Source organism: Saccharopolyspora karakumensis (genome assembly GCF_004349225.1).
GTDB lineage: Bacteria > Actinomycetota > Actinomycetes > Mycobacteriales > Pseudonocardiaceae > Saccharopolyspora > Saccharopolyspora endophytica.
This window is the reverse complement of the sequence record NZ_SMLA01000004.1, coordinates 1-56,902: the sequence shown is the minus strand read 5'-3', so window position 1 is coordinate 56,902 and position 56,902 is coordinate 1. Positions and strand designations below refer to the sequence as shown.

Below are 56,902 nucleotides of genomic sequence, written 5' to 3'. Positions count from 1 at the left end.
CAGGTCGACCAGCGCGACCGCCAGCGGCTGCACCTCCGGGGCGCCGAGCAGGGTCTCCAGCCGGTCGTCGAGCGCGCGCCGGTTGGACAGCCCGGTCAGCGGGTCCTCGCGCGCCTGGCGGGTGATCGCGTCGTGCTTGTGGCTCAGCCGGGAGTTCTCCAGGCGCGTGGCCAACGTGGACACCCGGGCTTCGCGCATCGCCCACAGCTCGGTCTCCAGCTCCAGCGCGTAGTCGCGCAGGGCGTCCCGGGGGCGGTCCGGAGCCAGCTCGGTGAGCAGCGCGAACTCCCTGGCCAGCGAGATCCGCAGGGTGGGTTCGGAGGAGTCGTGGCTCAGCGTGGTCAGCGTCTCCGACAGCACCCGCACCGCGTCGTCGCGGTGGTCGCCGCGCACCAGGCAGCGGGAGAGCGCGATCGCCATGATGATCTGCTCCCGCGGGTGCATCGAGCGGTCGAGGTGACGCATCTCCTCCAGCCGCGTGATGTGGTCGGCCGACGGGGAGGCCAGGGCGTGCGCGGCACCCAGCACCGGCATCTGCTCGGCGGCGGTGCGGTTGGACACGCGCGGGAACAGCGACTCCCGCCACGGGCCTTCGACGGCGACGGCGAGCGCGGAGGCGGTGGAGAACTGGCTGGCGGCCTCGTCCTGCAGCCCGACGCGTTCCAGCCGCAGACCCCAGCCCAGCTGCATGCGGCAGCGGTTGATCATGTGCACGGCGATCTCGTGCGGCCCGCCGCTCTCGCGGATGCGCTGGTGGGCGCGGGCCATCACCTCGTCGGCCATCTCGTAGACGCCCAGCTGGGTCAGCACCAGGCCGATGTCGATCAGCGAGGTGGCCAGCAGGCGTTCCCAGGAGCGGCGGCCGAGCGTGCGGTCGGGGGCCAGCTCCTCGTCGAGCATCGCCAGGCCGTGCGCGACCTCGGTCAGCGCGTTGTCCTCGGCGCCCACGAGCAGCGCGCGCCGGCCGCGCAGCGCGTGCGCGTCGGCCTGCAGCACTTCGAGGCCGTGGCGCTTGGTGTGGCTGAGCAGCTCGTCCAGCAGCACGTCGGCGCTGTCCACCAGTTCGGCGGTGGTCAGGCGCAGGGCGGCGCAGTGCCGGAGGAGCTGGGCGACGATGCGCGGTTCACCCCGGCGCTGGGCTTCGGCGAGGAGGTTGTCGGCTTCGCGGATCGTGCTGGACTGGCCGGCCGGGGCGCTGTGCTGGCCGACTGCGTTGAGTTCGCGGGCGCGACCGACCAACCACGCGTCGGATACCTCGCCCAGCGTGGTGACCGGATCTTCGCGCACGGCGGCAGTGTCGTCGCGCAGCGGCGCACACCCCCTGTTCACCTTGTCTCCCGGGGATCCCGGGCGGTGCGCGTGGCCGCGTACCGCGTCGGGCCCGGGAGGGCTGCTCGCTCCGCCGCCAGGATTCGAACCTGGACCATCGGAACCAAAATCCGAGGTGCTGCCTTTACACCACGGCGGATTGGGCGCATCAGGCCCCCGGAACCGGGCGTTGCGCGCCGGCGCCGCAGCGTGAGCTTACCGGTCGGTGACAACGCCCGGTGGCACCCTGCCGAGATCGTCACGTGGCCGGCCGAATCCGAGTGCCGGCCGGGGTTGCGCGGGGGTCGGGGACGCGGTGCCGGGCGGCAGGGCGGAGCGAGCGGCTGCCGTCGTTGGGGTCGAGGTGCGGCGGGAAGTCGGGGGCTGAGGCTCGGAAGCCCGCACGGCTGGTTCTGGGCAGGCACACCGGGGAGACGGAACGGGACGGGCCCCGGTTGCACGGCGAGATGCGGACGATCGGGTGAACACATAAGTGAAGACACGCCCGGAAAATGGCGACACGCCGCTTTTTTTCTTCGGGGGGTGACGATTTCGCATCAAACAACTTACGCTAGCGTAAGTTACGGTCCCGTAGGGTGGAGGTGTTGCGGGACCACGACCACCCGGTGCTGACAACCGTTTACCCACCTCCCCAACGCCATTCGAGGTATTGAGCATGACCGCAGCAACCGAGCGCGTCGCCGCTCCGGGCGTCGGCGCTGAATCCGGGCCGAAGCCCCTGACCACCGGGCCGCAGACGGCCGGGCGGTCGTCCTTGGTGTACGCCTTCCTCCTGATCCCGATGACCGCGCTGATCGCATCCGTCCCGGTCCTGTGGGGCTGGGGCATCGGCCCGGTCGACATCGCCCTGGCGGTGGCGTTCTGGCTGATCAGCGGCCTGGGCGTGACCGTCGGCTTCCACCGGTACTTCACGCACGGCGCCTTCAAGGCCAACCGCGGCGTCAAGATCGCTCTGGCCATCGCGGGAATGATGTCTGTGCAGGGCCCGGTGATCACCTGGGTCGCCGACCACAGGCGTCACCACGCCTACTCCGACCGCGAGGGCGACCCGCACTCGCCGTGGCTGTACGGCACCTCCGCCGTGGCGTTGACCAAGGGTTTCTGGCACTCCCACATGGGCTGGATGTTCAGCCGCGAGATGACCAACGAGGACCGGTTCGCCCCGGACCTGCTCAAGGACCGCGACATCGTCTGGGCCAACAAGCTGTTCCCGGTGTGGACGGCGCTGAGCCTCGTGCTGCCGGCGCTGCTCGGCGGTCTGTTCACCTGGTCGCTGTGGGGGGCGCTCACCGGGTTCTTCTGGGCCGGGCTCGTGCGCGTGTCGTTCCTGCACCACATCACGTGGTCGGTCAACTCGATCTGCCACATGATCGGTGAGCGGCCCTTCAAGAGCCGCGACAAGGCCGCCAACTTCTGGCCGCTGGCGATCCTGTCCTTCGGCGAGTCCTGGCACAACTCGCACCACGCCGACCCGACCTGCGCGCGGCACGGCGTGCTGCGCGGGCAGCTGGACATCTCGGCGCGCACGATCTGGATCTTCGAGAAGCTGGGTTGGGCCTGGAAGGTCCGCTGGCCCAACGAGAAGCGCCTCGCGCGCATCGCGGTCACCGACCACAAGGGCTGACCGCTCACGACCGGAGGTGCCCGTGCGGTGAGAACCGCGCGGGCACCTCGTTGTCTCGGGCCTGCACCTCGAACGCGGGTCCCTCACCTAGGGTGGGTCGAGTGGCAGGACGGAGACGCGGGCGGAACGCGCCCGAACCGGCGGCGCCGACGCGGGCTCCGGCCCGGACGCGCGCCCGGATGACGGGCAAGGAACGACGCCAACAACTGCTGGACGTGGCTCGCGCGCTGTTCGCGGAGAAGGGCTTCGACGGCACCTCCATCGAGGAGATCGCCCATCGCGCCGGCGTGTCCAAGCCGGTGGTCTACGAGCACTTCGGCGGCAAGGAGGGCGTGTACGCGGTCGTCGTCGACCGCGAGATGCGCAACCTGCTGGACCTGATCGTCTCCGCGCTCGACGCCGGGCACCCCAGGGTGCTGCTGGAGCAGGCCGCGCACGCGCTGGTCGACTACATCGACGAGAACACCGACGGGTTCCGGGTCCTGGTCCGCGACTCCCCGGTGGCCAGCAGCAGCGGGACGTTCTCCAGCCTGCTCAACGACATAGCCAGTCAGGTGGAGCACATCCTCGGGCTGCAGTTCACCGCCCGCGGCTACGACGCCAAGCTCGCGCCGCTCTACAGCCAGGCCCTCGTCGGCATGGTCGCGCTCACCGGGCAGTGGTGGCTGGAGGCGCGCAAGCCGAAGAAGGAAGAGGTCGCCGCGCACCTGGTCAACCTCGCCTGGAACGGGCTCTCCCACCTGGAGCACAAACCCAAACCAACGATCAGGTGACCTACGCCTAGCAGCTGGTTGCCTTGCTGGGCGGTGCGGGCTGAGTCCCACACCTGGAACAGGACTTCGCCGCCCTCTACAGCGTGATCCGCAGCAGTTCGTCGTTGGTGCCGTTCGAGGTGGTGACGTAGAGGCTGCCGTCCGGGGCTTGGCGGGCGGCGCGCAGCCGGCCGTGGGTGTCGTCGAGCTCCGCGGGGATCTCCGGCGGGGACAGGGTGCCGTCGGGGTGGGGCCGGAAGACCAGGAGCTTGCTCCCCTTCAGCGCCGGCACCACCAGGGCCCCGTCCAGCTCGCCCCACTGCGGACCGGTGAGGAACTCCGCCGCGCAGACCGCTTCGGTCGACGAGCCGGAGGACCACGCCGCGCCGACCGCGTCGGGGAAGCGCTGCAGATCGGTCATCGGCACCGACTCGTCGTACTCGTCGGTGGTTCCGCCTCGCGACGGGTCCCAGCCGTAGTTGCCGCCCGGCCGCAGGACGTTGACCTCGTCGTCGACGTCGGGGCCGTGCTCGGCGACGAACACCCGGCCGTCGGGGTGCAGCGCGACGCCCTGCGGATTGCGGTGGCCGTAGGTGTGGACCAGCCGCTCGTGCGGATCGGGGGAGTCGGCGAAGGGGTTGTCCGGCATCGCCGCACCCGTGTCGAGGTTCATCCGCAGGACCTTCCCGCCGAGCGAGGTGCGGTCCTGCGCGAGCGGCGCCTGAGCGGTGTCACCCGTGCTGACCAGCAGCGACCCGTCCGCGCCGAGTTCCGGGCGGCAGCCCGAGTGCCGGCCGGAGGAGTTGATCGGCAGGCCGGTGAGCAGGTCGCCGACGCGGTCCGCGCGCGAGCCGTCCTCGGCCAGGTGCCACTTGACCAGCCGGATGTCGACCGGGTTCCCGCCTTCCTGGTGCGTCTGGCACGTGATGAAGGTGCGGTTGTTCGCGAAGTCGGGGTGCACGAGCAGACCCATCAGCCCGCCCTCGCCCTCGGCGCGGACCGAGGTCAGATCGGCCTGCACTTCGCGGGTCTGGCCGCCGCTGACCAGCGCGAACTTCCCGGGGCGCTGGCTGATCAGGGAGCTGCCGTCGGGCAGGAAACCGACGTCCCACGCGTGTTCGAGCCCGGAGGCGACCGTCTCGACCTTCAGCTGCGGTGCGGCGGCGCCGGCGGGGTTCGGGGGTGCCGTCGCGCAACCGGCGGCGACCAGGGACAGGACCATCGCTGCGGTTCTGATGCCTGACATGAAGATCAGTGTGTCACCGATCACGTCTCCGCCAACGGGTCGTCGTGTTTCCGTCATACCTGCGTCGTAGTCTGGGGTACCCACTCCCAGAGTGGCCGCCGCCTCTGGCCCATCTTTCCCGGGCAGAGGTGTGTCCGCATTCGCTTTTCTCCGCTGCGAGGTTGCTCCATGAGCCAGGCCGGTCCCCTGCGCGGACTGCTCGACAACGTGCTGCGCGATCCCGCCCTGCGGCGCCTGGTGGCCGCTGCGGACAGCCCGCGCCTGGTCGTGGAGGGCCCGGCCGCAGCGCGTCCGCTGACCGCCGCCGCGCTCGCCGCGGGGGCGGACCGCCCGGTCCTGCTGGTCACCGCCACCGGCCGCGAGGCGGAGGAAGCCGCCGCCGCGACCGCCGACCTGCTCGGTCCCGAGGGCGTGGAGGTCTTCCCGTCCTGGGAGACGCTGCCGCACGAGCGCCTCTCGCCGCGCGCCGACACCGTCGGCCGCAGGCTCTCGGTGCTGCGCAGGCTGGCCCACCCCGAGGAGCACCCGTGCGGGCAGGTGCGGGTGCTGGTCACCACGGTCCGCAGCCTCATCCAGCCGATCGCGCCCGGTCTCGGCGAACTGCGCCCGGTGCGGCTGTCGGTCGGCGACGAGGTCGACTTCCAGGAGACCGTCGAACACCTGGCGGGACTGGCCTACGACCGCGTCGACATGGTCGAGAAGCGCGGCGAGTTCGCCGTGCGCGGCGGCATCGTCGACGTCTTCCCGCCCACCGAGGAGCACCCGCTGCGGGTGGAGTTCTGGGGCGACGAGGTCACCGAGATCCGCCCGTTCTCGGTCGCCGACCAGCGCTCCCTGCCCGAGGCCACCGACACCGACCTGACCGCGCCCGCCTGCCGCGAACTGCTGATCACCGAGCAGGTCGCCGAGCGCGCGGGCAAGCTCGCCGAGCAGCACCAGGCCGACTCGCACCTCGCCGAGATGCTGGGCAAGATCGCCGGCGGCGCTCCGGTCGAGGGCATGGAAGCCCTCATCCCGGCGCTGTGCGAAGGCGAGATGCAGCTGCTCAGCGACCTCGTCCCGGCGGGCACGCACGTCGTCCCGGCCGATCCGGAGAAGATCCACGCCCGCGCCGCCGACCTGGTGCGCACCGGCCAGGAGTTCCTCGAGGCGTCCTGGATGGTCGCCGCCGACGGCGGCAAGGCCCCCATCGACCTGGGCGCCTCCGCCTACCGGGGTCTCGCCGAGGTCGCCGAGCACACCCGCGCCATCGGCCTGCCCTGGTGGCCGCTGACCCAGCTGACCAGCGAGGAAGGCGAGGACGACGAGGTCGTCCGGCTCACCCTCAAGCAGCCCGACGCCTACCGCGGCGAGATCGAGCGCGCCAACGCCGACCTGCGCGCCCACGTCACCTCGGGCGGCGCGGCGGTGCTGGTCGTGGCCGGTGCGGGCACCGCGCAGCGCGCCGTGCAGCAGCTGCGCGAAGCCGAGCTCCCCGCCTCGCTCGCCGAGGACGGGCTGGCCGACGAACCCGCGGCCGGTGTGGTCACGGTCGTGCGCGGCGGGCTCGAAGACGGCTTCGCCGCGCCGGAGATCGCGCTGGTGGTGCTCACCGAGGCCGACCTGACCGGGGGCAGGCACGGCACGTCCACCAAGGACATGCGCCGGATGCCCTCGCGCCGCCGCAACGCCGTCGATCCGCTGGCGCTCAAGACCGGCGACTTCGTGGTGCACGACCAGCACGGCATCGGCAAGTACGTCGAGATGGTGCAGCGCACCGTCGGAGGCGCCACCCGCGAGTACCTGGTGCTGGAGTACGCCTCCAGCAAGCGCGGCCAGCCCGGCGACCGGCTCTTCGTGCCCACCGACCAGCTCGACGAGATCACCCGCTACGTCGGCGGCGAGACGCCGACGCTGAACAAGCTCGGCGGCTCGGACTGGAAGAACACCAAGGCCAAGGCGCGCAAGGCGGTCAAGGAGATCGCCGCCGAGCTCGTGCAGCTCTACGCCGCCCGCCAGTCCTCGCCCGGCCACGCCTTCGGCGGCGACACCCCGTGGCAGCGGGAGCTGGAGGACGCCTTCCCCTACACCGAGACCGGCGACCAGCTCGCCGCGATCGACGAGGTCAAGGCCGACATGCAGCGCTCGGTGCCGATGGACCGCGTGATCTGCGGCGACGTCGGCTACGGCAAGACCGAGATCGCGGTGCGCGCGGCGTTCAAGGCGGTGCAGGACGGCAAGCAGGTCGCCGTGCTGGTGCCCACGACTCTGCTCGCGCAGCAGCACCTCAACACCTTCGCCGACCGGATGCGCTCGTTCCCGGTGACCATCAAGGGCCTGTCCCGGTTCACCGACCCGATGGAGTCCGAGCAGACGATCAAGGGCCTGGCCGACGGCGAGGTCGACATCGTCATCGGCACGCACCGCCTGCTGCAGACCGGAGTCCGCTACAAGGACCTGGGCCTGGTGATCGTCGACGAGGAGCAGCGCTTCGGCGTCGAGCACAAGGAGCACATCAAGGCGCTGCGCACGCACGTCGACGTGCTGACCATGTCGGCGACGCCGATCCCGAGAACGCTGGAGATGAGCATGGCCGGCATCCGCGAGATGTCGACCATCCTGACCCCGCCGGAGGAGCGGCACCCGGTGCTGACCTACGTCGGCTCCTACGACACGAAGCAGGTGGGCGCGGCGATCCGCCGCGAGCTGCTGCGCGACGGGCAGGTGTTCTTCGTGCACAACCGGGTCAGCGACATCGAGAAGGCGGCCCGCCAGCTGCGCGAGCTCGTCCCGGAGGCGCGGATCGTCACCGCGCACGGGCAGATGAACGAGGAGCGGCTGGAGAAGATCATCCAGGGCTTCTGGGAGCGCGAGCACGACGTGCTGGTGTGCACCACGATCATCGAGACGGGCCTGGACATCTCCAACTCCAACACGCTGATCGTGGACCGCTCCGACATGCTCGGCCTCGCCCAGCTGCACCAGCTGCGCGGACGCGTCGGCCGGGCGCGGGAACGCGGCTACGCGTACTTCCTGTACCCGCCGGAGAAGCCGCTGACCGACACCGCGCACGACCGGCTGGCGACGATCGCGCAGAACTCCGAGCTGGGCGCCGGCATGGCCGTGGCGATGAAGGACCTGGAGATCCGCGGCGCGGGCAACATCCTCGGCGCCGAGCAGTCCGGGCACATCGCCGGTGTCGGTTTCGACCTCTACGTGCGGCTGGTGGGGGAGGCCGTCGACGCCTTCCGCAGGCACGCCGGTGCCGGGCCCGCCGAGGGCGAGGAGGAGCTCACCGACGTGCGCGTGGACCTGCCGATCGACGCGCACATCCCGCACGACTACGTGCCCGGCGAGCGGCTTCGGCTGGAGGCGTACCGGAAGCTGGCCGCAGCGGCGAATCCGGACGACCTGGAGGCCGTGCGCGCCGAGCTCACCGACCGCTACGGGCCGCTGCCGGAACCGGTGGAACGGCTGCTCAAGGTCGCCCGCTTCCGGCAGGTGTGCCGCGAGCACGGCGTCCGCGAGGTGACGTTGCAGGGCACGTCGCTGCGCTTCGCACCGCTGGAACTGCCCGACTCCAAGCAGGTCCGGCTCAAGCGCCTGTTCCCGAAGGCCGTCTACAAGCCGGCCCTGCGCACCGTCTCGCTGCCGCGCCCCACCGAAGGCGCGGCAGGAGGGCGCATGGGAGCACCGCAGCTGCGGGATGAGGCACTGCTCGAATGGTGCGCAGACTTCCTCGAAACCCTCACCAGCTCACCGGTTCCGGCTTGAGGGGTTTTTCCAGTGGTCGTCGTGCTCAGCGGTGCGGGTGGCGGAACTGACACGCCCTCTGGCGCCGGGATCCGCGACTTGAGTATGAACGGATACGCGGCGCTGCGGCTGTCCTCCCCAGAAGACGTGTCAGAACCCGCGGCGGTGCCGGTTGCTCGGGTGGGGTACTGAGAAGGCACCTTCGGTGCTTGCCTGACGGTGGTTGAGCGCTCTTCTCAGGTTCTGACGGTGGTTGGCGAGAGTTCGACTTCGGACAGTGTTGTGGCTTCATCTGAGGGTTACTTCGTGAGAGGGTGCCCGCGTGACGATCTCGCTGCGCCGTGGCCGCTTGTTCGCTTCTCTCGCCGTTGCCGGTGTGCTGTTGTCGGGGTGCGGTTCCGGGCCCAGCCAGGTCGGTGCCGCCGCGATCGTCGGTGACCAGCGGATTCCGGTCACCGAGGTGCAGTCCTGGTTCTCCGAGGTGCTGGCGAAGGAGCCGGAGCTCAAGCCGCAGCTGCGTGAGCAGGGCCAGTACGACGAGCTCGGGCGGACGCTGGCCGGTCAGCTGGTGCGCCAGGAGCTCGTCGCGCAGGCCGCTCGGGAGAACGGGCTGACCGCGTCTGAGCAGCAGATCACCGGCATGATCAACCAGTGGGGCGGTCCGCAGGCCACCGAGGGCAAGATCTTCACGCCCGAGAACCTGCACGAGATGGCCCGCACCGAAGCGCTGGTGACCGAGCTGGGCCGCCGCTACTTCGACGGCTTGGCGGTCACCTTCGACTTCACGCAGGCCACCACCCGCGCCGAGGCCGAGCGCAAGGCCCACCAGATGGCGCAGGGCGACGCCGCCGTCCGCGACCTGATCGCCGCCGACGCCAAGGCAGGCCTGCCGGCCTCGGCCGGTCAGCAGCTGCGCGCGCTCGACAGCCCGAAGCTCGCCGCCTCCACTCCGCTGTTCAGCGCCGAGCCGGGCACGGTCCTGGCCTTCGAACCGGAACCCAACTCCGGCCAGTGGCTGGTCGCGCTCATCCGCGACCGCAAGGCCGCACCGACGGCCAACCCGACCGGTGGCGTGGACGACCAGACGTTGCAGGGCGTCGGCACCTCCCTGCTGGGCGCCACCGCCGACCGCGTCGGCGTCACCCTCAGCCCCCGCTACGGCGTGTGGGACCCGATCGGCCTCCAGCCCGTGCCGAACGAGGGCGAGACCACGGGCTTCCGCATCGAGCCGCACCACCACGAGGGCGCCTGAGCCGGTTTTCGGCTGATGTGGCGCACGTCGCTGAACCCCGGTCGTCCCCGGTTGGGACAATCGTCGTATGAGCGAGCTGCGGGTGGCCGAAGGTACTGCGATCGTCCTGGTGGACGACAGGCTCGGCGAGGCGTTGCCCGCGGCCGCGTTGCCGCTGGTCCGCAAGGCCGCCGAGGTCTTCGCGGGAGCCGGTCTGTCGGCGGCGGCCAAGGCCGCGCTCGACGTTCCCGAAGCACCGCAGGACCTCGTCGAGCGGGCCGCGACCGCGCCGACCGTGCTGATCACCGGTGAGATCGACGCCGCCGCCGAATCGCTGCGCGCGGCGGGCGCCTCCGTCGTCGCCTCGCCCGCGCCCGCCGGGGTGGAGCTGCTGGACGCCGTGACCGTGATGGACCGGCTGCGCTCGCCGGGCGGCTGCCCGTGGGACGCCGAGCAGGACCACGACTCGCTGCGCCAGTACCTCGTCGAGGAGACCTACGAGCTGCTCGACGCGATCGCGGAGAAGGACCGCTCCGCGCTGCGCGAGGAGCTCGGGGACGTGCTGCTGCAGGTCCTCTTCCACGCCCGGGTCGCCGCCGAGGACTCCGAGGACCCGTTCGACGTCGACGCCGTCGCGGCGGGTCTGGTCAGCAAGCTCGTCAGCAGGCATCCGCACGTCTTCGCCGACGACAGCACCGTGCTCGACACCGAGTCGCAGCACGCGCGCTGGGAGGAGCTCAAGCAGCAGGAGAAGCAGCGGGAGTCCATCGTGGACGGTGTCGCGCTCGGTCAGCCCGCCGTCGCGCTGGCCGCCAAGCTCACCCAGCGGGCGGGCCGGGCCGGAATCCCGCTGTCCGCGATGCCTTCCGGCGAGGACACCGGTTCGGCGCTGTTCGCGCTGGCGGCCGAGGCCAAGCTCGGCGGGATCGACCCGGAGGACGCGCTGCGCGGGGTCGCCCTGGAGTTCGCGGAGCGCATCCGCGCGGCCGAACGCCGCGCCCGCGAGTCGGGCGGCACCGCGCCGACCGCCGACGAGTGGCACGAGCTCCTCGGTGGTTCCGATGCGTGACCGCCGAGCGCTGGCGCTGCCGCTGCTGCTCGCCCTCGCCGCCTGCTCCCCGCCACCCGCACCCACGTCAGAACCGCCGTCGGCGTCGGCGCCGCCCGATCCCGGCGTCGCCCCGCCGAGGGTCGAGCTGCTGGCGCCGGGGGCGTCGTCGCCGGACCGGCCGCAGGCGCAGCTGATCGACTGGTCCGAGCGGATGTCCGACGAGCTCAACATCCCCCGCGCCGCGCTGCAGGCCTACGGCTACGCGCAGCAGGCGATGAACGCCTCCGTCCCCGGCTGCGGGTTGAGCTGGACGGTGCTGGCGGGCATCGGCTCGGTGGAGTCCAGCCACGGCAGGCACGGCGGTGCCCGGCTCGACGAGACCGGCAGGCCCGAACCCCGCATCATCGGCTTACCACTGGACGGCAGCGCCGGCGTCAAGGCGATCCGGGACACCGACGGCGGGGGCCTCGACGGGGACCCGGTGTGGGACAGGGCGGTCGGGCCGCTGCAGTTCATCCCGTCGACCTGGCGCAAGTACGAGGTCGACGCCGACGGTGACGGTGTCGCCGACCCGCAGGACCTCGACGACGCCGCGCTGACCGCGGGGCGGTACCTGTGCGCGGTCGGCCACGACCTGCGCGACGGCGACCGGTTCTGGGCAGCGCTGCTGGACTACAACCAGTCCCGCAGCTACGGCCAGGACGTCATCGACTACGCCGACCACTACGGGAAGACCAGCCGGTCACTGCCGGCCGAGGGATGATCCCGGAGGGTGGTCGGTGTCCGGAAGTGCTGGAGCCGGGGGCTACCTGCAAGTAGCCTGTGCGAGTGATCAGGACCTCGCCAACGGTGCTCGCGGCCCTCGGACGCCTCGCGCTGGCCGTCTCGCTGCTGGCCGCGATGGTCGTCGGCGTCGCCCTGGTCAACGTCCTCGGCGCCCCGCCGAAGGCGCCGGTGGCCGCGCCGCCGCGCCCTGAGGACCCCAAGCCCGCGCCGGTCGCGCCCGGATCGATCGCGCCACCGGTCCAGGCCCCGCAGGTGGAGACCCCGCCGCAGCCCCAGCCCGGCGTCGACCCCGTGCGCGAGTGGGCGAACCAGGTCTCGGCGGTCGTCGACCTCCCGGCTCGCGCGGTCGTCTCCTACGTCAACGCGGACCTGGCGATGCGCCAGCACCAGCCGAGCTGCCGGATCTCCTGGACCACGCTGGCCGGCATCGGCCGCATCGAGTCCAACCACGGCCGGTTCGGCCACCGGCAGCTGCGCGAGGACGGCCGCCCGTCGGTGCCGATCATCGGCATCAAGCTCGACGGCGGCCCCAACGTGCGGCTGATCCCGGACAGCGACGGGGGAGCGCTGGACGGCGACGTCGAGCACGACCGGGCCGTCGGTCCCATGCAGTTCATCCCCACGACGTGGCGCAAGTGGGCCACCGACGGCAGCGGCGACGGCCGCGGCGACCCGCAGAACCTCGACGACGCGGCCGTCTCCGCCGCGCGCTACCTCTGCGCGAACGGCCGCGACATGTCCACCGGCTCGGGCTGGTGGCAGGGCGTCATGTCCTACAACAACTCCGTCGAGTACGCCCAGAAGGTCTTCGGCCTGGCGGAGAACTACGCAGCAGCAGGAAACCCCCGCCGCTGACCCGGGCCCCACGTCACCGACACCCGACCACAGGACCCCAGCGGATCTCGCGCACCCGGATTTCAGCGGAACTGGGCACCGGATCTCAGTGGAAATCGGGGTCCTGGTTTCCACTGAAATCCGGTCGAGGTGGTGCGGGAGGGTGCTTGCTTCGCGCGGGTCCGAACGATCTGGGGGTCAGGAGGAGCGGACGGCTATGTGGGCGTTGATCTCGCCGAGGGCCTCTTGGTAGGCCGGGTCCGGGTACATGGTGGCGGCCAGGCGGAGCTGTGCCCTGGCCTCGTTGAGACGACCCTGCCGTTGCAGCGTCCGGCCCAGGACCAGTCGCGCGTAGTGGTCGGACGGATCGATCTCCAGCACGCGCAGGAACGCGCGTTCGGCGCGGCGCAGCTGCGCCGAGAAGTAGTACGCCCGCCCCAGGAGCAGCTGCACGCTCGGCTTGTCGGGGGCGACGTCGACAACGGGTTCGAGGACTCGGAGGGCCTCCAGCGGGCGGCGCTGCGCGAGCAGCTCCTCCGCTCGCCGGAACGCTTCGACGGTGCCTTCGTTCGTCATGGCGCGGACAACGTTAATCCGCGATCGGCTGTTCCGAGACCTCCGACCGGATGGTCTTGTGGTGACGCAGAGGTATCGAGCGCCCCACGTCGAGGCGACTTCGCGGTGCCGTGACCTCCCCGAAGGCGAACGGCCGACGAACACCGGGTGTGGAGACCGAGCGGCGCAGATCACGGCATCGCGAGTCTGCGGCGAGCGCTGCGCCCGCCCGGTTAGGCTCGTAGTCGGTTGTCGGGGCGGACAGCCGGTTCGCGGCGTGCGGGAACGTCGTGTCGGTTGCTCCCGTCCTATGAGTCCAAGCTGGTTAGGAGCACACGTGGCGATCATCGAACAGGTCGGCGCCCGCGAGATCCTCGATTCGCGCGGTAACCCCACCGTCGAGGTCGAAGTGGCATTGGAGGACGGCACGCTCAGTCGCGCGGCGGTCCCCTCGGGCGCCTCGACCGGCGAACACGAGGCCGTCGAGTTGCGCGACGGCGACGCCGGCCGCTACGGCGGCAAGGGCGTGGAGAACGCCGTCTCGGCCGTGCTGGACGAGATCGGACCCGAACTGACCGGTCTGGACGCCACCGAGCAGCGCGTGGTCGACCAGAAGCTGGTGGACCTCGACGGCACCCCGGACAAGTCCCGGCTGGGCGCCAACGCGATCCTCGGCGTCTCGCTGGCGGTGGCCAAGGCCGCCGCGGAGGCGTCCGAGCTGGAGCTGTTCCGCTACATCGGCGGACCGAACGCGCACGTGCTGCCGGTGCCGATGATGAACATCCTCAACGGTGGTGCTCACGCCGACACCGGTGTGGACATCCAGGAGTTCATGATCGCGCCGATCGGTGCGGACACCTTCGCCGACGCGCTGCGCTGGGGTGCCGAGACCTACCACGCGCTGAAGTCGGTCCTGAAGGCCAAGGGCCTTCCGACCGGTCTGGGCGACGAGGGCGGTTTCGCCCCCGACCTGCCCAACAACCGCGAGGCGCTGGACCTGATCGCCTCGGCGATCGAGAAGGCCGGCTACAAGCTGGGCCGCGACATCGTGCTGGCCCTCGACGTGGCTGCCACCGAGTTCTTCAACGAGGGCACCTACAACTTCGAGGGCACCAAGCGCACCGCCGACCAGATGGCGGAGTACTACCAGGAGCTCGTCTCGGCCTACCCGCTGGTGTCCATCGAGGACCCGCTGGGCGAGGACGACTGGGACGGCTGGGTCAAGCTGACCAAGCAGGTCGGCGACAAGGTGCAGCTGGTCGGCGACGACCTGTTCGTCACCAACCCGGAGCGCCTGGAGGACGGCATCAACAAGGGTGCCGCCAACGCGCTGCTGGTCAAGGTCAACCAGATCGGCACGCTCTCGGAGACCCTGGACGCGGTCAGCCTGGCCACCTCGTGCGGCTACAAGAGCATGATGAGCCACCGCTCCGGCGAGACCGAGGACACCACGATCGCCGACCTGGCGGTGGCCACCGGCTGCGGCCAGATCAAGACCGGTGCTCCGGCGCGGAGCGAGCGGGTTGCCAAGTACAACCAGCTGCTGCGCATCGAAGAGGGCCTCGGCGACGCCGCCCGCTACGCGGGTGAGCTGGCGTTCCCGCGGTTCAACGCGGAGAGCTGAGCCATGCCGGCCGGGCGCGCATCGAATTCGCAGGGGCGCGGCGAGCGGAACGTTCCGCCGTCGCGCCGGCAGGTGCGCGCCCGCCGGGACTCGGCTCAACGCAAGACGACGGGGACCAGCTCGGTTCGGGGTACCCCGAAGCGGCGCCCGGCGAGCAGGGCCAAGTCCAGCACCGGGGGAGCGTTCAAGCTCTCCTCGACGCGTCGCGCGGCGGTGCTGGCGCTGCTGGTGTGCGTGATGGCGCTGAGCGTCGCGGTGCCGCTGCGCACCTACCTCAGCCAGCGCGACGAGCTCGCCGCGCAGGAGTCGCAGCGCGTCGAGCTGGAGATCCAGGTCCGCGAGCTGGAGCAGCGCAAGCAGGAGCTCTCCGATCCCGCGCAGGTCGAGGCGGAGGCGCGGGCGCGGCTCGGCTACGTCCGGCCGGGGGAGACGCCCTACATCGTGGAGGTCCCGCAGGCTCCGGCCCCGCCGCCTCCGCGGGCGCCCGGTGACGACGGGGTGCCGTGGTACGAGGAGATGTGGAACTCGGTGTTGGGGAAGGAATCGTGACGGTCGTGGATACGTCGCTGGTCAGCGAGGCGGACCGGGAGTGCGTCCGGCGTCAGCTCGGACGGCCGCCCCGGGGGCTGCACGCGATCGCGGCACGTGATGCCTCCGGTGAGCCGACGGTCGTGCGGACCTGGCCCCGGCTGGAGGACGGCACGCCGTTCCCGACGCTGTACTACTTGACGGCCCCCGACCTCACGGCCCACGCCTCGACGTTCGAGGCGGAGGGCCTGATGAAGGAGATGGCCGAGCGGCTGGAGACCGACGAGGACCTGGCGGCCCGCTACCGCGCGGCCCACGAGTCCTACCTGGCCGAGCGCAACGCGCTGGAGTCGCTGGGCACCGACGTCAGCGCCGGCGGCATGCCGGATCGCGTGAAGTGCCTGCACGTCCACATCGCGCACTCCTTGGCGAAGGGGCCCGGGGTGAACCCGTTCGGCGACGAGGCCGTCGACCTCATCGCCGAGCGCTGGCCCGAGCACCGCTACCTGCTCAACCGCTGACGCCCCGTCCGCATCGCGGAGCGCGGGTGCCGCAGCGGACCTTGTGGTCCGAACCGCCCAAGGGCCTCACTGGCCAGGTGCGATGCGGTCGAAGAGCGACTTGGCGCCCGGGATCGGGGTCGAGCCGAAGGTTCGGCCCGGGTTCGCCAGGCGCGTCGCGATGAACGCGTCCGACACCGACGCCGGGGCGTAGCGCTGGAGCAGCGACGCCTGCAGCGTCAGCGCCAGCGACTCCGCCAGGGTCCGCGCCCGCTCCGGGCGGGGATCGGCGAGTTCCGCGCGGACGCGGCGCAGCGCGTCGTCGTAGGCGGCGTTCTCGCCGGCGGCGTTGTCGAGCTCGGCGAGGATCGCGTCCCGGCTCGTCGGCTGCTTGGCCAGCGCCCGCAGCAGGTCCAGCGCGGTGACGTTGCCCGAGCCCTCCCAGATCGACATCAGCGGCGCCTCGCGGTAGAGCCGGGGCATCCCCGACTCCTCGACGTAGCCGTTGCCGCCCAGGCACTCCAGCGCCTCGGCCACCGCGTACGGGGCGCGCTTGCAGACGTAGAACTTCGTCGCGGGCAGCGCCAGCCGGAGCAGGTCGTGCTCCTGCTGCTCGACGGCTGCGGCCAGCCGCATCGCCAGCGTCGTCGCCGCCTCGGACTCCAGCGCCAGGTCCGCGACCACCTGCTGCATCAGCGGCTGGTCGGCCAGCCGGGCGCCGAACGCGCTGCGCTCCTGCACGTGGTGGGCGGCTTCCGACAGCGCGATCCGAATGTTCGCCGACGCGCCGAGCACGCAGTCGAGCCTGGTCATCGACACCATCTCGATGATGCAGCGGACCCCGCGCCCCTCCTCGCCGATGAGGTGCCCGATCGCGCCGGTGTACTCGATCTCGGAGGAGGCGTTGGACTTGTTGCCCAGCTTGTCCTTCAGCCGCTGCAGGCGGATCTCGTTGCGGGTGCCGTCGGGCAGCACACGCGGGACCAGGAAGCAGCTCAGCCCGCCTGCCGTCTGCGCGAGCGTCAGGAACAGGTCGTTCATCGGCGCCGAGGTGAACCACTTGTGCCCGACCAGCCGGTACGTGCCGTCGGCCAGCGGTTCGGCGGTGGTGGTGTTGGCGCGGACGTCGGAGCCGCCCTGCTTCTCGGTCATCGACATGCCCGCCAGGAGCGCCGACTTCTCGCGCGGCGGGCGCAGTCCGAACTCGTAGCGGCGGGCGGTGAGCTTCGGCTCGAACTCGGCGGCCAGCTCCGGTGACCAGCGCAGCGCGGGAACCGCGGAGTAGGTCATCGAGATCGGGCAGCCGTGCCCGGCCTCGGCCTGCGACCACAGGTAGAACCCGGCGGCTCGGCGCAGGTGCGCGCCCGCTCCCTGACCCCAGGGGGCGGCGTGCAGCCCGTGCGCGATCGCCCGCTCCATCAGCCAGTGCCACGACGGGTGGTACTCGACCTCGTCGACGCGGTTGCCGTAGCGGTCGTGGGTGCGCAGCTGCGGCGGGTTCTCGTCGGCGAGCCTGCCGTGCTCGCGGGCATCGGCCGAGCCGGCCTCCAGCGCGAGCGGGGTCAGGTCGCCGACGGCGTAGCGGGTCAGCGCCGAACCCAGCGCGGGGTCGCAGGCCAGCGGATCGAATCCGGACAGCGGTGAAGCCTGGTTCACGACCTGGTGGGTGCTGTGCACGCGCGGCTCGTCGATGAGCGTCATGCCCGGAGCGTAGGCACAAATCCCCGCGAGATGAATGCCTCGATCCGATGCAGCTCGATTCCAGCTGGGCAAGCTTCTCCGGCGGCTCGGTCGGGTGAAGTCGCTCGGCGAGTGCCCGTGAGGTGGTGTATCCAGGGATTCGGCTGTTTGGCGGAGTGCTCGATTCAGGCGTGGGGGTTTGACGAGTGGGGGACCGCAGGAAGCGCATGGCCCGGCGGAAGGATCCGACGGGTGTGCTGGCGCGACGTCGGGCCCGGAGGTGGCTGGCGGTCACCGCGATGGCACCGGTCCTGGCGCTCCCGGCGGGTTTGCTGAGCGCCTCGGCCCTGCCCACCGGACCAGCCCCGGGACCGCAGGTGTCCGCACTGCGCGAGCTCGGCGTGAGCGGGAACCTGCCGCAGGCTCCGGTGCTCAGCCCTCGGCTGCTGAACGAGGCGGCCGACCCGGCGCAGCTCGCCGCTGTGCCGCAGGCCGCGCCCCGGGTGGAGATGCCCGCCGGTGAGCTCGGCATTCCCGAACCCGTGCTGGCCGCCTACATGCAGGCCGCGCGCGAGGTGGAGCAGATCCGAGCCTGCGGGCTGCACTGGTCGGTGCTGGCGTCGATCGGGCGCATCGAGTCCGGGCACGCCCGCAACGGCGACATCGACGTCAACGGCACGACGGTGCGCGCGATCCTCGGCCCGCAGCTGTCCGGCGGGCCGGAGATCGCGGCGATCCCGGACACCGACGCCGGGCGCTTCGACGGCGATCGGGTGTGGGATCGGGCGGTCGGGCCGATGCAGTTCATCCCGGCGACGTGGCGCAAGTTCGCCTCCGACGGCAACCAGGACGGCGTCGCGAGCCCGCACAACGTGCCTGATGCCGCAGCCGCGGCGGGCGCCTACCTCTGCAACGGCGGCGAGGACCTCAACGATCCGCGCGCCCTGGCGGCGGCCGTGTTCCGCTACAACCACTCCGAGAGCTACGTCCGCACGGTCCTGGTCTGGGCCGACGCCTACCGGCGCGGCGTCACGCCGACCCCGGCCGAGCTGGCTCCGGAGACCAGCGACCTCCTGGCCGCGGAGCGGACGACCGAGAGCCCGAGCGCGCTGGCGTTGCCGGCGCCCGAGCCGCTGACGATCCCGGAGATCGAGCCCGTGCCGCCGATCCCGGATCCGCGGCCGCAGGCGTTCCAGCCGGTCGTGCCGGAAACCGCTCCGCAGCCCGAGCCGGAGCCGCTGGTCGCTCCGGTCGAACCGGTCGTGCCGCAGCAGCCCTCGACCGCGCCCGAGTCGCAGACGCCCGCGCCGTCGCAGACGCCCGCGCCGTCGCCCGAGCCCGTTCCGTCGACGGAGCCTCTGCCGTCGAGCCAGCAGCCCGCCCCGCAGAGCTCGGAATCCTCGCCGTCGAGCTCGGTTCCCACTCCGCAGAGCTCGGAACCGGAGCCGTCGACGAGTTCTGCGGAGCCGTTCCTGTCTCCCTCGACCTCCGAGGCCTCCGAGCGCGGCGAAACCTGCGACCCGACCCTGCTCGACCGCGGCGAGTTCGCCCTCATCGAACCGCTCGCCGGAGACGACGTGCTGCCCGGCGAATCGCTCCCGATGCTGGCGCAGCCCGACTTCGAGGTCTTCACCGACGCCACCGGCGTGGCGCGGCCCTGCACCGTCCCCGAGGACTACACCCCCGAACCGCAGTAATCGCCGGACCCCGGCACCGGGCCGCGCGCGCTCCCATCGTGGGAACGGGCGCGGCCCGGCGCTCTCCTCGCCCCGGCCTCGGGCCCGATAGCGTGGGGGAGCGGCCGGAAACGCCGGTGCGCAGCTGGGCGAGGAGGGTGCGATGGCACGGGTTGCGGCGATCGACTGCGGGACGAACTCGATTCGCCTGCTGGTCGCGGACGTCACGGTGCACGAGGACGGGCGCAAGGATCTGCGCGACATCTACCGCACGATGCGCATCGTCCGGCTCGGCCAGGGCGTGGACGCCACCGGCCGGCTCGCGCCGGAGGCGATCGAGCGCACCCGCGCGGCGCTGGTCGACTACGCCGCGATGGCCGCGCGCAAGGGCGTCGAACGGGTCCGCATGGTGGCGACCTCGGCGACCCGCGACGCGGAGAACCGCGAGGACTTCTTCTCGATGGTCCGCGAGACGCTGGGCGTCGACGCCGAGGTGATCACCGGGGACGAGGAGGCGCGGCTGTCGTTCGTCGGTGCCGTCGGCGACCTCGACCCGCTGGACGGGCCTTTCGTGGTGACCGACGTCGGTGGCGGTTCCACCGAGGTCGTGGTGGGCACCTGGGACGGCGCGAACGCCGACATCACCGCCGCGCACTCCGCCGACATCGGCTGCGTGCGGCTGACCGAGCGGTGCCTGCGCGATGACCCGCCGACCGACGAGGAAATCGGCGAGGCGGAGAAGGTCGCGCGCCAGATCCTCGACGAAGCGTTCGCCCGGGTCGACGTCAGCGGAGCCCGGACCTGGGTCGGAGTCGCCGGAACCGTCACCACGCTCTCCGCGATCGCGCAGGATTTGCCCGAATACGATCCCCAAGCGATCCACCTTTCCCATATTTCCCAGAACCGTGTCGAACAAATCGCCGAACGACTTCTTTCCATGTCGCACGAAGAGCGTTCGAAGATCGGATCGATGCATCCGGGTCGCGTGGATGTGATCGGAGGTGGTGCGCTGGTGGTCAAGGTGCTCGCGGAGGAGTTTTCGGAGCGCAGCGGCATCTCCTCGATGACTGCTAGCGAGCACGACATCCTGGACGGTATTGCCCTGTCGATCAGCTAGTTCCCAGAGGGTGGACACGTTGTCCCGATTGCAAAGAACGGGAACGATGTATCGATTCAGAAAGTGACGGCTTTGTGACACTGCATTGCCGCCGCCCGGTTCTCACTTATGTTTACGCACGTCTGACGCGACGGTGAAGAACCGTCGTGCGTGATGCCCCTGGAAAACAAACCCGGGGCGCGCGTGGGAAGCGGGAGGACCTACATGCGAAAGGGACGTTTGGCCGCATTGGTCGCGGCCCCGCTGGCGGTGGCGTTGCTCGCCACCGGCTGCGGCGGTGGCGGCAGCGGCTCGGGAGAGGACGGCATCGTCACCCTTGACTGGGGCGAGCCGGAGAACCCTCTTGTCCCGGCGAACACCACCGAGGAAAACGGTGGTTTCATCGTGAACTCGATGTTCACGGGTTTGGTCAACTACCGGGCCAGCGACCTCAAGGTCGAGAACGCGGTCGCCGAGTCGATCCAGACCACGGACAACCAGAACTTCACGATCAAGCTCAAGCCGGGCTGGACCTTCCACGACGGCACGCCGGTCAAGGCGAAGAACTTCGTCGACGCCTGGAACTACTCGGCCTACGGCCCCAACGGTTTCCAGGGTGCGAGCTTCTTCGAGCAGATCGACGGCTACGACCAGCTGCAGTCCGAGGACCCCGACGGTGACGAGGGCCCGGCACAGGCCCCGACTCCGCCGGCCAAGGAGATGTCCGGTCTCAAGGTCGTCGACGACACGACGTTCACGGTGAAGCTGAAGGCGCCGTTCACGATCTTCCCGGTCGTGCTGGGCTACTCCGCCTACATGCCGCTGCCCGACGCGTTCTTCGCCGACCCCAAGGGCTTCGAGCAGCACCCGATCGGCAACGGTCCGTTCAAGTTCCAGGACCGCACTCCCAACGTCGAGCTGAACCTGACCGCCTACGACAAGTACGCGGGCACCGACAAGCCGACGATCAAGGGCGCCAAGTTCAAGGTCTACGACAACCTGGACACGGCCTACCAGGACCTGGTCTCGGGCAACCTTGACTTCCTGCGCGCCGTTCCGGTCTCCGCGCTGGTCGGCGACAAGTGGAAGCAGGACCTCGGCGAGCGCGCGAAGCAGAAGCCGGGTCTGCTCACCCAGAACCTGGGCATCCCGACCTACGACGAGAAGTTCAAGAACCCGCTGGTCCGCAAGGCGATCTCGATGTCGATCGACCGCAAGACGATCACCCAGCAGGTGTTCTCGGGCGGTCGTGACCCGGCGGACGGCTTCGCCACCCCGGCGGCCGACGGCTACCGCCCCGGCCAGTGCGGCGAGGCGTGCGAGTTCAACCCGGAGAAGGCCAAGCAGTACCTGGCCCAGGCCGGCGGCTTCCAGGGCACCCTGACCCTGGAGACCAACGCCGACGGCGGTCACAACGAGTGGGTCCAGGCTGTGGCCGCGAGCATCCAGCAGAACCTGGGCATCCAGACCCAGTTCGTGCCGGTGCCGACCTTCGGCGAGTTCCGCCAGAAGGCCAACGCGTTCCAGTTCGACGGTCTGTTCCGGACCGGTTGGAAGGCCGACTACCCGAACATCGAGACGTTCCTGACGCAGCTGTACCGCACGGACGCGTCGTCGAACGACTACAAGTACTCCAACCCGGCGTTCGACGCCGCGCTGGACAAGGCGAACGCGGCTCCCACCATGGAGGCCGCCACCGCCGCCTACGCCGATGCGGAGAAGCTGCTGGGAGAGGACCTTCCGGTCATCCCGCTGTGGACCCAGCCGGTGCAGTACGGCTTCTCGGAGCGAGTCGCCGAAGGTGAGGTCAAGGCCTACCGCGAGCTCGACTTGAGCACGGTGCGCCTGAACCCGTAAAACCGAGTGCGCGCCCGGCCCATCGAAACCCGGTGGGCCGGGCCCTGCGCTGCTGTTGATGGAGGAGGCCCGGATGGGTCGCTACGTGTTGCGGCGGTTGCTGCAACTGATCCCGGTTTTCATCGGGACGACTTTTATCATCTACCTGCTGGTGTGGGCGATTCCCGGCGACCCGTTCGCGGGCAAGTGCGGCGACCGCGGCTGCCCTCCGGCCTACATCGCGGAGATGCACGAGAAGTACAACCTCGACGATCCGCTGATCGTCCAGTACTTCAAATATCTGGGAAACCTGCTGATGGGTGATTTCGGGGAGACCTACTCCGGTACCGCGATCTCCTCGCTGCTCGAACAGGCCTATCCGGTCACCGTCCGGCTCGCCATCGTCGCCCTGATCATCGAGGGCGTCATCGGTCTGCTCGCCGGTGTCCTGACCGGCCTGCGCGGGCGCGGCTTCCTGGACAACCTGGTGCTGGTGTCCACCCTGTTCCTGATCGCGCTGCCGGTGTTCGTCACCGGTTTCGTGCTGCAGATCGTGCTCGGCTCCGAGCTGGGCCTGATCAAGACCACGGTCTCCTCCGATCCCACGATCGGCGAACTCCTCATCCCCGGGTTCGTCCTCGGATCCCTGTCCATGGCCTACGTCTCCCGGCTGACGCGGACGAGCATGATGGAGAACAAGCACGCGGACTTCGTGCGCACCGCCGTCGCCAAGGGCCTCGCGCCCCGCCGCGTCGTCGGGGTGCACATGCTGCGCAACTCCATGATCCCGGTGGTCACCTTCCTGGGCACCGACCTGGGCGCGCTCATGGGTGGCGCGATCGTCACCGAGGGCGTGTTCAACATCCGCGGCATCGGTGGCCTCGTCTTCAAGGGCATCACCACCCAGGAAGGCACGACGGTGACCGGGATCGTCACGGTCCTGGTTCTGGTCTACCTGCTGATGAACCTGCTGGTGGACGTTCTCTACGCGGTGCTCGACCCGAGGATCCGATATGACTGACCCACGCCCCACCACCAGCCTCGCCACCACCCCCGCGGCCGAGGCACCACGAGCGGACGAGAAGAACGAGCAGGCCAAGAACGAGAAGCCTCGCGGTCTCTGGAGCGATGCGTGGCGCGATCTGCGCCGGCGTCCGCTGTTCCTGATCGCCTCGGCGATCATCCTCCTGCTGCTGATCATCGCCGCGTTCCCGCAGCTGTTCACGCAGGCGGACCCGAACTTCCAGGACCTGACCAAGGCGCGCGACACCCCGTCGGGGGAGGCGTGGTTCGGCTACGACAACCTCGGCCGCGACCTCTACGCCAGGACCATCATCGGCGCCCGCGCGTCGATCCTGGTGGGCCTGGCGGCGACGCTGCTGACGGTGCTGCTCGGCGGCCTGATCGGCATCGTCGCCGGGTACTTCGGCGGCATCGTGGACACGCTGATCTCGCGGTTCTCCGAGATCTTCATGGGCCTGCCGTTCGTGCTCGGCGCGATCGTCATCCTGACCACGTTCAACGCCGACATCAAGATCCCCAGCGGCAGCCGGATCATCACCCAGGTCGTGGTGACGATCGCGGTGCTGTCCTGGCCGATCTCGATGCGCATCATGCGGTCGGCGGCGATCGCGGCCAAGCAGCAGGACTACGTCAAGGCGGCTCGCGCGCTGGGCGCGAGCCCGAGCCGGATCATCATGCGGCACGTGCTGCCCAACACGCTGGCACCGGTGATGGTCTACGCGACCATCGCGCTCGGCGGGTTCATCGGTGCGGAGGCGACGCTGTCGTTCCTGGGCATCGGCCTGCGCGAGCCGGTCGTGTCCTGGGGCGTGATGATCGCGGAGTCGCGCAACTACATCCAGGCCGCCCCGCACCTGCTGCTCTTCCCGGCCGGTTTCCTGGTGGTCACGGTCCTCGCGTTCGTGATGCTCGGTGACGCCGTCCGCGACGCGCTCGACCCGAAGCAGAAGTAGGAGAAACCGCTGTGTCCGCAACGAAACACGAGACCTCGGCGGAACGTCTGCTGGAGGTCGAGGACCTGCACGTCGAGTTCCGCACCCGGGACGGCGTCGCGAAGGTCCTCAACGGTGTGAACTACCACGTCGACGCCGGCGAAACCCTCGCCGTGCTGGGCGAATCCGGTTCCGGCAAGAGCGTCACGGCGCAAACGGTGATGGGCATCCTGGACATCCCGCCGGGGGCGATCACCGGAGGTGCGATCCGCTACCGCGGTGAGGACCTGCTGACCGCCACCGAGGAGCGCAGGCGAGAGCTGCGCGGCGACGCGATGGCGATGATCTTCCAGGACGCGCTGTCGGCGCTGAACCCGGTCTACACGGTCGGGTTCCAGATCGCCGAGCAGCTTCGGACGCGGCGCGGCATGTCCCGCAAGGACGCCACGAACCGGGCCGTGGAGCTGCTGGACCAGGTGAAGATCCCGAACGCCAAGCAGCGCGTGAAGGAGTTCCCGCACCAGTTCTCCGGCGGCATGCGGCAGCGCGCGATGATCGCGATGTCGCTGGCGCTGGACCCGGACCTGCTCATCGCCGACGAACCGACCACGGCGCTGGACGTCACCGTGCAGGCCCAGATCATGGACCTGCTCGACGAGCTCCGCCGGGACCGCGGCATGGGCCTGATCCTCATCACCCACGACCTGGGCGTGGTCGCCGAGGTCGCGGACCGGATCGTGGTGATGTACGCGGGCCGCATCGTCGAGGCCGCTGACGCGTACTCGCTGTACAAGGCCCCGGGCCACCCCTACACCGACGGCCTGATGCGGTCGATCCCGCGCCTGGACCTCAAGGGCCAGGAGCTGGAGACGATCAAGGGCCTGCCGCCGAACCTGATGGCGGTGCCACCGGGATGCCCGTTCCACCCGCGCTGCTCGCGGGCCGAGGACAAGTGCCGCACGGAGGTGCCGACCGACCACAACCTCGGGTTGGGCCGCGTCAGCGCCTGCCACTTCGCGGAGGAGATGATGAGCCGTGGCTGAGCCGATCCTCCAGGTGCAGAACCTGGTCAAGCACTTCCCGGTGCGCGCGGGCTTCCCGCGTCGCACCGTCGGGCACGTGCGGGCGGTCGACGGCGTGTCCTTCGACCTGCAGCGCGGCGAAACCCTCGGCATCGTCGGGGAATCGGGCTGCGGCAAGTCGACGCTGGCGCAGGTGCTGATGCGGCTGGAGAACCCCACCGGCGGCACCGCGCTGTTCGAGGGTCGCGACATCTTCAGGATGCGCGGCTCGGAACTGCGCAAGCTGCGCCGGGACATGCAGATCGTGCTGCAGGACCCCTACACCTCGCTGAACCCGCGGCGCACCGTGGGCGACATCGTCGGCGAGCCCTTCGAGATCCACCCCGAGGTGGCGCCGAAGGGCGAGCGGCGGCGCAAGGTGCAGGAGCTGCTGGACGTCGTGGGCCTCAACCCCGAGCACATCCACCGCTACCCGCACCAGTTCTCCGGCGGCCAGCGGCAGCGCATCGGCATCGCCCGCGCGCTGGCGCTCAAGCCGAAGGTGATCGTCTGCGACGAGCCGGTGTCGGCGCTGGACGTGTCGATCCAGGCGCAGGTGATGAACCTGCTGGGCGACCTGCAGGACGAGTTCGGGCTCTCGTACGTGTTCATCGCCCACGACCTGGGCGTGGTCCGGCACCTGTCGGACCGGGTCGCGGTGATGTACCTCGGCAAGATCGCCGAGGTCGGCACCGAGGACGACATCTACGAGCACCCGCAGCACCCGTACACCCAGGCCCTGCTGTCGGCCGTGCCGGTCCCCGATCCGACCCTGCGCGGCAAGCGCGAGGTCATCCGCCTCACCGGCGACGTCCCCAGCCCGGCCAACCCGCCGTCGGGCTGCCGCTTCCGCACCCGCTGCTGGAAGGCCCAGGACATCTGCGCCGAGAAGGTCCCGGAACTGGAGGTCCGGACGGGCGGGCACCCCTCGGCCTGCCACTTCGCGGAGGAGATCCCGCACGTCGTGGTGTGAGATCGACGAGAACCGGGCGCCCTCACCGAACTCAGGTGGGGGCGCCCGTTCGCGCGCTGCGCCGGGTCAGCGCTGTTCGGGCTGCTCGGGGTGGCTGAGTAGGAAGACCTTCGGTGCGACCCGCTGCATGTCCCCGCCGCGGGCCACGACCAGGCCGGCCGCGAAGTCGACGAGCTGGGTCGCTTCGGGACCCCGGACGTCGGTGAGGTCCATGAGGACGGCGTTGCCCTGGCGGTAGTAATCGCCCACGTAGTAGACGTCGGCGTAGTTCTGCGGGTGCAGCGTCTTGACCACGTGCTCAGTGTCGCCCACCGCCGCGCGGTGTCAATCGCAAGCAACCGCCGTGGCGCACCGAAATTTCGAGAATCCCGCGGTCACGGGGCAGGCGAATCGAACTTCGCGCGAAGTTCGAACGCCGCGTTCCACCGTCGAACTTCGCGCGAAACCCGAACCCCCCGAGCCGGGCGTGTTCCTGAACTGCGAAGACACGCCCGGCCGGGGTTTCCGGCTAGGAGCGGGTGATGAAGGTGGCGAGGTCTTCGGACTGCTGGATCCGGGACGGCTCGTGGACGTACATCATGTGGCCCGCCGGGTAGTAGCGGACGTCGATGTTCTCCCGCAGCTCCTCCGGGACGGGCAGCCGCGCCAGGACGTGCTCGGCGGCGAAGTACGGCGTGGCGCCGTCGGTGTAGCCGCAGCCCACGTGCACCCGCAGGTGCGGGTTGGCCTGCATCGCCGCACCGAGCCGGTCCACGACGGACACCGCCGCGCCCTCGAACTCCTTGTACGACCAGGGCTGCACCCGGCCGGTCAGGGTCTCGTAGGGCAGGTCGCTGCGGTAGTCGAGCTCCTCGCGCAGGTAGTGGTTGATGGCCGCCGAGTAGGCGCCGCGGATGCCGGAGATGCTCGGGTCGTCGGTGAAGCGCTCCACCGCGGCGTCGGGCTCCCAGCCGGTGAAGCGCCCGTCCATCCGGCCCACGGTCCTGCGCTCGTCGCGCAGCAGCTCGGTGAAGAACCGGACGTGCTCGATGCGCAGGTTGACGCGGTCCACGTAGTCCTCGGTCAGCCCGGAGAGCTCGGCGACCTTGCGCACCACGTCGGCGCGCTCCTCGGCGGTCAGCCGAGCGCCTCGCGCCAGTGCCCACGCGTAGTCGCCGGCGGCGAACTTCTCGGCCTCGTCGAGGACGTCGCGCAGCGGGCGGTCGCCGTGCTTGCCGTGGTGGTGGGCGATGGCCGCGTAGGTCGGCAGGTAGAGCGAGTACGGCAGGTCGTTGCCCTCGGTGAACCGGATCGTGCCCATGTCCAGCACGGACGAGATCAGCAGCAGCCCGTTCGGGTACAGCCCGTGCCGCGACTGGAGGTGGTCGGCCAGCGCCGCCGCGCGCAGCGTCCCGTAGGACTCGCCCGCGAGGTACTTCGGCGACATCCACCGGCTGTTGCGGGTCGTCCACAGCCGGATGACCTCGGCGATCGACTCGATGTCGCCCTGGAAACCGTGGAAGTCACCGGGCTTCCCGCCTTCGATCGCCCGCGAGTAGCCGGTGGAGACGGGGTCGATGAACACCAGGTCGCTGTGCTTGAGCAGCGTCTCGGGGTTGTCGGCGAGCCCGTAGGGCGGCGGGGCGAGGTCCCCGGCATCGCCGGACAGGACTCGGCGCGGGCCCAGCACGCCGAGGTGCAGCCACACGCTCGCCGAACCCGGGCCGCCGTTGAACGCGAAGGTCACCGGGCGGTTGCTGTCCGGAGCGGCGTCGAGGACGTAGGAGGTCAAGAAGACCTCGGCCTTGGCCTTGTGCCCGTCGAACTTGCCGTCGGTGTAGACCTCGTCGCGCAGCACGACGCGTCCCGTGGTCGCGGTGTAGGACAGCTCGGTGCCGTCCACGGTGATCGCGTGGTGCGTGCTGACCAGATCGTCCACCGGCTCGGCGGGGGTGGTGTCCTGCTGCGTCGCCTCGTCGGCCTTCTCGTCTGCCATGCCGCCCACATTACGTGCCACGAGAGGCGTCTTCTGTCAGTTTTGCGGGGTGGAGAAGCCCTCGGAGTTGATCAACGACCCGTCCGGAGAACCCGCCGACGCGGCCCCCGGCGCGGGCGACCTGGCGGAGCTGGACGAACTGGTCGGCCGCTGCACGGCCTGCCCCCGCCTGGTCGCTTGGCGCGAGGAGGTCGCCCGCGTCAAGCGCGCCGCGTTCCGCGACGAGGAGTACTGGGGCCGCCCGGTTCCCGGTTTCGGCCCGTCCGAGGCGGAGATCGCGATCGTCGGCCTGGCCCCCGCCGCCCACGGCGGCAACCGCACCGGCCGGATGTTCACCGGAGACCGCTCCGGCGACGTCCTCTTCCAGGCGCTCCACGACGTCGGCCTGGCCTCCCAACCGGAGTCGGTCTCGCTGCACGACGGCCTGCGGCTGCACCACACCCGCATCACGGCCCCGGTCCACTGCGCCCCACCGGCCAACAAACCCACCCCGGCCGAACGCGACACCTGCCGCCCCTGGCTGGTCCGCGAGCTGGATCTGCTGCGCCCGACCCTCCGAGTCGTCGTGGTCCTCGGAGGCTTCGGCTGGCAATCCCTCCTGCCGGTCCTCGCCGACGCCGTCTGGCAGGTCCCCCGCCCCAGGCCCAAGTTCGGCCACCTCGCCCACGCCGAACTCCCAGCCACCGACGGAGGACCCCCGCTCCACCTCCTCGGCTGCTACCACGTCAGCCAGCAGAACACCTTCACCGGCAGGCTCACCCCGGCCATGCTCCGAGAGGTCTTCCAACGAGCGAAGCACCTGGCGGGTGGGGGTGAGGGTTGCGATCATCCTTGATGCGGCGGAGACCGTGGAAGACCTTCGGATCCCGCCTGGGAATCGGTGGGAGGAGCTCAACGGTGATCGGGCTGGCCAGCACAGCATTCGGATCAACCAGCAGTGGCGCATCTGCTTCGAGTGGACATCGGCCGGCCCGGAGAACGTCGAGATCGTGGACTACCGCTGGAGGGAGCTGAGGATGTCTGACGAGTTCGTCATGCCTCCGGTTCATCCCGGCGACGTCCTGGCGGAGGAGTACTTGGAGCCTCTCGGCGTCGTCACTCAGCACCGGTTGGCCGTGGCCATCGGTGTTCCGCCGCGGATCAACGAGATCGTGCACGGCAAGCGCGGGATCTCCGCCGACACGGCGTTGTGGCTTGCGCGCTTCTTCGGCACCTCCGAGAGGTTCTGGCTCAACCTTCAGTCGCGCTACGACTTGGAACGTGAGAGGGACGCTCTCGCCGACACGTTGGACCGGATCCAACCGCTGTCCGCGTGACAGGCGGTGTCCGAGCCTCGTGATGTCCCAACGGTGATGTCGTGGAAGGGCGAAAGGACTGACCGGCGCTTCATCCTGGTGGTTCGGACGTCGCCTCGCGCTTGGCGTCGGCTTGGAGTCGTGTGGGCAGCGCTTGGCGTTGATGTCCGAGCAGGTGAGCCAGTCGTTCGGTCGCCGATGCGGCCGCAAGTCCGGGCACGGGATCGTCGTACATGACTCCGCGCAGGCGATCGGGGATCACGTCCGTGGCGAAGGGGAGACATCGTTCGGCTGCGTGATCCAGCTTCGTCGAAGGTTGATCCGTTGCGATGGCGAGGTCCCAGCCGTGGGTGACGGTCTCGATGGTGAATCCGCGTGCGGCGGTATGCGCCGTGCACGGTCCCCAGGGGGCTCGGACCTGGTCATCGGACCGCAGCGGTTTCCACGCGGCCCGGATTCGGTCTGCCAGAGCGGCGTACGCCGCGGCCAACTGCGCGTCGGGAACATCGGTCACGGCGTGCGGGATCGCTTGCGTGGAGACCCCTTCGGCGGTCCCGAGCCCGCGGTGCGCGGTGCCGATCAAGTGGCCGGCGAGCGCGCGCACGTCGTACTCCGCGCACGGTGTCGCATCGGTCAGTTGCGCCGTTGTGGTCGCCTCCATCAGGGCTGTGACCCAGGCGAGTGCGTCGAAGTAGTCCTGACGTTGTTGGTCGAACTGCACTGTGCGGCTCCCCGTGGACGGCCAGGTCGGTCTGGATGCGCCTGGGGCCAGCGCAGCCCAAGAACACCTGACCCGCGCGGATCGGGCACGTGCCGACTGTAGAGCCGAACCCCGACGCATCGAGGCCGGAATTCGGGTGAGGGCGCGGGAGTGGGCGGTTTTGGTCCGAACCGGCTCCTGATCATGTCCGTTATGCCTGGACAGTTCGGGCCAAGAACCGCCTGCGGCTGAGGGAGACCTGGGGTCTGCGGCGGTCGGGGGCCGGAGGTTCCCGCGCGTCTGGTGAACGGCTCGTCCCGGCCTCAGCCCAGGGAGTACTTCAGGGTGAGTTCGTAGCCGTTGTCGGAGTGGCCTGCGATGGAGACGTCGGCTTCGCCTCGGAGGGCTTCGAGGCCGCGGGTGCCCATGCCCGGGACGACCTGGAGGTGGGCGGAGATCGAGGTCTTGTCCTGGCTGCCGGTGTGCTGGAAGACGCAGGTGCCTTCGTGACCTGCGATGGATCCTTCGAAGCGCTCGAAGGAGAGGATCGGTGCCGCGTCGGCCTTGTAGGCGATCAGGTACGTCAGGGTGCTCGTGCCCTCGATCTCCCCGGTGTAGGTGTACCGGACCTCGGCGCGGGTGATGCCCCGGTTCGGGTAGTAGGCGTCGCCGGCCTCGGTGCCTTCGCCGTCGATGTCGACGACGAGGTGTTCCGACCACTCGGTGACGTTGAAGCGGGCTGCGGCTTTGTGCTGGTAGGTCATGCTCTCGACGCTAGGTCCCGCCGTTGTGCGGGTCTTGAACAAACGCGACGGCTTACGCTGAGCGCATGTCGAAAGCCGGGCGGCCCGAGGCGATCGTGCGGCCGAAGGCGGGGGAGCGGGTGTTCGAGGTGGAACGCCTCGAACCGGATTCTGCGCTGGCCGAGTTCGTCGACTACTACTGGCTGGTCCGCTGGAACGTCACCGACCCGCACCGGCAGCAGGTGGTGCCGCAGCCGCGAGTCCACGTCGCGGCGGAGGACGGCAGGCTCTTCGTCCACGGGGTCTCCCGCGAACCGTTCTTCCGGACCCTGACCGGAGTCGGTCACGTGCTCGGCGCGGCCTTCCACCCCGGCGGGTTCCGGGCGCTGCTGAAGGGCAGCGTCGGAGCGATCTCGGGAACCGTCCGAACGGCCGCGGACGTCCTCGGCCACGACGACCGCGCCGCGGCCCAGCGAATCCTCGCCACCAGCGAAACCGCCCGGATCGTCCCGGTCCTCGACGCCTATCTGCTGGCCTGCGAGCCCGAACCCGACCCCACCGGCCGCGAAGCGACCGAACTGGTCGACGAGGCCCAACGGCGGCCCGACATCGTGCGCGCCGAACAGCTCGCCCAGCACGCCGGGATCAGCCTGCGCAGCCTCCAGCGGCTCTTCGCCGATCACGTCGGCATCGGCCCGAAGTGGGTCATCCAGCGCTCCCGCATCCTCGACGCCACCGCTGTTGCCCACTCCGGCGAACCGGTCGACTGGTCCGAACTCGCCGCGCAGCTCGGCTTCAGCGACCAGGCCCACCTGACCCGCGCTTTCACCCAGGTCGTCGGCACGTCCCCGGCGACTTACCGGAGGGACCCCGGCACCGCGGGGTGAGCCCCGGAAAATCGGGTGCGGTCAGCAGCGGAAGTGGCCACGATCGCGGGATGGATCGCCATGAGCTGAGCGCGCTGGCGCATGCCGAGCACCCCGTCGCCGCCCCGATCAGCGACGTCAACGTGCGGAAGCTGGTCCAGCGAGCCCGGGTCGAGTCCGCCGTCCTCGACCTCGGGTGCGGTGCGGGGGAGTGGGTGCTGCGGGCGGCCGAGGAGCAGCCGGCGGCCCGCGCCGTGGGCGTGGACGTCTCCGACGGCCCGTTGCGCCGGGCCGAGGACGAGGCGCGCCGTCGCGGCATCGCCGACCGGGTCTCGTTCGTGCGGGGCGATGTGCGGGAGTACCGGTCGGACGGCGGGTTCGGGCTGGTCATGTGCGTCGGGGCGGTGCACGCCTTCGGCGGGCTGACCGCGACGTTGCGCGCGGCCGGCGAGCACCTCGCTCCAGGCGGATCGCTGCTGATCGGCGACGGCTTCTGGGAACGCCCGCCCGATGAGAGGGCGCTTCAGGCACTCGGGGCAGATCCGGCCGACCTCCTGAGCCTCGCGGACCTGGTCGACGTCGTCGAGGACGCGGGCTGGACCCCGGTTCACGGTCACGTCAGCGAACCGGGCGAGTGGGACGACTACGAGTGGTCCTGGACCGGCTCGCTGACCGAGTGGGCTCTCGACCACCGCGGAGAACCGGACGCGGCCGAGGCGCTGGAGGCCGCGCGGAGTCACCGCGACGGGTGGTTGCGCGGCTACCGGGGCGTCCTCGCCTTCGTCGCCCTCCTGCTGCGGCGTTCGGACGGCCGGTGAACGTCGGTGGGATGTGGGAGTTTCGCCCCCATGACCGATGAGAAGGTGGCCCTGCAGCACTACGTGCGAGAAGGCCGGGAGGCCGTGCTGTGGAAGGTGGAGGGGCTTTCCGAGTACGACCTGCGGCGGCCGATGACGCCGACCGGGACCAACGTGCTGGGCGTGGTCAAGCACCTGGCGACGATGGAGCTCGGCTACTTCGGGGACGTCTTCGGGCGCCCGTCGGGGATCCCGACGCCGTGGATGGAGCCGGGCGCGGAGTTCAACGCCGACCTGTGGGCCGCCGCGGACGAGTCGAGCGCCTGGGTGCTCGACCTCTACCACCGAGCCTGCGCGCACGCGGACACCACGATCGACGCGCTGGAGCTCGACTCGCGGGGATCGGTGCCGTGGTGGCCGAGCGGCGGCGTCACGTTGCACCGGATCCTCGTGCACATGATCCAGGAAACCGGCAGGCACGCGGGCCATCTCGACATCGTCCGCGAGCTCATCGACGGCGCCGTCGGCCGCGGACCGCGCAACGACAACATGACCACCGACGACCAGCAGCAGTGGCGGGATCACCGCGACCGGCTGGAGCGGATCGCCCGAGAAGCCTGATCGACACGCAGGATTTCCGGGGGTTGCCGCCTTTTGACGCGTCGACGCAGGTCGCGGTCAACTCGATCAAGAAATGGTGCGGGCTTGGCGCCTCTCGCCGGAGATTCGGTAGGGTGATCGCAACCAGACCCCCTGACACCAGAGGCGACGTCTGGTCGATGTCGCCCTCCGCGCTTGTTCGTTACAGAGCGCGTACGCAGCGCGTATGGTCGCCTACCGCGCGTTGATCGTGATCGATGCCACTCGCGACTGGCGTCACATTAAGGGGGGTAGCTGCAGCGCGGTCACGGTATGTGGTGCGACCATAAAGTCATGGCTGGTAAATCCGATCCCACGCGGATTCTCATCCTCGGCGGCGGTTACGTCGGCATGTACACGGCACTTCAGCTGCAGAAGAAGCTGGGGCGTCGTGAGGCATCCGTGACGGTCGTCGATCCTCAGCCGCACATGACCTACCAGCCCTTCCTACCGGAAGCGGCCGCGGGTTCGGTTGAACCCCGCCACGTGGTAGCGCCACTGCGACGAGTGTTGAAGCGGTGCCATGTGATCACCGCATCTGTCACCGAGATCAAGCACGACGACAAGCTCGTCACGATCGAGAACCCGCAGAGCGGAACCGAGACGCTCGCCTACGACGTGCTCGTCGTGGCGCTGGGCTCGGTTTCCCGGCTGCTGCCGATCCCCGGCCTCGCCGAGGAAGGCATCGGGCTCAAGACCGTGGGCGAAGCGACGTACCTGCGCAACCACGTGCTGGCCAAGATGGACGCCGCGGCCAACACCGACGACGAGGAGCTGCGCGAACGGCTGCTCACCTTCACCTTCGTCGGTGGCGGATTCGCGGGCGTCGAGGCGCTGGCCGAGCTGGAGGACATGGCCCGCTACGCGAGCCGTGACTACCCGAACGTGAGCCCTGGCGACATGTCCTGGGTGCTCGTCGAAGCCGCCGGCCGGGTGATGCCCGAGGTCAGCGAGAAGATGGGCGTCTACGTCGTCAAGGCCCTCGAAGAGCGCGGCATCAAGGTCTACCTGAACACCTTCCTGAAGTCGGTCGAGGGCGGTCACGCGGCCCTGTCCGACGGCACGGAGTTCGACACCGACACGCTGGTGTGGAACGCGGGTGTGAAGGCCAACCCGGTGGTCAAGAACAGCGACCTGCCGCTGGACGAGCGAGGCCGCGTCAAGGCCTCGGCGCACATGCAGGTCGAGGGTCTGCCCGGGGTCTGGGCCGCCGGTGACGTCGCCGCCGTGCCGGACCTGTCCAAGACCGACGAGGACCCGGCCGCGACCTGCGCCCCGTCCGCGCAGCACGCGGTTCGCCAGGCCGACCAGCTCGCCAAGAACGTGCTGGCCTCCCTGCGCGGCAAGCCGACCAAGGAGTACCGGCACGCGTACGCCGGATCGGTCGCCGGTCTGGGCCTGTACAAGGGTGTTGCGGACGTCTACGGCTTCAAGGCCAAGGGCTTCGTCGCCTGGTTCATGCACCGCAGCTACCACGTGAGCCGGATGCCCACGTTCAACCGGAAGATGCGGATCGTCATCGACTGGACGCTGGCCTTCCTGTTCAAGCGGGAAGCCGTGTCCATGGGTCAGATCGAGAACCCGCGGGCTGCCTTCGAGCGGGCTGCCGCGAGCTGACGCCACACCGAGCCGAATGACACTCAGGCCGCGCGTCGACGATGACGCGCGGCCTCCATGTTTCCAAGATCCTCGTCCAAGCGGTGGACAAGGCGCCCCGCTATCCTTGACAATCAGTAGCGGGAAAACGAAGACTCACTTCGGGTCTTCACCTGAAAGGATGCGTCACGCGGGGGAAGGGGTGAATCCCTTGACGCTGAAAGAATTGGCGGCGATCTTGCGCAGTGGGGAAGTGCAGGACGGCGTGATCGCGGATTTCGAAGCAGACTACGCCGAAGCGTCGAAGGTGTTCTGGAAGAAGGACGACTGATCATGAGCGCGGCCGAGGACCGGCCCGCTGACCAGGGGGAACGGGCGGAGCCGGAGCTCCGCCCGACGCCGGTGCTGCTGCAAGGACAGGATTACTTCGTCCGCGCGCCCGGCACTCCGCTGGACTTCCAGGAGCGCATGTACCAGGCCGGCCTCGTCGAGGAGGAGCCCGGCGACCCGGTGCCCTGCGTGCTCGTGCTGTCCCGTGCCACCGACATGGAGATGAACGAGCTCTCCCTCGCGCTGGCCGAGCACGACGTCCGCATGGTGCGCATCGACGCGGACCGCTGCCTGGACCTACCACTGACGGTGCACGCCGATACTCCTCTGATCGAATTCCACCGCTGGCTCTTGCGCCCGGTACTCATCTGGCGGCGACACTTCGACATGACCGCCGTACCCGTTGATCCCGCAACGGTCTACGGGGCCTATGTTCGTGAGCAGTGGCACGCGGTCGGCAACTGGCTGACCACGAGGGACGATTGGGACCAGGTGAACACGGGGCCGTCCGGTGGAGTGCTCGACCGGCTGACGCAGCTTCAGGGCGCGGCGTCGGTCGGTCTGCGCGTGCCCCGCACCTCCGTGACCACGATGCCCGGGCGCAGCCGCCCCGGTGGCGCGCAGTGCATCGTCAAAACCGCAGGTCACCACATGCTCGAACCGGAGCCCGGCGCGCTGCGCGGGCTCTTCCCCCAGCCGTTGGACATCCGCCGCACCGGTGGCGAGGCGCGCGAGCCGGCTCCCGTGCTCGTCCAGCAGTACCTCGACGCCGACGAGGAGCTGCGGGTGTTCGTGGTGGGGGAGCGCGCGATCGGCTTCCGGGTGAACAAGCTCGACCCGGCTCAGCTGTGGGTCGACCCCGAATCGGTCGTGGTGGAGCCCGTGGACGTGCCCGGTGACCTGGCCGAACGGCTGCTGCGCCTGTGCGAGCGCTGGCAGCTGGACGTGGCGGGCTTCGACCTGCTGCGGGCGGGTGACGAGTGGGTTTTCCTGGAGGTCAACGTCAACTGCGACTGGCGTTGGTTCGAGCAGCGCGCCGACAGCAAGGACGTCTCCGGCGCGGTGCACGACTGGGTCCACTCGCGGTTCGACGAGCTGGCGGAGTCGGCGGCGGTGGGTGAATGGGGCAGCTGGTGACCAGATCACGAGGGTGTGGAATCTGCCCGCGCGCGGGAACCTTAGGCGGTCTCGCCGCGTCGTAGTGGCGAACCGGCACACGTGCCGGTATCAAGGCTGGCCCCCGTAGCCCAATTGGCAGAGGCAGACGACTTAAAATCGTCAGAGTGTCGGTTCGAACCCGACCGGGGGCACTTTTCCAATCTAACGGGTCATCTCCGCTCGCACCTCCTTCATCCGCGCATTTCGGGCACCTCGTTCGGGTGATCTTCGCGGTTCGGCTTGTTGGTGAAGGCTTTTCGTGCTGGACGCGATGGCGTTCCGGTTTCGTTTCGGTGAACAGCCGGCTGCGCTCGACGCTCGATCAGGACGCGGTGGGGTGGCGATTACCCCGCGGGGGTTTCGCCCCGGCCGGGTCAACAGCGACAATGCGCCCTCATGGCCTACGAGCGAGACCCCCGGGCCGGACGGCCGGGACCGGGGCAGCAGGGACCGCAGCAGCCGGGACCGCCGCAGGGCGGCCCTCAGCAGCCCGGACCGCCTCCCGGCCCGCCGGGACCACCGCCGGGCGGTCAGCCGAGGCCGCAGCAGGTCCCGCCGGGGCAGATGCCTCCCGGACCGGCTCCTCAGCAGGTGCCCCCGGGGTATCAGCCCGGTCCGCCGGCTCAGCCGCCGATGGGCGGGCAGCCCATGCCGCCCCAGCAGCCGATGCCGCCTCAGCAGCCGCCGCCGGGCGGAGTGCCCGGCTACCAGCCGCCGGCGAACAGCCCGTACCCGGAGACGCGCGTCGACGGCTACCGGGACGATCCGTACGCCGACCCCTACGGCTACCGCGACGATCGTTACGACGACAGGTACGACCACCGCGAGCCCGAGCGCGACCGGTACCGCGACGACTACGACCGCCGCGACCGCGACCGCGACTACGACCGGCGCGACCGGGACGGGTTCCGCGGACCCAGCGCGGACGCCATCGGTCGCACGGTCCAGGTGCTCAGCGCGCTGATCGCGCTGGTGTTCGTGCTGCACATCATCTTCTCGGTGACCGGCGCGAACCAGGACAACGACTTCGTCGCCTTCACCTACGGCACCGCGAAGTTCTTCGTGCTCGGCCTCGGTGACGTGTTCACCCCGGGTGACGCGACGATCGGTCTGGTGCTCAACTACGGGCTGGCCGCGCTGATCTACCTGTTCGCCGGTCGGATCATCGCCCGAGCGCTGCGGCGGTGACGCTGGGTTGAACCGGGCCCGGTCTGCGCCGGGTCCGGTCTTGCTCCGGTCACCTGTCCGCGTGACCAGGGAAAACGTTCCGTGATCGGCTTCGGTCGCGGTGGACTGCCAGGGGGCGACAGCCGTCCGGCGTCCGGGCATGGCACCCTTGAACTGGCCGGACCTGCGTTTCAGCGGGTTCAGCCGCGCACGTACGGCCCGGGTTGCGCCGGATGGAAACGACGTCGGGCGCTCGCCCCCCAGCGGCCCATGACCAGGAGTAGCTGAGTGGAAAGTTTCTTCTCCTTCATCCTCTACCCGGTGTCGGCGATCTTGTGGTTCTGGCACAAGGTCTTCGGCACCGTGCTCGGCCCGGACAACGGCTTCGCCTGGGCCCTGGCCGTGTTCTTCCTGGTCTTCACGCTGCGCGTGGTCCTCATCAAGCCTGCGCTGAGCCAGATGCGCGCGGGCCGCAAGATGGCCAAGTTCGCGCCGCACATCCAGAAGCTGCGCGAGAAGTACAAGAACGATCGCCAGCGCATGGCGCAGGAGATGCAGAAGCTCCAGTCCGAGCACGGGGTCAACCCGCTCGGCGGCTGCCTGCCCGCGCTGCTGCAGATCCCGGTCTTCCTGAGCCTGTTCCACGTGCTGCGGAACTTCCACCCGGGCGCGCAGAGCAACTTCATCTTCGACAAGGCCGGCGTCGACTCGTTCATCCAGGCCGACATCTTCGGTGCGAAGCTGTCGAACTGGATCACCCAGCCCGCGACGGAACTGGCGCTGTTCGGCACCGACCGGACCTCGATGATGATCGTCGGCATCCCGCTGATGCTGATCGCCTCGGTCGCCACCTACTTCACCATGCGGCTGTCGGTGAAGAAGCAGACCGACGCCTCGATGGCCAACCCGCAGTCGGCGATGATGGCCAAGTTCATGATGTACATCGCGCCGATCGGTGCGATCGTCTCCGGCTGGTTCCTGCCGATCGCCGTCCTGCTGTACTGGCTGGCCAACAACGTCTGGACGCTGGGTCAGCAGCACTTCCTGACCAAGAAGATCGACGCGGAGCAGGAGCGCGAGCGGCAGAAGGAGATCGAGGCGAAGAAGGCCACGCCTCGTCCCAAGCCGGGGCAGAAGCCGGTCCGCGACGCCAAGGCCGAGACCTCCTCGGAGGAGGGCGAGGCCGCCACGGCCACCGCGACCGAGGCCAAGCCGTCCAAGCCCGCACCTGGTCAGCGGCCAGGCGGCAAGCCCGGCGGGAAGAAGAGCCAGCCGAAGAACCGCCCTGGTAAGCAGGCGTCCAGAGCCAAGAAGAGGCGTTAGACAACGTGTGAGCAAAGGCCGGTGGATCTTGTGACCACCGGCCTTTCGCGTCCGGTAAAGTCCGGTTTTACCGAACCGGGAACCGATCGGGACCGCCGGTCGTTGGATCTGGAGACGGCGCAAGAACGCCCAGGAGGATGAGTTGCGCACAACGAGCAACCCCGCGTTCCGCAAGCTGCCGGAAATGGCCGGTGGCTACGCGAACTTCAACTACGGCCAGGGACAGCAGTCGTCCTACGGCCAGGCGCCGGCTGCTCCGCCGCAGGCCGCGCGACCGATGACGATCGACGACGTGGTCACCAAGACCGCGATCACGCTCGTGCTGGCGGTGATCACCGCGACGCTGACCTTCCTGGTCGGTCCCCCCGCGGTCGTTCTGGCGCTGCCCGCGGCGCTGGTCGCCCTGGTGATCGCGCTGGTCATCGTCTTCACCAAGAAGGTCCGGCCGGCTCTGGTCGTGGCCTACTCGGCGCTGGAGGGCGTGTTCCTCGGCGGCATCAGCTACTTGTTCGCGTCGCTGTTCAGCCCGAGCATCATCATGCAGGCGATCGTGGGCACCCTCGGTGTCTTCGCTGCGATGCTGGTCGTCTACAAGACCGGCGCGATCCGGGTGACGCCGAAGCTGACCAAGTGGATCATCGGCGCGGTCGCGGGTGCGGCAGTGCTGATGCTGGTCAACCTGGTCGCCAGCTTCTTCATGCCGGGCGGTTTCGGCCTGCGCGAGGCGGGCCCGCTGGGCATCGGCTTCAGCCTGCTGTGCATCGGCATCGCGGCGTTCAGCTTCCTGCTGGACTTCGACGCCGCCGACAAGGCGATCCGCAGCGGTGTTGACGCCAAGTTCGCCTGGTACATCGCCTTCGGCCTGATGACCACCCTGGTCTGGCTGTACCTCGAGATCCTCCGCCTGCTGTCGTACTTCTCCAGCAGCGACTGACCGGGATCCCCGCAAGACCCGACATTGGCCGCCACCCCGAGGGGTGGCGGCCAATGTCGTTGGGGGTTACCTGTTCGCGGCGGCCGCCGCTGTTTCAGGTGTGGGACTCACCCGGCACCGCCGCGGGTTCTGAGGTGGTCCTCCTGTGAGGACGTGCCGACGTCGTGTAATGGCTACATGAGTCGGCGCGCCCGGAGCAGGAGGGCCGCCTCAGGTTCCGCTACCCGCACCGCCATGCAGATGGAGCACGGAATCTGAACCAGGTCAGCTGAGGCGTTCGAGGACCATGGCCATGCCCTGGCCGCCGCCGACGCACATGGTCTCCAGGCCGAACTGCTTGTCGTGGAACTGGAGGGAGTTGATGAGCGTCGTGGTGATGCGGGCACCGGTCATGCCGAAGGGGTGGCCGACGGCGATCGCGCCACCGTTGACGTTCAGCTTCTCCAGCGGGATGCCCAGGTCCTTGTAGGACGGGATGACCTGCGCGGCGAAGGCCTCGTTGATCTCCACCAGGTCGATGTCGTCGATGCTCATGCCCGCGCGCTTGAGGGCCTGCTTCGACGCCTCCACCGGGCCCAGGCCCATGATCTCCGGCGACAGGCCGGACACGCCGGTCGACACGACGCGGGCCAGCGGCGTCAGCCCGAGCTCCTTGGCCTTGGTGTCGCTCATGATGACCAGCGCCGCGGCGCCGTCGTTGAGCGGGCAGCAGTTGGCGGCGGTGATCCGGCCGTCGGGGCGGAACACCGGCTTGAGGCCGGCCACGCCCTCCTTGGTCACGCCCGCGCGCGGGCCGTCGTCGGCGGAGACCACGGTGCCGTCCGGGGTGGTGACCGGGGTGATCTCGCGGGACCAGAAGCCGTTGGCGATGGCCTTCTCGGCGAGGTTCTGCGAGCGGACGCCGAAGTCGTCCATCTCGTCGCGGGTGACGCCCTTGAGGCGCGCGAGGTTCTCCGCGGTCTGGCCCATCGGGATGTAGACGTCGGGCACGAGGTCGAGCTCGCGCGGATCGGTCCAGTTCTCCGCGCCCTGCTCGGCGGTCTGCTGGGTGCGGGCCTCGGCGTCGGCGAACAGCGGGTTGTGGGTGTCCGGCAGCGAGTCGGAGGAGCCCTTGGCGAAGCGCGACACCGCTTCGACACCGGCGCTGATGAACACGTCGCCCTCACCGGCCTTGATGGCGTGCAGCGCCATCCGGGTGGTCTGCAGGCTCGACGAGCAGTAGCGGGTGATGGTGGTGCCGGGCAGCTGGTCGTAGCCGAGCTCGACCGCGACCACCCGGGCCATGTTGAAGCCCTGCTCGCCGCCGGGCAGACCGCAGCCCAGCATCAGGTCGTCGATGTCGGCGGGGTTGAGCTCGGGGACCTTGTCCAGGGCGGCCTTGATGATCTGGGCGGTCAGGTCGTCCGGACGGATGTCCTTCAGCGATCCCTTGCCGGCGCGCCCGATCGGGGACCGCGCGGCGGAGACGATGACTGCTTCGGGCATGGGGAACTCCTTCGTTCGCCGGGGCGCGAAAACTCGTTACTGACGAGTCACTTTAAGGGCGTTGAGACCATCTTGGCCGTGACGCCACTCACCGACAACCCCCATACCAACCGGTCGGTACCTCAGGCCCGACCGGATTCCAGTGGAAGTCAGGAATCCGATTTCCACTGAAATCCGGTCAACCCAGGCCGCGGCCGGGGGCGCGGAGGTGGAGGCGGCGGTTGAGGTGGGCGACGATGCGGCTGGTGGGGCGGCGGGCCTCGGCCGTTTCCGATCGGGTCGGGGCCGGCGGCAGCGGGCCGCCCTGCCAGGCGCCGATGGCCATGCACATGACCGGCAGCAGGATCTCCGCCGCAGCCTCGTAGCCCGCGCCGGACGGGTGGAACCGGTCCGGGCTGAAGAACTCCGCCGGCCTGGTCAGGAACTCCGGTGAGAGCAGGTCGGCGAGCGGGACCGCGTAGCCGCCGGCGGTCTCCACGCTGCGGCGCTGCGCGCGGGCCAGCGCGATGCTCCAGCGGCTGGCCACCGAGCGCAGCGGCTGCGGGATCGGCCGGATCGACCCGAGGTCCGGGCACGTGCCCACGACGACCTTCACGTCCGCCTCGACCAGCCGCCGGACCTGCTCGGCCAGCAGCTCCGCGCACCGCGAGACCGGCAGCTTCGAGGTCACGTCGTTGGCGCCGATGATGATCAGCACCACCTCCGGGGGCTGCCGCAGGGCCGCGTCGACCTGCGCGGACAGCTCCCGCGTCGTCGCGCCGACGATGGCGTGCGTGGTCAGCGCGACCGGCCCGTCCAGCTCCTCGGCCAAGCCCTGCGCCACCCGGACGCCGGGCAGCTCGCTCGGGAAGTTCGCGCCCAGCCCCGCGGCGGAGGAATCCCCGAGCACCGCCATCTCCAGCGGCCGGACGTCTTCGGGGACCTCGCTGCGCGCCACCGGGCCGACACCGGTGGGCAGGTGCACGCCGTCGGCGCGCAGCGGCTCGGCGATCGGCGGTCCGATGACCCTTCGCGCGTGCCCGGCCTGACCGTTGAGCAGGCCGTAAGCCGCTCCGGACAGGCCACCCGCGGTACCTGCGGCCAGCAGTGCGAGCCGCAAAGCCTTCGTCGCGATCATCTCGGCCCCTCCCTCCACACCACCCCGGGGACCGGGAATGTAGACCCGTCGCACCAGGGATGCGCTCGGCGAAACGCCTACACCCCGCTACTGGATAGACGCCGCCGAGCCGAAAAAACTTCCCTGACCGTGTGTCGTCCGGAAGGTCCCTTGGGTTAGCGCCTGAACAGGCGATTACGCTCGGCATCACACCCGCGCCGGAGACCCGCCGGGCGGGACCGACCGACGACTGAGGACGAGGCGTGGACTACGTCGAGCACGTCACCGAACTGGTGGGCAACACTCCGCTGGTCCGGCTGAACGCGGTGGCCACCGGCAAGACCCCGGTGCTGGCGAAGGTGGAGTACCTCAATCCCGGCGGCAGCGTGAAGGACCGCATCGCGCTGCGCATGATCGAAGCCGCGGAGGCTTCCGGCGAGCTCAAACCAGGCGGCACGATCGTGGAACCGACCTCCGGCAACACCGGTGTCGGCCTGGCCATGGTCGCCCAGCGCAGGGGTTACCGCTGCGTGTTCGTCTGCCCGGACAAGGTCAGCGAGGACAAGCGCAACGTCCTCAAGGCCTACGGTGCCGAGGTCGTGGTGTGCCCGACCGCGGTGGAGCCCGAGCACCCGGAGTCCTACTACAGCGTCTCCGACCGCCTGGTCGAGGAGATCGACGGCGCCTGGAAGCCCAACCAGTACGCCAACCAGCAGAACCCCGAGTCGCACGTGCACTCCACGGGCCCGGAGATCTGGGAGCAGACCGAGGGCAAGGTGACGCACTTCGTTGCCGGCATCGGCACCGGCGGCACCATCTCCGGCACCGGCGAGTACCTCAAGAAGGTCTCCGGCGGCAAGGTCAAGGTCATCGGCGCGGACCCGGAGGGCTCGGTGTACTCCGGCGGTCACGGCCGCCCCTACCTGGTCGAAGGTGTCGGTGAGGACTTCTGGCCGAGCACCTACGACAACGGGATCTGCGACGAGATCGTGCCGATCTCCGACGCCGAGTCCTTCCAGATGACCCGTCGCCTGGCCAACGAGGAAGCGCTGCTGGTCGGCGGTTCCTGCGGCATGGCGGTCGCCGCCGCGCTCAAGATCGCCGAGACCGCGAGCCCGGACGACGTGATCGTGGTGCTGCTGCCCGACGGCGGTCGCGGCTACCTCGGCAAGATCTTCAACGACTCCTGGATGGCCTCCTACGGCTTCCTCTCGCCCGACGCCGCCGGCGGATCCGTGGGCGACGTGCTGCGCCGCAAGGACGGCACGGTTCCCGAGCTGGTGCACACCCACCCCAGCGAGACCGTCGCGGAGGCCGTGGCGATCCTGCGCGAGTTCGGCGTCTCGCAGATGCCGGTCGTGCGCGCCGAGCCGCCGATCATGGCCGCCGAGATCGCGGGCGCGGTCAACGAGCGGGACCTGCTGGACGCGCTGTTCGCGGGCCGCGCGAACCTCGCCGACACCGTCGAGCAGCACATGTCGCCGCCGCTGCCGACCATCGGCGCTGGTGAGGAGATCAGCTCGGCCATGTCGGCGCTGACCGGTGCGGACGGTGCGATGGTGCTCATCGACGGCAAGCCCGCCGGCGTCGTGACCCGCCAGGATGTGCTCGGATTCATCGCGGGTCGATGACGAGTTGGTGCTGAAACACCACTGCGCTCTGGCCTGATCAGATAGCGTAGGGCCGAAGTATGCCCAGGACTTTGGACGCCGCAAGGGAGTAGTACCCGATGAGCTCTCCGCAGCCGCCGGACGGCGGTCAGCAGGGTTCGGATCCGATCTCGAACCGGATGGACCCCCAGGACGAGAACCAGGCGGGCGGTGACTCGACCCAGGTCGTCCGGCCCGTCCAGTCGCAGGGGCAGCAGCCTCCGTCGGAGGCGACGCAGGTCGTCCGGCCCGCAGGCCAGCCGCAGGGTGGTGACTCCACCCAGGTGGTGCCGCCGTCGATGCAGCCGCCGCAGCCGATGTACCAGCAGCCCGGTGGTGGGGACGCGACGGCCATGGTGCCGCCGTCGATGCAGCCCCCGCAGCCGATGTACCAGCAGCCCGGCACGCAGAGCCAGCCCGGCGGATTCCCCGCGCAGCCGCCGCAGCAGCCGGGCACTCCCGGCAGCGGCTTCCCGGCTCCGCAGGCCCAGGGCGGTTTCCCGCCCCCGCAGGCCGGCGGCTTCCCGGGCCAGGGCGAGCCGGGCAACCCGCAGCTGGCCAAGGTGTGCGCGATCCTGGGCATCGTCCTCGGTGTTCTGGGAATTCTCGGCGGGTTCTTCAGCTTCGCAGGTCTCGCGGCGCTGTCGGCGATGTCCTCGCAGGCCGCGGAGCTCGGCGTGGACGTCCCGCCGGTGGGCTTGCTGTACGTCCTGGTCGTCGTCAGCATGCTGCTGTCCATCGCCTACGCGGTCGGTGGTGTCCTGCTGCTGAAGCGGCGTTCCCTCGGCGCGATGATGATCGGTGGTGCCGCGGCCGTCGGCGTCGTCGTCGCCATCATCCAGCTGATCATGATGCCCAGCGGGATCTCCGGTTGGTTGGGCGTCCTCTTCGGCATCGCGCTCGCCGTGCTGGCGTTCCTGCCCGCGGTCCGCGAGTGGGCCAACGCCGGTTCGGGCGCCCCGGCGCCGCAGGCCGGTGGCTACGGCCAGCCGCAGGGCGGCTACGGCCAGCAGGGCTTCGGCCAGCAGCAGCCGCCGCAGCAGTTCGGCCAGCCCGGACCGCCGCAGCAGTTCGGTCAGCCCCAGCCGGGCTACGGTCAGCAGCCCCCGCAGCAGGGCTACGGCCAGCAGCAGCCCCCGCAGGGCTACCCGCAGGCCGGTGGCTTCCCGCAGCAGGGCGGCTACCCGCAGCAGCCCGGCCAGCCGCCGCAGCCGCCGCAGTGGTGAGCTGAGCTCAGCGTCCGAGTGCCCCCGGCCCCCAGGTCCGGGGGCACTTCGCTTCTCAGGCCCGGGTCGGCGGATCTGCGCTGGAGTAATACGCTGCTCCACATGAGTGACGGCTTCGCCACCCGCGCGATTCACGCGGGCCAGGAGGCAGACCCGACGACCGGTTCGGTGATCGTGCCCATCCACGCCACCTCCACCTACGCCCAGGACGGCGTCGGAGGGATGCGCTCGGGCTACGAGTACTCCCGCACCGGCAACCCGACCCGGACCGCGCTGGAGCGCTGCCTGGCTGAGCTGGAGAACGGCAGGCACGCGCGCGCCTACGCCTCCGGCATGGCGGCCACCGACGCGGTGCTGCGGTCCGCGCTGCGCCCGGGTGATCACCTGGTGATCCCGGACGACGCCTACGGCGGCACCTTCCGGCTGATCGACAAGGTGCTCTCCGGCTGGGGCATCTCCTACACGCCCGCCCCGGTGTCGGACGTGGACGCCGTGCGCGCGGCGATCCAGGAGAACACCAAGCTGGTCTGGCTGGAGACGCCGACCAACCCGCTGCTCAACATCGGCGACATCGCCGCGCTGGCGCAGGTCTCCGCCGATGCGGGCGTGAAGTTCGTCGTGGACAACACCTTCGCCTCGCCGTTCCTGCAGCAGCCGCTGGAGCTCGGCGCGACCGCGGTGGTCCACTCGACGACCAAGTACCTCGGCGGGCACTCCGACGTGGTCGGCGGCGCGGTGGTCACCTCCGACGACGAACTGGCCGAGCAGCTGGCGTTCCTGCAGAACGGCGCGGGCGCGGTGCCCGGGCCGTTCGACGCGTTCCTGACGATGCGCGGTCTCAAGACGCTCGCGGTGCGCATGGAGCGGCACAGCGCGAACGCCGAGCGGGTCGTCGCGGCGCTGAGCGGTCACCCCAAGGTCGCCAAGGTGCTCTACCCGGGCCTGCCCGAACACCCCGGGCACGAGGTCGCCACCAAGCAGATGAAGCACTTCGGCGGCATGGTCTCGTTCCTGCACGCCGACGGTGAGCAGGCCGCCCTGGACGTCTGCTCCCGCACGCGGCTGTTCACCCTCGCCGAGTCCCTCGGCGGCGTCGAGTCGCTGATCGAGCACCCGGGCCGGATGACGCACGCGAGCACCGCGGGTTCGATGCTGCAGGTCCCGTCGGACCTGGTCCGCCTGTCGGTGGGCATCGAGGAGGCCGACGACCTCGTCGAGGACCTGCTCGCCGCGCTCGGCTGATCACCTGGGCGGTCGTGCCCGGGACCCGTTCCCGGGCGCGCCCGTCACCGGGCCACGAACGGGTCTGAGCCGCCCGGGGACGGCGGCGCATCGGCCGTCTCGCGCGGGGCGACGGGCAGGTCGCTGGGCCGCAGGCAGCCGCCGATGAGCTCCACGACCCCGTCGTGCTCGTGGTAGGAGCCCGGGTCCTCGCAGCCGGAGTTGAGCACCACCAGGACCGCCGCACCGGACAGCGTCGCCGCGGTGATCATGCCGGCGAGCAGCGGGAACACGCCGTTGCTCGGCTGCGCCATGCTGCCCTCCAGGCGGTGTGTCGGTGCGCGCCTCGCGCTCGGTGACCGTGCTGCCCACTGAGCGTACCGAACGTGCCGCGCTGAGGTCGGTTTCGAGAGCCGAACCATCGTGCCCTCCGGTGAGCTCCGCCGCTCCTGCGCGAGGGGACTTCGGCGCACGCCTAGTACCCGTAGATCGGCGGTGGCACGATTGGCCCATGCAGCTCGTCGACCTCGACCGAATCCGCGAAGCGGACGCCCTGCTCGCCAAGGTGGCACGGCGAACCCCGATGGAGCACTCCCGAGTGCTCGGCGAGTACACCGGCGGCGAAGTCCACCTCAAGTGCGAGAACCTGCAGCGCACCGGTTCGTTCAAGCTCAGGGGCGCCTACGTCCGGCTGCTCGGGCTCGACGCCGAGCGCCGCGCGGCCGGTGTGGTGGCCGCCAGCGCAGGCAACCACGCCCAGGGCGTCGCGCTCGCGGCGCACCTGCTGGGCATCCCCGCCACCGTCTACATGCCCGAACGCGCACCGCTGCCGAAGCTGGCCGCGACCAAGTCCTACGGCGCCCAGGTCACGCTGCACGGCGCGGTGCTCGCCGAAACCCTCGCGGCGGCCAAGGAGCACGCCGAGCGGACCGGCGCCGAGTTCATCCACCCCTTCGACCACCCGGACATCGTCGCGGGTCAGGGCACGGTCGGTCTGGAGATCCTGGAACAGCTGCCCGAGGTGCGCACGATCCTCGTGCCCACCGGCGGCGGAGGGCTGGTCGCGGGTGTGGCCGCCGCGGTGAAGGCGACGCGCCCCGACGTGAAGGTGCTGGCGGTGCAGGCCGAGCAGGCCGCGGCGTGGCCGCCCTCGCTGGCCGCCGGCAAGCCCGTGCCGCTGACCGACACCCAGACGATGGCCGACGGGATCGCCGTGGGCGAACCGGGCGCGGTGCCGTTCGCGCACGTGTCGGAGCTGGTCGACGGGGTCCTCACGGTCAGCGAGGAGTCGCTGTCCCGAGCGCTGCTGCTGTGCCTGGAGCGGGCGAAGCTCGTCGTCGAGCCCGCCGGGGTCGCCGCCGTCGCGGCCCTGCTGGAGCACCCCGAGCAGGTCGTCTCGCCGACCGCCGCGGTGGTCTCAGGCGGCAACATCGACCCGCTGCTGCTGCTCCAGCTCATCCAGCACGGCATGACCTCGGCGGGCCGCTACCTGTCGCTGAGCGTCCGGCTGCCCGACCGGCCCGGTTCGCTGGCGGGCCTGCTCGCCAAGCTCGGCGAGCTCAACGCCAACGTCATCGACATCGAGCACTCGCGCATCTCCGGTGCGCTCGCGCTCGGCGAGGTCGACGTGGAGGTCTCGCTGGAAACCCGAGGTCAGGAGCACTGCGAGTACGTCGTCACCCAGCTCGAAGCCGTCGGGCACACGATCCTCGCCCGTCGCTGAGAGGAGCGCTCACGTGGCTGCCACCAGCGGTCCCGACGAACTGGACGCCCGGTTGCTGCTGTTGCTCTCCGACGAGCCGCGGCTGGGAGTGCTGGAGTGCTCGCGCCGGCTCGGCGTCGCGCGCGGCACCGTCCAAGCCCGGCTGGACCGGCTCGTCGAGCGCGGCGTCCTGCAGGGATTCCCGCCCGAGCTGGACCTGGCGGCGATGGGCTACGGGCTGACGGCCTTCGCGGTCCTGGAGATCACGCAGGGACATCGCGGACTCGTCGCCGAGCAGCTGGCCGCCATCGACGAGGTCTGCGAGGTGCACGCCACCACCGGCCAGGGAGACCTGTTCGTGCGCATGGTCGCCCGGTCCAACGACGACCTGCAGCGCGTGATCGACGAGGTCGTCGGAGTGCCCGGTGTTCGGCGCACTTCGACGTCCATCGCCTTGTCGACACCCGTGCCGCCGAGAGTGCGTCCGCTGCTTCACCGACTTTCCCGGGAAAAGCGAGCGGGCGTCCCGGAATCCGGAACGCCCGCGGACCGAGCGCACAAGCCCGGTATCGATTCTTAATTGCGGTGAAACCGTCGGAACGGTTTCACCCGCATATGCCCGGTGAAGGCAGATCAACAAAGGCGCGCGGCAACTCCAGCGGCTGCTCGCGAAAGAACTTCGGAATGCGAGATCAGCCGTTGAAGGGCTCTGCCTTGACGAGCGTGACCTTCATGTTGCCGCCGTTGGGCAGCTCGTACTCCCGGCTCTCGCCCTCCTTGGCGTCGAGCAGAGCTTTGCCCAGCGGGGAGCTGGGGGAGTAGACCTCGAGGTCGCCGTGCGCGCCCTCTTCGCGGTTGGCGAGCAGGAACTGCTCGGTCTCGTCCTCGCCGTCGTAGCGGACGGTCAGCACCGAACCGGGCTTGGCGATGCCGGACTCGGTGGGCACGTCGCCGACCTGCGCGGTGCGCAGCAGTTCCTGCAGCTGGCGGATGCGAGACTCGATCTGACCCTGCTCTTCGCGAGCGGCGTGGTACCCGCCGTTCTCGCGCAGGTCGCCCTCCTCGCGGGCTTCGTTGATCTTCGCGGCGATCACCGGGCGGTTGGCCACGAGCTCGTCCAGCTCACCCTTGAGCCGGTCGTAAGCATCCTGGGTCAGCCAGGTCACCTGGGTCTCGCTCACGGTCACCACTCCTCGTCGACTTCCGGCCCGCACTCACAACGGGCCAAATTGCAATTCCGTCCTTTTCTCAGCCAATGCCAAGTAACGGAAAAACACGGCCCTCAGCGGGGGCCGTGCTGCGCTCGACGATAGCACGCATCAGCACGCAGAGGGACCGGATTCTCCTCGCGCCCGACGTGCAGCGGGGCGCTTCACCCGGTTGGCCGCGTGTGAGTGGACAAATATTCAGGAACGTTGTAAGTGCAGCCGTACACCTCCCCGATGGTCGCTCGGGAGGATGTACGAAGCACAGTGTCCTGCCGACTCACGCCGTTCGCCGGATGGATCAGGACTTCGCGCCTGCCGACCTCCTCGCCGGATTCGGCGCGACCCCGCACCACGCAGTCCGCGGGCCGCTGCGGGTCCTCCCGCTGGACCTCCAGGGTGATCCGAACGGAGTGATCGTCGATCACCTCGAAGGCGACCTGCTTGCCTTCGATCGGAGCAGAGCCGATGTTGCGGTAGCCGATGAGCGCGACGCCCACGAGAGCCAGCAGCGCGACCGCGAGCAGCGCCCAGCGGAGGACGGGACGGGTGCGCGCGCTGCGAGCGCGCGAGCCGTACCGGTCCTGCGGGACCTGCTGCTGCGTCACGGCGGCCTTTCGACGCGGGCGGTGGATCTGCGGCCGGAACCACAAGGGGTGACGGCCGCGATGTCGGCTCCACCGGGAACAATGGAGGACGACATCCACGTTGAGTATCCCTGGAGCGCCCAGCGGAGGAGACGGCGGGGCCGTCGACGCGGAGGAGCCGTGCACAGGGCGGATGCTGCTACTAGCGGGAGGAACAAGCGGGCGATGGCGGACAAGCTGCGACTGATGACGGTGCACGCGCACCCGGACGACGAGTCCAGCAAGGGGGCCGCGACCACCGCGCGTTACGTGGCCGAGGGCCACGACGTGATGGTGGTCACCTGCACGGGAGGTGAAGCGGGCAGCATCCTCAACCCGGCCATGGATCGGCCCGAGGTCGTGGAGAACCTGACCGACGTGCGCCGGGAGGAGATGGCCAAGGCCGCCGAGATCCTCGGCGTCGAGCACCGCTGGCTCGGCTACGTCGACTCCGGGCTGCCCGAGGGCGACCCGCTGCCGGCGCTGCCGGAGGGCGTGTTCGCCACGGTGCCGATCGAGGAGTCCACCCGCGAGCTCGTGAAGGTGATGCGGGAGTTCCGCCCGCACGTGGTGATCACCTACGACGAGAACGGCGGTTACCCGCACCCGGACCACATCCGGTGCCACGAGATCTCCGTCGCGGCCTTCGACGCCGCCGGTGACCCGGACCTCTACGAGGGCCAGGGCGAGCCGTGGCAGCCGCTGAAGCTGTACTACTCGCACGGTTTCTCCCGCAAGCGCATGCAGCTGTTCCACGAGTCGCTGCTGGCCGACGGCAAGGAATCGCCCTACACCGACTGGCTCGCGCGCTGGGACTCCCAGGACCGCCCCGACCCCGACGACCGGGTCACCACGCGCGTGCCGTGCGGGGAATACTTCGAGCAGCGGGACGACGCGTTGCGCGCCCACGCGACCCAGATCGACCCGACGAGCCGCTGGTTCGCGGTCTCGTGCGACGTGCAGCGCGAGCTGTGGCCGACAGAGGACTACGAGCTGGTGCGCTCGCTGGTCGACACCACGTTGCCGGAGGACGACCTGTTCGCCGGCGTGCAGGAGAGGGTGTGCGCATGAGTGCCCAGGAGACCGTCGCACTGGTGCTGGCCCAGACGCCGGGGCCGCCGCAGGACCCGGGTGGGCAGGGTGAGGACTTCGGCAAGTCCTCACCGGTCGGCCTGGTGCTGCTGATCGTGTTCGCCGTGGCTGTGGTGTTCCTGGTCCGCTCGATGACCAAGCACTTGAAGAAGCTGCCGGTCGTCTTCGACGAGGAGAAGGCCGACGCCGCGGCCCCGGCCCACGTCAAGCGAGCCGAGGCCGAAGCCGCGAAGCGAGCCGAGGAGTCCGAGGCCACCAAAACTCCGGAGCCGGAGGAGACCTCCTCCAAGCCGTCACAGGCGAAAACCGACTGACCTCCGGCTCAGAGCGGGGCCACCTGGGAAACCGGGTGGCCCCGTTCTGCGCCGGGTGACCGGAAGACCGCCGTGCTCGGGTCCCCGATTACGGCGGTAATCCGGTTACCCCCACCGTCACCAGTGCGTTCGGAAGATCGAGATGGGAAGGTGGGGGTATGGCGAACCGGCTTGCGGACGCGACGAGTCCGTACCTCCTCCAGCACGCTGACAACCCGGTCGACTGGTGGCCGTGGTGCCCGGAGGCGTTCGCCGAGGCCCGCCGGCGGGACGTCCCGGTGCTGCTGTCGGTCGGGTACGCGGCCTGCCACTGGTGCCACGTCATGGCGCACGAGTCGTTCGAGGACGACGAGACCGCGCGGCTGATGAACGAGCGCTTCGTCAACGTCAAGGTGGACCGCGAGGAACGCCCCGACATCGACGCCGTCTACATGGAGGCCACGCAGGCCATGACCGGCCAGGGCGGGTGGCCGATGACCTGCTTCCTCACCCCCGACGGCGCGCCGTTCCACTGCGGCACCTACTACCCGGCCTCGCCGATGCCGGGGATGCCGTCGTTCCCGCAGCTGCTCTCGGCGGTCGCGGAGGCGTGGGAGGGACGCGGCGAGGAGGTTCGCCAGGCCGCGAGCCGCATCGTCGAGCAGCTCAACGCGCAGCGCTCACCGCTGCCGGAGTCGATAGTGGACGACGAGGTGCTGACCGGCGCCGTCGGCCGGTTGCGCGGCGAAGCCGACCGCGAGCGCGGCGGCTTCGGCGACGCGCCGAAGTTCCCGCCCTCGATGGTGCTGGAGTTCCTGCTGCGCCACCACGAGCGCACCGGGTCCGACCAGGCGCTGGAACTGGCCCGCCACTGCTGCGCGGCGATGGCGCGCGGCGGCATCTACGACCAGCTGGCCGGCGGTTTCGCCCGCTACAGCGTCGACGCGGCCTGGGTGGTGCCGCACTTCGAGAAGATGCTCTACGACAACGCCCTGCTGCTGCGCGCGTACGCGCACCTGGGCAGGCTCGGCGACGACCTGGCGGCACGCGTGGCCAGGGAGACCGCCGGTTTCCTGCTGCGCGATCTGCGCACGCCGGAGGGTGGTTTCGCGGCGTCGCTGGACGCCGACACCGAGGGCGTCGAGGGCCTGACCTACGTGTGGACGCCGGAGCAGCTGCGCGAGGTGCTCGGCGAGTCCGACGGCGACTGGGCGGCGTCGCTGTTCCTGGTGACCCCGGAGGGCACCTTCGAAGAGGGCACGTCGACGCTCCAGCTGCCGCGCGACCCCGACGACCAGGCCCGCTGGGCGCGGGTGCGGCAGAGCCTGCTGGCCGCGAGGGAGCAGCGCCCGCAGCCGGGCGAGGACGACAAGGTCGTCACCGCTTGGAACGGCCTGGCGATCACCGCGCTGGTGGAGGCCGCGACCGCCCTGGAGGAACCCTCCTGGATCGAGGCCGCCGCCGGTGCCGCCGAGCTGCTGCTGTCGACGCACCTGGTCGACGGCAGGTTGCTGCGCACCTCGCGGCACGGCGTCGCGGGCACGGCAGCCGGGGTGCTGGAGGACTACGCCTGCTTCGCCGACGGGTTGCTGTCGCTGCACCAGGCCACCGCCGATCCGCGCTGGCTGACCACCGCGTGCGAGTTGCTCGACGTCGCGCTGGAGCAGTTCGCCGACGCCGATCACCCGGGCACGTTCCACGACACCGCCGCCGATGCGGAGACGCTGGTGCGCAGGCCCTCGGATCCGACGGACAACGCCAGCCCGTCCGGTGCCGCCGCGCTGACCTCGGCACTGCTGACGGCATCGGCCCTGGTCGGGCCGGAGTCCACCGGCCGCTACCGCACCGCCGCCGAGCAGGGCTTGTCGCGGGCGGGCCTGCTGGCCCAGCGCGCGCCCCGCTTCGCGGGCCACTGGCTGGCGGTCGCCGAGGCCCGCGCCCAGGGCCCGATGCAGGTCGCCGTCGTGGGGCCGGACGAGTCCTCACGCGCCGAGCTCCTCGCCACGGCGCACCGCCGGGGACCGGGCGGCGCGGTCGTGGTCGCCTCGACACCGGAAGCGACCGGAGTTCCCCTCCTGGCCGACCGGCCCCTGGTCGACGGTGCCGCGGCCGCCTACGTCTGCCACGGCTACGTGTGCGACCGCCCCGTCACGACCACCGGCGAACTGGCGGACAAGCTCGCTCAGGCGTAGAGCGCGAGCCAGATGGCCACGTGGTGGCAGATGGCCGCCGCGGTGACCGTCGAGTGGAAGAACTCGTGGTAGCCGAAGGTCTTCGGCCACGGGTCCGGCCAGCGGGTGGCGTAGAAGACCGCGCCGACCGTGTAGAGCGCGCCGCCGACGATGAGCAGCACCAGCACCGCCACGCCCGCGTTCTCCAGCAGGTCCGGCAGCACGAACACGGCCACCCAGCCCAGCGCGATGTAGACCGGGACGCCGACCCAGCGCGGCGCGTTCGGCCAGGCCAGCTTGAGGATCACGCCGCCGAGCGCGCCCGTCCACACCACGGCGAGCACGATGGCGCCGGTGGTCGGTTGCAGCGCGATCATCGCCAGCGGCGTGTAGGTGCCGGCGATGAACAGGAAGATCATCGAGTGGTCGAGCCGTCGCATCCAGGTGCGCGCGCCGACCGAGTTCCAGGTCTTGCGGTGGTAGAGCGCGCTCACGCCGAACAGGCCGAGCACCGTCGCCGAGTAGATCGAGGTGCCCAGCGCTGCCTCGGCCGACACGGTCGAGGCGGCCAGCGAGATGAGCGTCGCGCCGGCGGCGAAGAACGCCAGCAGCGACCAGAAGTGGATCCAGCCGCGCATGCGCGGCTTGACGATCGCGTGCGGGACTCGGGAAGACACGGCGTTGGTCACGCCACAAAGGTTACGGGACCGTAGGTTTGGTCCGCTGTGACGTCTGTTGCAAACCGGGCTTTCGCGGCGTCCGACGCACCCGATCGAGACCTCAGAACCAGCAGCCGTGCGGGTTCTCAGGTGGTGAGAGGAGAAAGCGGCTGCGCCGCTTGGGCTCGGCGCCGATGGTCATCCGCATCCGCGTAGTCTCATCTGGCGTGGCGCTCAAGGTTCGGTTGAAAGAACTCATGTACTCGGTCTACGAGCGACGGCTCAGCCGGAAGCTCGATGGCCTGCAACATCCCAGGCACGTCGGCGTCATCCTGGACGGCAATCGCAGATGGGCCAAGGAAGCCGGTCTGGACGCGGCGCACGGGCACCGGGCGGGCGCGCGCAAGATCGCGGAGATGCTCGGGTGGTGCGAGGAGGCGCAGGTCGAGGTGGCCACGCTGTGGCTGCTGTCCACCGACAACCTCAACCGCAGCGAAGCCGAGCTCAACGCCCTGATGGAGATCATCGCCGGGGTGGTCGACGAGCTCACCGGTCCGGGCAAGTCGTGGCGGGTGCGGATCGTGGGGGCGCTGGACGTGCTGCCCACCGAGACCGCCGCCAGGCTGACCGCCGGTGCGCTGCGGACCGAGGGTCGGACGGGGATGCAGGTCAACGTCGCGGTCGGCTACGGCGGCAGGCGGGAGATCGCCGACGCGGTCCGCAAGCTGCTGCAGCAGCACGCCGAGGCCGGGACCTCGATCGAAGAGCTCGCCGAGGTGCTCACGGTCGACCACATCGCCGAGCACCTCTACACCTCCGGCCAGCCGGACCCGGACCTGCTGATCCGCACCTCGGGCGAGCAGCGGTTGTCGGGCTTCATGCTCTGGCAGTCGGCCCACTCGGAGTTCTGGTTCACCGAGGCCTACTGGCCGGAGTTCCGCCGGATCGACTTCCTGCGGGCGCTGCGCGACTACGCGGTGCGCCACCGCCGCTTGGGCCGCTGACCCCGAGCAAGCGAAAAGGCCAGGTCGGTGACGACCTGGCCTTTCCGAATGCGATCAGCTGGTTCAGCCGGCGGACGGGTGGTCCAGGATCGGGGCGTTGACGCATTCCGCAGTCTGCGGCGACAGGATCGGGACGACCGCACCCGCCACGGCGACGTTGTTACCGCAGGCCTGCACCGGCAGGACGCTGAGGTTGTTGTCGTTGAGGACGTTGATGCCGTCGTTGTCCGAGCTGTCGGCGTTGGCGACGGGGGCCAGGGCCAGCAGGCCGGCGGCGGCACCGGCGACAATCGCTGCCTTCTTCAGCACTTGGGTCACTCTCCTTTAGGAATTCCGCGGGATTCGGAGTTCACACCAACGGCCTCGGTCCAAATCCCGGTTGGGAGACCGAGTGTGGTGTGTTCCGGTCGCAAACTACAGCGAACATGCCCGTTGCCCAAATTCCGTAACCCCATTGTGTGAATTCGGATCCAAGAACCGCTGGCGGACGCGGAATGCGCGCGCACGAAAAAGGAGCGCCGGACTCGTTCCGGCGCTCCTCCCTCGTCGGCGAAGGCGTCAGCCCGCGCTCGGGTGGTCCAGGATCGGGGCGTTGACGCACTGGGTGTGGTTCGGCGAGGCGATCGGTGCGGTGAGGCCCAGGACGGCAACGTTGTTGCCGCACAGCTGCACCGGCAGAACGCTGACGTTGTTGTCGTTCAGGACGTTGATGCCGTCGTTGTCCGAGCTGTCGGCGTTGGCGACGGGGGCCAGGGCCAGCAGGCCGGCGGCGGCACCGGCGACAATCACTGCTTTCTTCAGCACAGCTTTGCTCCTTGATGAGATGAGTTGAGCAAGTGCGTGCTTCTGCCCGGAAAGAGTGAATTCCGGAGCGAGTGAAGCACCTGGCTTGAAACGTAACCAGGGGTTGTGGAAGGCGACACTCGGATACCACCATTGTGTGTACTATTGCCTCCAGCGCTCATGTACTCGCGAGTATTCGCCGAAAAGGTCCAGCACTTTCCAGGGCCGATGAATTCGGTGAAATCGGGTGCGCGTCCGGACGCGTACCGTCCAGGCGTGGACTCAGCGCGGTTGGTGTCCGACTACGTCCGGCTCGGGCTGCGGTTCGACCGGCTCCAACCCGGCCTGGTCGACTCCTACGCGGGAGACCCGGGGCTGCGGCTCCGGGCGCGCCACGAGCCGCGTCCGGACCCGCAGCGGCTCGTCGCGCGAGCCCGCGCACTGCGCGAGGAGCTGGGCGGTTGCGGGCTGGCCGAACCCCGGCGGCGGTTCCTCGACGCTCAGCTCACCGCGCTGGAGGCGATCGGTCTCCGGCTCGCGGGTCAGGAGATGTCGTTCGCCGCGGAAGTGCGGGCGTGCTTCCAGGTCACCCCGGAGCTCGGAGATCCCGACGAGTACCGGGAGGTCCACCGCGAGCTCGACGCGCTGCTGCCGGGGCCGGGGACGACGGCCGAGCGGCTCGCCGCCGTCCGGCGCCGCGACCGGCTGTCGCCCGAGCGGCTGGAGGTCTGCCTGGAGGCGGTGTCCGGCGCGCTGCGCGAGCGGGTGCGCGCCCGCTTCGGCCTGCCGGTGCAGGAGCGGGTGCGCTACCGGGTCGTCACCGATCGGCCGTGGAGCGGGTTCAACGAGTACCTCGGCGGATTCCGGTCGCGGGTGTCGGTCAACGCCGACATCGGTCACCGCGCCTCGAGCTTGCCGCGGCTGATCGCCCACGAGTCCTACCCGGGGCACCACACCGAGCACTGCCGCAAGGCCGCCGGGATCGCGCGCACCCAGCCGGAGCAGGCGATCTTCCTGGTCAACACCCCGCAGTGCGTGCTCGCCGAAGGTCTCGCCGACCTGGGCCTGCACGCGGCGGTGGGGGAGGGCTGGGGCTCG

General features: G+C 70.0%; 53 protein-coding genes, 2 tRNA genes and 1 pseudogene (1 of these 56 cut by a window edge). 39 read left to right on the top strand and 17 right to left on the bottom strand.

The features are described from left to right. On the bottom strand, positions 1-1,287 hold the 5' portion of the coding sequence (locus E1202_RS03960) for a GGDEF domain-containing protein (RefSeq protein WP_132681116.1). The gene continues 444 nt to the left of window position 1, outside the view; the window shows 1,287 of its 1,731 coding nt (coding positions 1-1,287); it begins with the start codon at positions 1,285-1,287; its stop codon lies off the left edge, out of view. 110 nt (positions 1,288-1,397) lie between these two features. Continuing rightward, positions 1,398-1,468 (bottom strand) — tRNA-Gln (locus tag E1202_RS03955). 516 nt (positions 1,469-1,984) lie between these two features. On the opposite strand from E1202_RS03955, the gene E1202_RS03950 reads away from it, so the two are divergent. Both E1202_RS03950 and E1202_RS03945 read left to right on the top strand, forming a co-directional pair. Continuing rightward, positions 1,985-2,953 (top strand): acyl-CoA desaturase, encoded by a 969-nt coding sequence (locus tag E1202_RS03950; protein WP_132681114.1) that lies wholly within the window; start codon positions 1,985-1,987, stop codon positions 2,951-2,953. Positions 2,954-3,132: 179 nt separating this feature from the next. Then, positions 3,133-3,726: a TetR/AcrR family transcriptional regulator gene (locus tag E1202_RS03945; protein ID WP_132681336.1), complete on the top strand. Its 594-nt coding sequence runs from the start codon at positions 3,133-3,135 to the stop codon at positions 3,724-3,726. A 76-nt stretch (positions 3,727-3,802) separates the two neighbouring features. Here E1202_RS03945 and E1202_RS03940 read toward each other — a convergent pair whose 3' ends face one another. Then, positions 3,803-4,951, bottom strand: a complete 1,149-nt coding sequence (locus tag E1202_RS03940) for a PQQ-dependent sugar dehydrogenase (protein ID WP_132681112.1) — start codon at positions 4,949-4,951, stop codon at positions 3,803-3,805. 168 nt (positions 4,952-5,119) lie between these two features. Between E1202_RS03940 and mfd the strand changes: the two genes are divergently transcribed. From mfd to E1202_RS03915, 5 genes are all read left to right on the top strand, one after another. Further along, entirely contained in the window at positions 5,120-8,704 is a 3,585-nt protein-coding gene (gene mfd, locus E1202_RS03935) for a transcription-repair coupling factor (RefSeq protein ID WP_132681110.1), read from the top strand. A 301-nt stretch (positions 8,705-9,005) separates the two neighbouring features. After that, positions 9,006-9,935 (top strand): SurA N-terminal domain-containing protein, encoded by a 930-nt coding sequence (locus E1202_RS03930; RefSeq protein ID WP_235877665.1) that lies wholly within the window; start codon positions 9,006-9,008, stop codon positions 9,933-9,935. Positions 9,936-10,002: 67 nt separating this feature from the next. Then, entirely contained in the window at positions 10,003-10,983 is a 981-nt protein-coding gene (locus tag E1202_RS03925; RefSeq protein ID WP_132681108.1) for a MazG family protein, read from the top strand. Next, positions 10,976-11,728: a lytic transglycosylase domain-containing protein gene (locus E1202_RS03920; RefSeq protein WP_132681107.1), complete on the top strand. Its 753-nt coding sequence runs from the start codon at positions 10,976-10,978 to the stop codon at positions 11,726-11,728. Before E1202_RS03925 ends, E1202_RS03920 begins: the two co-directional genes overlap by 8 nt. Before the next feature lie 65 nt (positions 11,729-11,793). Further along, positions 11,794-12,606, top strand: a complete 813-nt coding sequence (locus E1202_RS03915) for a lytic transglycosylase domain-containing protein (RefSeq protein WP_235877663.1) — start codon at positions 11,794-11,796, stop codon at positions 12,604-12,606. A gap of 177 nt (positions 12,607-12,783) precedes the next feature. Here E1202_RS03915 and E1202_RS03910 read toward each other — a convergent pair whose 3' ends face one another. Beyond that, entirely contained in the window at positions 12,784-13,161 is a 378-nt protein-coding gene (locus tag E1202_RS03910) for a tetratricopeptide repeat protein (protein ID WP_132681105.1), read from the bottom strand. Positions 13,162-13,477: 316 nt separating this feature from the next. Between E1202_RS03910 and eno the strand changes: the two genes are divergently transcribed. Genes eno through E1202_RS03895 form a run of 3 tightly spaced genes read left to right on the top strand, consistent with a single transcriptional unit; the run spans position 13,478 to position 15,813 of the window. Beyond that, entirely contained in the window at positions 13,478-14,764 is a 1,287-nt protein-coding gene (eno, locus tag E1202_RS03905; protein WP_132681103.1) for a phosphopyruvate hydratase, read from the top strand. Positions 14,765-14,767: 3 nt separating this feature from the next. After that, entirely contained in the window at positions 14,768-15,313 is a 546-nt protein-coding gene (locus E1202_RS03900) for an FtsB family cell division protein (protein ID WP_132674089.1), read from the top strand. Between the two features lie 5 nt (positions 15,314-15,318). Further along, the gene (locus tag E1202_RS03895) at positions 15,319-15,813 is read left to right on the top strand and encodes a DUF501 domain-containing protein (protein WP_132681333.1); all 495 of its coding nucleotides are present in this window, start codon (positions 15,319-15,321) and stop codon (positions 15,811-15,813) included. A 66-nt stretch (positions 15,814-15,879) separates the two neighbouring features. Here E1202_RS03895 and E1202_RS03890 read toward each other — a convergent pair whose 3' ends face one another. Continuing rightward, positions 15,880-17,469 (bottom strand): acyl-CoA dehydrogenase family protein, encoded by a 1,590-nt coding sequence (locus E1202_RS03890; RefSeq protein ID WP_207918461.1) that lies wholly within the window; start codon positions 17,467-17,469, stop codon positions 15,880-15,882. A gap of 230 nt (positions 17,470-17,699) precedes the next feature. Here E1202_RS03890 and E1202_RS03885 point away from each other — a divergent pair, with 230 nt between their 5' ends. From E1202_RS03885 to E1202_RS03855, 7 genes are all read left to right on the top strand, one after another. Beyond that, entirely contained in the window at positions 17,700-19,169 is a 1,470-nt protein-coding gene (locus E1202_RS03885) for a lytic transglycosylase domain-containing protein (protein ID WP_235877661.1), read from the top strand. A gap of 142 nt (positions 19,170-19,311) precedes the next feature. Next, entirely contained in the window at positions 19,312-20,265 is a 954-nt protein-coding gene (locus tag E1202_RS03880; protein ID WP_132681100.1) for a Ppx/GppA phosphatase family protein, read from the top strand. Between the two features lie 204 nt (positions 20,266-20,469). Then, entirely contained in the window at positions 20,470-22,101 is a 1,632-nt protein-coding gene (locus tag E1202_RS03875; protein ID WP_207918452.1) for a peptide ABC transporter substrate-binding protein, read from the top strand. A 73-nt stretch (positions 22,102-22,174) separates the two neighbouring features. Beyond that, positions 22,175-23,101 (top strand): ABC transporter permease, encoded by a 927-nt coding sequence (locus E1202_RS03870; RefSeq protein WP_132681098.1) that lies wholly within the window; start codon positions 22,175-22,177, stop codon positions 23,099-23,101. Further along, on the top strand, positions 23,094-24,056 hold the full coding sequence (locus E1202_RS03865) for an ABC transporter permease (RefSeq protein ID WP_132681096.1): 963 nt from the start codon (positions 23,094-23,096) through the stop codon (positions 24,054-24,056). Before E1202_RS03870 ends, E1202_RS03865 begins: the two co-directional genes overlap by 8 nt. Before the next feature lie 11 nt (positions 24,057-24,067). Next, positions 24,068-25,078: an ABC transporter ATP-binding protein gene (locus E1202_RS03860; RefSeq protein WP_132681094.1), complete on the top strand. Its 1,011-nt coding sequence runs from the start codon at positions 24,068-24,070 to the stop codon at positions 25,076-25,078. Continuing rightward, the gene (locus E1202_RS03855; protein ID WP_132681092.1) at positions 25,071-26,069 is read left to right on the top strand and encodes an ABC transporter ATP-binding protein; all 999 of its coding nucleotides are present in this window, start codon (positions 25,071-25,073) and stop codon (positions 26,067-26,069) included. Before E1202_RS03860 ends, E1202_RS03855 begins: the two co-directional genes overlap by 8 nt. 66 nt (positions 26,070-26,135) lie before the next feature. Here the strand turns inward: E1202_RS03855 and sepF are convergent, their stop codons facing one another. Together sepF and E1202_RS03845 are read right to left on the bottom strand one after the other, a co-directional pair. After that, positions 26,136-26,381 (bottom strand): cell division protein SepF, encoded by a 246-nt coding sequence (gene sepF, locus E1202_RS03850; protein ID WP_132674075.1) that lies wholly within the window; start codon positions 26,379-26,381, stop codon positions 26,136-26,138. Positions 26,382-26,577: 196 nt separating this feature from the next. Beyond that, positions 26,578-28,044, bottom strand: coding sequence for a S10 family peptidase (locus tag E1202_RS03845; RefSeq protein WP_132681090.1), 1,467 nt, complete (start codon positions 28,042-28,044; stop codon positions 26,578-26,580). 70 nt (positions 28,045-28,114) lie between these two features. On the opposite strand from E1202_RS03845, the gene E1202_RS03840 reads away from it, so the two are divergent. From E1202_RS03840 to E1202_RS03830, 3 genes and pseudogenes are all read left to right on the top strand, one after another. Beyond that, on the top strand, positions 28,115-28,879 hold the full coding sequence (locus E1202_RS03840; protein WP_328590948.1) for a uracil-DNA glycosylase: 765 nt from the start codon (positions 28,115-28,117) through the stop codon (positions 28,877-28,879). Continuing rightward, positions 28,851-28,976: pseudogene (locus E1202_RS32765) on the top strand (type II toxin-antitoxin system RelE/ParE family toxin); the annotation flags it as partial. The gene E1202_RS03840 and the pseudogene E1202_RS32765, both read left to right, overlap by 29 nt. Before the next feature lie 84 nt (positions 28,977-29,060). Next, entirely contained in the window at positions 29,061-29,360 is a 300-nt protein-coding gene (locus E1202_RS03830) for a HigA family addiction module antitoxin (RefSeq protein ID WP_132681330.1), read from the top strand. Positions 29,361-29,430: 70 nt separating this feature from the next. On the opposite strand, the gene E1202_RS03825 is transcribed toward E1202_RS03830, so the two are convergent. Both E1202_RS03825 and E1202_RS03820 read right to left on the bottom strand, forming a co-directional pair. Further along, positions 29,431-30,060: a TIGR03086 family metal-binding protein gene (locus tag E1202_RS03825; protein WP_207918451.1), complete on the bottom strand. Its 630-nt coding sequence runs from the start codon at positions 30,058-30,060 to the stop codon at positions 29,431-29,433. A 302-nt stretch (positions 30,061-30,362) separates the two neighbouring features. Next, entirely contained in the window at positions 30,363-30,803 is a 441-nt protein-coding gene (locus tag E1202_RS03820) for a DUF3224 domain-containing protein (RefSeq protein ID WP_132681084.1), read from the bottom strand. Positions 30,804-30,868: 65 nt separating this feature from the next. Between E1202_RS03820 and E1202_RS03815 the strand changes: the two genes are divergently transcribed. From E1202_RS03815 to E1202_RS03775, 9 genes are all read left to right on the top strand, one after another. Further along, on the top strand, positions 30,869-31,669 hold the full coding sequence (locus E1202_RS03815; protein WP_132681083.1) for a helix-turn-helix domain-containing protein: 801 nt from the start codon (positions 30,869-30,871) through the stop codon (positions 31,667-31,669). Positions 31,670-31,719: 50 nt separating this feature from the next. Then, positions 31,720-32,466 carry an SAM-dependent methyltransferase gene (locus E1202_RS03810; protein ID WP_132681081.1) on the top strand — a complete coding sequence of 249 codons (747 nt, stop codon included), beginning with the start codon at positions 31,720-31,722 and terminating at the stop codon, positions 32,464-32,466. A gap of 30 nt (positions 32,467-32,496) precedes the next feature. Beyond that, positions 32,497-33,066, top strand: a complete 570-nt coding sequence (locus E1202_RS03805; RefSeq protein WP_132681079.1) for a DinB family protein — start codon at positions 32,497-32,499, stop codon at positions 33,064-33,066. Between the two features lie 312 nt (positions 33,067-33,378). Then, positions 33,379-34,701 carry an NAD(P)/FAD-dependent oxidoreductase gene (locus E1202_RS03800; protein ID WP_132681077.1) on the top strand — a complete coding sequence of 441 codons (1,323 nt, stop codon included), beginning with the start codon at positions 33,379-33,381 and terminating at the stop codon, positions 34,699-34,701. A 312-nt stretch (positions 34,702-35,013) separates the two neighbouring features. Further along, positions 35,014-36,147, top strand: a complete 1,134-nt coding sequence (locus tag E1202_RS03795) for an ATP-grasp domain-containing protein (RefSeq protein WP_132681075.1) — start codon at positions 35,014-35,016, stop codon at positions 36,145-36,147. A gap of 99 nt (positions 36,148-36,246) precedes the next feature. Then, positions 36,247-36,320 (top strand) — tRNA-Leu (locus tag E1202_RS03790). Between the two features lie 244 nt (positions 36,321-36,564). Beyond that, entirely contained in the window at positions 36,565-37,356 is a 792-nt protein-coding gene (locus E1202_RS32020) for a hypothetical protein (RefSeq protein WP_235877659.1), read from the top strand. Between the two features lie 267 nt (positions 37,357-37,623). After that, the gene (gene yidC, locus E1202_RS03780; protein WP_132681073.1) at positions 37,624-38,658 is read left to right on the top strand and encodes a membrane protein insertase YidC; all 1,035 of its coding nucleotides are present in this window, start codon (positions 37,624-37,626) and stop codon (positions 38,656-38,658) included. 142 nt (positions 38,659-38,800) lie between these two features. After that, complete coding sequence (locus tag E1202_RS03775; RefSeq protein ID WP_132681071.1) at positions 38,801-39,592, top strand: Bax inhibitor-1/YccA family protein; 792 nt, start codon at positions 38,801-38,803, stop codon at positions 39,590-39,592. 264 nt (positions 39,593-39,856) lie between these two features. Here the strand turns inward: E1202_RS03775 and E1202_RS03770 are convergent, their stop codons facing one another. Further along, complete coding sequence (locus E1202_RS03770) at positions 39,857-41,077, bottom strand: acetyl-CoA C-acetyltransferase (protein ID WP_132681069.1); 1,221 nt, start codon at positions 41,075-41,077, stop codon at positions 39,857-39,859. Positions 41,078-41,255: 178 nt separating this feature from the next. Next, positions 41,256-42,194, bottom strand: a complete 939-nt coding sequence (locus tag E1202_RS03765; RefSeq protein ID WP_132681067.1) for an SGNH/GDSL hydrolase family protein — start codon at positions 42,192-42,194, stop codon at positions 41,256-41,258. A 242-nt stretch (positions 42,195-42,436) separates the two neighbouring features. Here E1202_RS03765 and E1202_RS03760 point away from each other — a divergent pair, with 242 nt between their 5' ends. From E1202_RS03760 to E1202_RS03750, 3 genes are all read left to right on the top strand, one after another. After that, positions 42,437-43,804, top strand: a complete 1,368-nt coding sequence (locus E1202_RS03760; protein WP_132681065.1) for a cystathionine beta-synthase — start codon at positions 42,437-42,439, stop codon at positions 43,802-43,804. Positions 43,805-43,902: 98 nt separating this feature from the next. Beyond that, positions 43,903-45,048 (top strand): hypothetical protein, encoded by a 1,146-nt coding sequence (locus E1202_RS03755; RefSeq protein WP_132681063.1) that lies wholly within the window; start codon positions 43,903-43,905, stop codon positions 45,046-45,048. A gap of 102 nt (positions 45,049-45,150) precedes the next feature. Beyond that, positions 45,151-46,290 carry a cystathionine gamma-synthase gene (locus E1202_RS03750; RefSeq protein ID WP_132681061.1) on the top strand — a complete coding sequence of 380 codons (1,140 nt, stop codon included), beginning with the start codon at positions 45,151-45,153 and terminating at the stop codon, positions 46,288-46,290. 44 nt (positions 46,291-46,334) lie between these two features. On the opposite strand, the gene E1202_RS03745 is transcribed toward E1202_RS03750, so the two are convergent. Beyond that, on the bottom strand, positions 46,335-46,583 hold the full coding sequence (locus E1202_RS03745; protein ID WP_132681059.1) for a hypothetical protein: 249 nt from the start codon (positions 46,581-46,583) through the stop codon (positions 46,335-46,337). A gap of 197 nt (positions 46,584-46,780) precedes the next feature. Here E1202_RS03745 and ilvA point away from each other — a divergent pair, with 197 nt between their 5' ends. Together ilvA and E1202_RS03735 are read left to right on the top strand one after the other, a co-directional pair. After that, complete coding sequence (gene ilvA / locus E1202_RS03740) at positions 46,781-47,992, top strand: threonine ammonia-lyase (RefSeq protein WP_132681057.1); 1,212 nt, start codon at positions 46,781-46,783, stop codon at positions 47,990-47,992. 13 nt (positions 47,993-48,005) lie between these two features. Next, positions 48,006-48,551 (top strand): Lrp/AsnC family transcriptional regulator, encoded by a 546-nt coding sequence (locus E1202_RS03735; protein ID WP_235877658.1) that lies wholly within the window; start codon positions 48,006-48,008, stop codon positions 48,549-48,551. Between the two features lie 112 nt (positions 48,552-48,663). On the opposite strand, the gene greA is transcribed toward E1202_RS03735, so the two are convergent. Both greA and E1202_RS03725 read right to left on the bottom strand, forming a co-directional pair. Then, positions 48,664-49,152 carry a transcription elongation factor GreA gene (greA, locus tag E1202_RS03730; protein WP_207918450.1) on the bottom strand — a complete coding sequence of 163 codons (489 nt, stop codon included), beginning with the start codon at positions 49,150-49,152 and terminating at the stop codon, positions 48,664-48,666. 191 nt (positions 49,153-49,343) lie between these two features. Next, the gene (locus E1202_RS03725) at positions 49,344-49,784 is read right to left on the bottom strand and encodes a DUF4307 domain-containing protein (RefSeq protein ID WP_132681055.1); all 441 of its coding nucleotides are present in this window, start codon (positions 49,782-49,784) and stop codon (positions 49,344-49,346) included. A gap of 204 nt (positions 49,785-49,988) precedes the next feature. Between E1202_RS03725 and mca the strand changes: the two genes are divergently transcribed. From mca to E1202_RS03710, 3 genes are all read left to right on the top strand, one after another. Further along, a complete protein-coding gene (gene mca / locus E1202_RS03720) occupies positions 49,989-50,873 on the top strand; it encodes a mycothiol conjugate amidase Mca (RefSeq protein ID WP_132681053.1) in 885 nt (294 codons plus the stop codon). Continuing rightward, the gene (locus E1202_RS03715; protein WP_132681051.1) at positions 50,870-51,208 is read left to right on the top strand and encodes a hypothetical protein; all 339 of its coding nucleotides are present in this window, start codon (positions 50,870-50,872) and stop codon (positions 51,206-51,208) included. Before mca ends, E1202_RS03715 begins: the two co-directional genes overlap by 4 nt. 158 nt (positions 51,209-51,366) lie before the next feature. Continuing rightward, positions 51,367-53,379 (top strand): thioredoxin domain-containing protein, encoded by a 2,013-nt coding sequence (locus E1202_RS03710; RefSeq protein WP_132681049.1) that lies wholly within the window; start codon positions 51,367-51,369, stop codon positions 53,377-53,379. Here E1202_RS03710 and trhA read toward each other — a convergent pair. Then, positions 53,370-54,047: a PAQR family membrane homeostasis protein TrhA gene (gene trhA / locus E1202_RS03705; protein ID WP_328590943.1), complete on the bottom strand. Its 678-nt coding sequence runs from the start codon at positions 54,045-54,047 to the stop codon at positions 53,370-53,372. The genes E1202_RS03710 and trhA overlap by 10 nt on opposite strands. 197 nt (positions 54,048-54,244) lie before the next feature. Between trhA and E1202_RS03700 the strand changes: the two genes are divergently transcribed. Then, a complete protein-coding gene (locus E1202_RS03700; protein ID WP_132681047.1) occupies positions 54,245-55,021 on the top strand; it encodes an isoprenyl transferase in 777 nt (258 codons plus the stop codon). Between the two features lie 63 nt (positions 55,022-55,084). Here E1202_RS03700 and E1202_RS03695 read toward each other — a convergent pair whose 3' ends face one another. Both E1202_RS03695 and E1202_RS03690 read right to left on the bottom strand, forming a co-directional pair. Beyond that, positions 55,085-55,330: a hypothetical protein gene (locus E1202_RS03695; protein WP_235877656.1), complete on the bottom strand. Its 246-nt coding sequence runs from the start codon at positions 55,328-55,330 to the stop codon at positions 55,085-55,087. A 249-nt stretch (positions 55,331-55,579) separates the two neighbouring features. Continuing rightward, a complete protein-coding gene (locus E1202_RS03690; protein WP_207918447.1) occupies positions 55,580-55,825 on the bottom strand; it encodes a hypothetical protein in 246 nt (81 codons plus the stop codon). A gap of 255 nt (positions 55,826-56,080) precedes the next feature. On the opposite strand from E1202_RS03690, the gene E1202_RS03685 reads away from it, so the two are divergent. After that, positions 56,081-56,902 (top strand): DUF885 domain-containing protein (locus tag E1202_RS03685; RefSeq protein WP_132681045.1); only part of this gene is annotated, 822 nt, incomplete at its 3' end.

Coding starts and splice junctions, on each gene's coding strand:
- E1202_RS03950 (WP_132681114.1), top strand. CDS start 1,985: ATGACCGCAGCAACCGAGCGCGTCGCCGCTCCGGGCGTCGGCGCTGAA.
- E1202_RS03945 (WP_132681336.1), top strand. CDS start 3,133: ATGACGGGCAAGGAACGACGCCAACAACTGCTGGACGTGGCTCGCGCG.
- E1202_RS03940 (WP_132681112.1), bottom strand. CDS start 4,951: ATGTCAGGCATCAGAACCGCAGCGATGGTCCTGTCCCTGGTCGCCGCC.
- mfd (WP_132681110.1), top strand. CDS start 5,120: ATGAGCCAGGCCGGTCCCCTGCGCGGACTGCTCGACAACGTGCTGCGC.
- E1202_RS03925 (WP_132681108.1), top strand. CDS start 10,003: ATGAGCGAGCTGCGGGTGGCCGAAGGTACTGCGATCGTCCTGGTGGAC.
- E1202_RS03920 (WP_132681107.1), top strand. CDS start 10,976: ATGCGTGACCGCCGAGCGCTGGCGCTGCCGCTGCTGCTCGCCCTCGCC.
- E1202_RS03910 (WP_132681105.1), bottom strand. CDS start 13,161: ATGACGAACGAAGGCACCGTCGAAGCGTTCCGGCGAGCGGAGGAGCTG.
- E1202_RS03900 (WP_132674089.1), top strand. CDS start 14,768: ATGCCGGCCGGGCGCGCATCGAATTCGCAGGGGCGCGGCGAGCGGAAC.
- E1202_RS03885 (WP_235877661.1), top strand. CDS start 17,700: ATGGCCCGGCGGAAGGATCCGACGGGTGTGCTGGCGCGACGTCGGGCC.
- E1202_RS03880 (WP_132681100.1), top strand. CDS start 19,312: ATGGCACGGGTTGCGGCGATCGACTGCGGGACGAACTCGATTCGCCTG.
- E1202_RS03875 (WP_207918452.1), top strand. CDS start 20,470: ATGCGAAAGGGACGTTTGGCCGCATTGGTCGCGGCCCCGCTGGCGGTG.
- E1202_RS03870 (WP_132681098.1), top strand. CDS start 22,175: ATGGGTCGCTACGTGTTGCGGCGGTTGCTGCAACTGATCCCGGTTTTC.
- E1202_RS03865 (WP_132681096.1), top strand. CDS start 23,094: ATGACTGACCCACGCCCCACCACCAGCCTCGCCACCACCCCCGCGGCC.
- E1202_RS03845 (WP_132681090.1), bottom strand. CDS start 28,044: ATGGCAGACGAGAAGGCCGACGAGGCGACGCAGCAGGACACCACCCCC.
- E1202_RS03830 (WP_132681330.1), top strand. CDS start 29,061: ATGTCTGACGAGTTCGTCATGCCTCCGGTTCATCCCGGCGACGTCCTG.
- E1202_RS03820 (WP_132681084.1), bottom strand. CDS start 30,803: ATGACCTACCAGCACAAAGCCGCAGCCCGCTTCAACGTCACCGAGTGG.
- E1202_RS03815 (WP_132681083.1), top strand. CDS start 30,869: ATGTCGAAAGCCGGGCGGCCCGAGGCGATCGTGCGGCCGAAGGCGGGG.
- E1202_RS03810 (WP_132681081.1), top strand. CDS start 31,720: ATGGATCGCCATGAGCTGAGCGCGCTGGCGCATGCCGAGCACCCCGTC.
- E1202_RS03805 (WP_132681079.1), top strand. CDS start 32,497: ATGACCGATGAGAAGGTGGCCCTGCAGCACTACGTGCGAGAAGGCCGG.
- E1202_RS03800 (WP_132681077.1), top strand. CDS start 33,379: ATGGCTGGTAAATCCGATCCCACGCGGATTCTCATCCTCGGCGGCGGT.
- E1202_RS03795 (WP_132681075.1), top strand. CDS start 35,014: ATGAGCGCGGCCGAGGACCGGCCCGCTGACCAGGGGGAACGGGCGGAG.
- E1202_RS32020 (WP_235877659.1), top strand. CDS start 36,565: ATGGCCTACGAGCGAGACCCCCGGGCCGGACGGCCGGGACCGGGGCAG.
- E1202_RS03770 (WP_132681069.1), bottom strand. CDS start 41,077: ATGCCCGAAGCAGTCATCGTCTCCGCCGCGCGGTCCCCGATCGGGCGC.
- E1202_RS03765 (WP_132681067.1), bottom strand. CDS start 42,194: ATGATCGCGACGAAGGCTTTGCGGCTCGCACTGCTGGCCGCAGGTACC.
- E1202_RS03755 (WP_132681063.1), top strand. CDS start 43,903: ATGAGCTCTCCGCAGCCGCCGGACGGCGGTCAGCAGGGTTCGGATCCG.
- E1202_RS03750 (WP_132681061.1), top strand. CDS start 45,151: ATGAGTGACGGCTTCGCCACCCGCGCGATTCACGCGGGCCAGGAGGCA.
- E1202_RS03745 (WP_132681059.1), bottom strand. CDS start 46,583: ATGGCGCAGCCGAGCAACGGCGTGTTCCCGCTGCTCGCCGGCATGATC.
- ilvA (WP_132681057.1), top strand. CDS start 46,781: ATGCAGCTCGTCGACCTCGACCGAATCCGCGAAGCGGACGCCCTGCTC.
- mca (WP_132681053.1), top strand. CDS start 49,989: ATGGCGGACAAGCTGCGACTGATGACGGTGCACGCGCACCCGGACGAC.
- E1202_RS03715 (WP_132681051.1), top strand. CDS start 50,870: ATGAGTGCCCAGGAGACCGTCGCACTGGTGCTGGCCCAGACGCCGGGG.
- E1202_RS03710 (WP_132681049.1), top strand. CDS start 51,367: ATGGCGAACCGGCTTGCGGACGCGACGAGTCCGTACCTCCTCCAGCAC.